Origin of the sequence: Brucella ciceri (assembly GCF_041930145.1) — a bacterium.
Taxonomy (GTDB): domain Bacteria; phylum Pseudomonadota; class Alphaproteobacteria; order Rhizobiales; family Rhizobiaceae; genus Brucella; species Brucella intermedia.
On the sequence record NZ_JBHEEV010000009.1, the window covers coordinates 114,511 to 156,923 of the forward strand.

Genomic DNA, 42,413 nt, shown 5'->3' on the forward strand with positions numbered 1-42,413 from the left:
CCACCGCCGAGGCGAATGGAAATGGTCCGGGTCTCACCCTCCGCATTGCTGTTGGACGAAGCAATCTGCCGGCGCGTGGCAATGGGCAGGTCAAGGCTTCCGCCGATCATGTCTTCCACGCGATCAAAGCCGAAAAGCTTTGCGCCGGGACCATTGACCCAGAGCACTGCCGACAGGTCGTGCGTCAGCACGAGCTGCGCATCGCCCTTTGCAAAGCCCTCGCGGATAGAATCCAGCGCGGCAATATCGATGAAGGGGTATGATCCTGACATACCAGTCCTTACCTGTTCTTTCGACCGCCCGCAGTGCTTGTTAACGCCCTGTTAATAAGCCTCTTATGGGCGCGGGTCCACATTGCCATTGGATAAGGGCCGCATTTTCTATTTCATTAGTTAATACGGGAAAGGTAATTTTACAGGCCCAGGCCAATAACCCGGTTGTGCACAGCCGGTCATCTGGAATGGTTACCAGCCCGTGACCTTTATCAGCCGGATTTGATATAGAATCCCGCAATTGGGAATTTCTCAAAAAATAGAGCTATAATCACTTGCAATATGGATCGATTCTCCGTATGTGACCCCCTGTCGGCGACGCCAGAGCGTCACGCAGCCGACACAAAGGTACGCGGTCGTAGCTCAGTTGGTTAGAGCGCAGGATTGTGGCTCCTGAGGTCGTTGGTTCAACTCCAACCGACCGTACCATTACTTTCAGCCATTCAATAAAAATTGTGTAGCAATATCAACCGCTTAGGCGGATTTTTTATTGTTGGTTCGATCTTAAACGTACCGTTTTGTGATACAGACTGTGCTACAAAATGCGATACAAAGTGTGCCATTGCGTGTTATTATTCCTTCATGGCTGGCTATCGCATTAAATCAGACCCTCATCGTTATTTGAAAGATCGCGACGGCGTTTATCAGTACGTTCGCCGTGTTCCCAAGTCTGTGGCAGACAAGGATAGTCGCGCTCCTATCGTCCGCATAAGTCTAAAAACCACCGATCTCGCTCGGGCGATGACGAAGCGCAACGAGTACGAATCTGCTGACGATGCACTTTGGTCAATGCTAAATGCTGGAGCGGATGGCGATAAGGCTCGCGCACTATATGATGCCGCAATCAAGCGAGCCGACGCTATCGGCATTTCATATGTGCCAGCCGATCGGCTGCTCTCGTTTACAGATGAGGCGCTAGCGGCCCGACTAAACCTCGTAACTGGCAATCCGGAGGAAGATGCGGCCGCAGTGGGTGCGGCAAGCATCCCGTCAGTGTCTGTGACGCAAGCCCTGAAAATCTATTTTGATGAGATCACTCCCGACGAATTGACGGGTAAGAGCGAAATTCAGAAAAAGCGTTGGCGTGCGCATAAGCAGCGGGCGATCGATCATTTTGTGAAGATTGTCTCGGATAAAGCAATCGCTGATATAACCCGCGAGGACGCGCAGAAATTCTACAAGGTTTGGCTACAAATGATAACGAAGCCAGCCAAAGGCAAGCAGCCGATATCCGCCAGCATGGGTAATCGCATGATGGGTGGTATGCGCGTGCTATTTGCCGAATACTTCAAGCACATGGGCGATAGGGATCGGCCAAACCCTTTCCGCGATCTTAGTTTTGCGGAGAAAGTTGAAAAGTCGCGGCCGCCTGTCCCAACGGATATCATCAAAGGGAAGTTCCTGACCTATGGCCCTCTCGTCAGCTTAAACGAAGAGGCTCGCGGAATCGTCCTCGCGATGATTGAAACAGGATGCAGGCCAAGCGAGCTTTGTAATATTACGGCCGAGCACATATTTCTTGCCGACAAGGTTCCGCATATCCTGATTGCGCCTCGAAAAGACGCTGCAGATCCGCGTGAGATTAAAACCGCTTCGTCTGTTCGCAAGCTGCCGTTGGTCGGCATAGCGCATGAGGTTTTTAAGAAACATCGGAATGGCTTCCCTCGTTACAAAAACAAGGAAGACACGCTATCCGCGACGCTGAATAAGTATTTCAAGGACAATGAGCTTTTTCCGAAGGGTGCCGGCTATACCGTCTATTCGCTTCGCCACTCATTCGAGGATCGCATGAAAGAGGCGGGCCTGGACGATGAACTGCGCCGAATGTTGATGGGGCATACAGTTGACCGCCCACGATATGGTACGGGCGGTTCTTTGGAATGGCGAAAAGAGCAAATGGAAAAGTTCAAGCTGCCGTTCGACGTAGCCGTGATTTAATACGATCGCGAATATTATCGTTTGCAGTCAGACTGCGCTGCATGCCTTCCACGCGCTCATAAAGTGGCAGGAGATTCTGCTCTGTTTCCGGAAAGCAGGCAATCACACCGGCTATGGCGTCCAACCATCGTTCGGTGTCAGCAAAGGTGTATGACGCCATTACTTGCTGCTTTCTGCCGGGCCGGCACGGCTTGCCTTATCTGCGGCTTCCTGCGCCTCTCGAACCGATTTTGAAACATCCTCGTCAGATGCGATGCCGCCCTCGTAGCTGCCTTGCGCACGCTCTCCGATGTGAATGTGCGGAATCTGCTGGTAGGCGAGGAATATGGCTACGAGTGCCGCGATGACGATAAATACTCGCTTGTAGTCTCGCGCTGACATCCTCACTCCCTTTCCCGCAGTGCGGTGCGGTGGCTTTCCGTGCTATCACCTTCGCATTCTCTATACGCTTTCTGCGCCGCCTTCACGGCGTGTTCACCCACCACCATCACACCGCCCTCCGCTGCCGGCGGCGGTTGTCATTGGCTGGATTGCGACGCTGGCCTGGAGCGCCATAGCGGAACCGAACGCCAGTAATGCGCGCCAGTTCGAAAGCGGTGTTGCGCAGCGTCTCAGCCTCGGAGTGATAGCCAAGCGCGCGTACGGCCTTTGAGATCGATAGGACTTGCGCAGCAGTCGTGCCTTGTAGCTGGAACTCAGCGGCAGTCAGGATGGGTGCCATAGCGGCGTGCGTGATGGATCTGGACATGGGGTCTCCTCGTGTTTGATGGGTGGGTGCAAAAAGCGGTGGCGCCAGTTGCGCAAATGCCGTCATTCTTGGAGGTTCGGGGGCTTAAGCGCCCCGTCGCTATCTTTCGTGCCTCATGCGGATAACCCCAATCCAACGCCGCATACGGCCACAACAAATCCAATGACGACGGTCATCTCGACCGCTTCGCGGGCGGCATAACGCAGCCACGGCTGTGGGCGGGCGTGCTTCTTGGCGCGATAGTCAGGGCGGCGCATAGGCTCGACATTACCGGCCTTTGGTGCGTCGGTTTCCGTTTCGAACTCGTCGTCGGCAAGTATTTCCAGGAGCGCGCGGTTCATGCTGCTGCCCTCCGGTTTGTTGCGGCCCGCTCCGCCGCCGGTACGTTGTCGTTCGCGGCTACTGGCTCGAGGCGATAAAACCCGTGATTGCCCGCGCCCGGATGGTTCATCGGGATGGTCCAGCCAAACGAGGGCAGGAGCTTGCGGAGGCGACTGATTTGCACTCGCACAACGTTTTGGGCGCCATCAGGACCGCCGTTCGGATCGAAAGCATAGACGTTGTCGACGAGGTCGTTGATGTAAATGCGGCGCGGATAAATCGCTGCCAGCGCGTCGACGATGTTTTTCTGTCCGCGTGGGAGAGGCGCACCTTCGAGCTCGGTGGTGGGGTTCCGCTCCATTTAAGCGGCCTCCGCCAGCACTACCGGCGTGCAGCAAGCTACGGCGCCGCTCGTCTGGAAAACTTCGAACGTCTCGCCGGGACACAGAGCAGCAAGGCGCGTCGCCTCGGCTAAGGCTTGCTCAAACGAGCCGTGCTCGTATGGCATGGTGGTGAAGACTCCAACCCGGCCAGTCTTTTTGCCGCGGCGGAATACAAAGAATCCGCCGCCGATGATTTCATTCGGGCGAGGCTTGGGGCTTCTTCTTCTCGGTGCTGTTACGGTCATGTGGGTTTCTCCTCGTGTTTTTTGGTGGGTGGTCAGCAGATCAAGCTGGTGAGGCTGTCTTCGTGCTGTTCACGAGGAGATGTATCGCATCAAAACATGATGTAGTCAATGATAAAATGATAAAACGATAATTGAAATGATATTATCGCTGTGAGAATACGACCTTATGGACGCTTATCACCTGGTCGCGATCGAAAAAGACTTCTCGAGGCGGGTTATATTGATAAAGGACCAGTCGGCTCGGTTGCCACCCTACGAATTCCTTTATGTATCCATAAGGTTCATGCCCGTCCTCGTCCGCATGCAACTGAACAACGACGTCATCACCACGGCGAGGTTTGACGTGCGGATGCAGCCAAATGGTTTCACCGGATTTATACCGTGGGAACATGGATTCGCCGTCGACATACACAGAATACGCTTCTTTTACTCCAGCAAGCATTGGCGGACGTACCTCCCAGCCTAGAATCTCGCCGTTAAACTCATACCTACCGTCATCGCCACCTACTGCGCGCCCACGAACTGGAACGTCACGCTCGCCCCCAATATGTTCACTTGAAATCGCTATTTGAGGGGTAGGGCGACTCACGAGTGGCTTCACAGCGGCCGTAAGTCGTTCTGTTTTGCCGGACTGCACGACAGAATTAGCCATTAGACGCGCGAATAACAGTCGTTCGATACCGAGAGAATCGGCAACGGATTCCCAATTCCGGATGCTAGACGCATCGCCGTTTTCCCATTGGGAGACCGTATTTTGGTTCACGCCGACGCGCTCGCCGAGCTCCGCCTGACTCCATTTAAGAGCCTTGCGACGTTGACGTATGAGTGCCCCTAATCCTAGGTCTGACGCGTGATTATCTATCATTCCACACAAATATCATTTTAATCACTGAAAATAAAATCGTTATAGTGTTGACATTAAAACGATAAAACGATATACCAATCTCATCAACCGGCCCAAAGAAGACCGGAGCACAGAAAAGGAGAATGAGTTGCACAAAGAGAAGCCGGAGCTTCCGCGACCGGACAGATAGTACCAACCCAAGGCTGACCGACCAGAAAACACGAGGAGAATGACGATGGACACCAGACCAGCAGACAATGACAACCGCCCGCCGTAGGACAATAGGGACGCTGCTAGCCTGAGATGGCTAGTGGCGCGCGACGCATGCTTATTAGCAGGCGTCGGTGGGGATTGAGCTGGTTTGTAATGCCAGCCTAGAAATCGAAGGCCAGTTGTCCCGGCCACGACCGCCAATGAGCACACACATGCTCAAGACGGCCAAATCGCAGACGCACATAAGCACGAACTGCGACCAACTTAGGTTTCAGCATAAGCCAATACCTCCACGCTCTGACGGTTAAAGCCGCCTCTCAGCGAACGCAGTAACGCGCCGCTTGCCCTACATGAGAACAGCCGAAGCTGCAGAGTGGCTATTTGCTCCCCACCGACGTCTACACATAAGCATGCTGAAAATTGAAACACAACCATGAGGAGAATGACATGCAGATTGTACAGGCCAGAGGCCGAGAAATCCCTGTAACGACCCGCAGCAAGAGATACACGCCAGAACGGGCTCGTGCGGAAGCGCTGTTTCATAAACCTGCAGCGGTTGCCAAACCGCGTATTCTTGAAGATGCGCCTAAGGTAGCTGCAACACGTCTCGTTGCGGTTGAAGAAACCGAACACGACAAGGTGTTCCGCCTGGTACGTGAAGGAAAGTTTGAAGACGCTGCCCGCCTTGCTGCTCGCCTGATCAACGTGGGGCAGGTAACTGGTTTCTTCATCTATGGCAAATCGCCAGAATTCACCAAGGCATCGGAATGGCATCAGCGCCTTGTTCGCGATGGCGATGCTCGCGCCAATGTGCATATCATTTCGCCAGAACGAGCGCAGATCCTACTCATGCACAACATCGGCAACCGCCGCGTTAATGCCGCCAACCTTGCCGCTATTATGCGAGATATCGCAACCCATCGCTTTGATCTAAACGGCGAGTCAATCGTTGTATGTCAGGACGGCACGGTGAACGATGGTCAGCATCGCACTCTCGGCGTCTTGCTGACTGGCCAGCCAATTGAATCGGTCGTCTCGTACGGCGTCACCAAGGAATCGATGCGCACCGTTAATATCGGTCGCAAGCGCACCGGCGTTGATCGGTTGAATATCGCAAGCATTCCTAACGCTGTGCATATGTCCGCTATCTCAAACCTTGCGTTCGAGATGTACAATGGTCGCGCGGCTACACCTGCAGAAGCGCAGGATTATTATTTCGAGAACCAAGAGCACATCGTTCTTGCCAATTCCCTTATCGGAAATCCACAGAAGGGACTTGGGTCTGCTGCACCAGGTGTCGCCGCGCTCCACCTTCTTTCCTTGGGCGCTAATGAAGATGATATCCGTCATTTCTTCACCGCCTTCCGCACTGGTGAGATGCTAAAGCGTCGTAACCCAATTTATACGCTTCGCGAGGCTTTGCGCGAAAAGACAGTCAAGTGGACACGCCAGCAGTGGACACGTGGGATCGTGCATCACTTCCTGATCTGGCGCGCAGGCCGATCCCTGGCCGTTGCCACATCCCCCGCATCTTTGCCTGAGGTGATCTGACTATGGAACGTCGGCGGTTATTCATTGACGACATATTTATCGGCAATCGCCATCGTAATGCTGATGGAGCTAAAGTTGCAGAGATTGCGAAGAGCATTGCCGAAGTCGGACTAATGAACCCGCCGGCGGTCTGTATCCGTGACGAAATCGTCATGGATGACGGAGAGTTATGCGATGGGGTGGCGGTTTTGATTTATGGCCGCCACCGCTTAGCGGCACTCAAAATGAACGGCGAAGAATATGTAGAATGCGTGGTTCATGATGTTGACGATCTTCATGCCGAGCTCATGGAGATCGACGAGAACCTGGCCCGTTCGGAACTGTCTCCGGCAGAGGAAGCGGCGCATATCGCGCGGCGTAAGGTAATCTGGGATGAGATGAATAAAGCCAATTCGAGTGTACGGAATGCGGACGAACGAATTGGATATAAAAACCCGCCGAAAAAAGAAAAACGGTTCGCGACGTCAACCTCTGAAATTACTGGCAATAGTCGAACTCAGATTTATCAAAAAATCGCACGCGCCGAAAAACTAGGCCATGACATTCAACGCATCGTCGGCACTAGCTTAGACAAGGGCGTCGAAATGGATGCGCTCATTGGCCTGCCTGACGAAGAACGCGAAAAGCTTATCAGCCGAGCAGAGCGTGGCGAAAAGGTTAGCGCGCGTCCAGCGCCAGAGCCCAAGCCAATAACCGCCGACAAGGCGCTTGAAATTATTGCCGGTGGCACAGCCAAAGTAGTAGCGTCCAATAAGGACAGAAAGCGTCAAGCGTTCTGGGATGCGTGGGCCGCGCTGGACGAAGTCGATCGGCAGGAATTCGCCGCGATTATCTGGTCGCAGTATAAGACGGCCAACTAAAAAGCAGGCTGTTATGGGTCGGCACCACCCGTTACCCCAGCCTGCCCGTACGTCGCGGTTAACACGAGGAGGGCCGAAGCCGCTTCTACGCCGCGATTTCCTTCGCAGGTACCACCCCGCGCGACCAGACAGATGCCGTTAGACACGGCACTTGTCAACAGTCACCAACCACACACGAGGAGACATGCAGCATTCATCAAGGCACGAACTGCAGGCAACTGCCGCCGCGCACCGTAAAAATGGCGCGTCGTTCGGGAAGATTGCGGAATTGATGGGCATTACCAGAGGCCACGCCTGGTCGCTGCTTTCGGAAAGATCGCCCACGCTACCGGCGCCAGAGCCAACAGAGAAGACCGTTGTGCGGCGCACAACTTTTAACGGCGGTTATTCGGGAGGGTGCATGGACATTTATGTCTCGCTGCCCCGCATAACCATTCTGGACGGTCCATTTACAGGCACAGTCCACTGAGTAGAGCCGAAAGGCAGGCCGACCGCAGAGAGACGGGGCCGACGACTAACCTCCCGATGAGGAGGCCATACCTTGAAAACGAAATACACACGAACCGGCGAGCGGGACATGACAAACCGCAAGCCTTATCGGACACCCGCACAAAAAGCAGAAGCACGCGCTTCGGCACGTCTTATTGACGGCCGTTACATTTCCAGCGCGCCTGTCACTTACCACCGCGCACCAAAAAGAGGTGCCGCATGACCTGCGAATGCGGTGAATGCTGGGACTTACCCGGCGAAATCGTCGTCCACAAGCTGTGGAAATGGAAGGGCATCATCATCGAGGAGCGCGACAGCTTTCGCTGGCTGACCGTGCGCTTCATGATTCCCGGCACCGGCCTTGTGCAACTTGAAGTCTCGCGCTTCGAAGTCGAGCCCGATTTAGAAGAGGATGACGGCGGAGTCGAGGCCGACAAGCCTGAAGATGACAACGTCATCCCGGTCGATTTCACCAAGAAAGTGAAGCTTACGAAAAACACCACGACGAGGGGAGTAGCGTGATGGCTAAGTTTAAAGTGGGGGATCGGGTGCGCTTCAAAAAGAGCTACCCAACGTCAGTTGCTGGCTGCGAGGCCGTCGTTGTCGCGGTAACCAATTGGGGAATACAGGTGGACACACCATCTTATGGCAGAAGCACGGAATCTCCTGACAGCCTCGAGCCTGCCATCACCATAGAGGTGGGCAAGTTCTATAGTACTCGCAATGGAAGTAAGGCTGGTCCCATGCGTGTTAGTAACTGTTTCGGATACGACTTTATCGCCACCGTAGTTGGAGAAACAGGCAATCGCATTTTCCAATCCGATGGATCACATGGCAGTGAGATAATTGGCAATAAGCAGCATTTGGACCTCATCGCCGAATGGGTCGACGAGCCGAACAGTAATGGCAATGCGCCTGCGTCCACACCCGCAATCGTCGCCTTGATCGAAGGCGGCCAGCCCAAGCCGTCAGATCATCCGAAGGTTCATAAGAGCGAACAGGCCGCCACCGACGAGGCTGAACGGCTTGCCGTCAAATATCCGGGCCAGAAGTTCGGTGTGTTCGTTCTCGCTGACTCGCGCATTGCAGATGTCGTTATTCGGAGGGCCGCATGACCTCCACCACGTACAGCCACACGCGCAACTATGCGCCCAAAGACTACGCGGATGGTGACTCATTCTATGAGCCGGAAACCACCCTCGGCCTTGGTGACCGCTTTCTATGGGGCTTGGCAGTCATCGCCGTGCTCGCCTTGATGGTCGGCTTCTACGCATGGGTGCTGGCATGATCTCGTTTGCCACAAAAGCCACGGCTGACATGCCGTTCATCGATCCCTGGCGAAAGCCCGGTGTCGGACGCATCGGGCAGTCCTTGGCGCTTGCAGCGTTCGCGCTGGCAATTGCCACGACAATTGCAGCCTTCCTATTCTGGAACCTGCTGCTGCCGTTCTACGGGCTGCTTTATCTGTGGGGAGCACACTAATGCCCCTCAGACCACCACGCGACAACTGCGCAGCCGCCCTCACAAGCCCGCCAGCATGGCTTGTCGGCTGGCTCATACTTGCGGCTGTCATCGCCGCAATCGCCGTTACCCACCACACCTACTGAACACGAGGAGACCACATGTCTGTTTTCGACAGATTGAAGTCCAGTAAGCGCAAGACGCCACCGTCGATTGCCATTTACGGCACGCCAGGTGTCGGGAAAACCAGTCTTGCTGCTGAGTTTCCAAAACCGATGTATCTTTATGTTGAAGGCGAGGAGCCGCCAGACGGCATCGACCTACCAAGTGCTGAAATCACTTCGTTCAGCGACCTTCTGGACACATTCGATGAAATTCTGACCGAAGAACACGAATTTCAGACCGTCATTCTGGATTCGGTCGACAAGATCGAGCCGATGGTTTGGGCTGCGACCTGCGCGCGAAACGGATGGGATTCCATCGATAGCAACGACAAGGGCTCCCCTACAGCTTTTGGCAAGGGTTACCTTGCCGCCGACGTCGAGTGGAAAGAATACCATGAGGCTATCGCTGCGCTGAACCGGGCAGGACTGTTTGTAATTCAGATACTGCACAGCGAAGCTAAGTCGTTCAACGATCCACTCGTGGATTCGTATGATCGATATCGCCCGAAATTGCAGAAGAGGGCTCTCGATCTCGTCATCGAAAACTGTAAGGCGCTCCTATTCCTCAACCGCCGCACGTCCGTAAAGCAAGTGAAGGAAGGCTTCGGCGGCGAAAAGAAGAATAAGCCAGAGGGAATGTCTGGCGCAGAGCGCGTCATCCATACAGATGAGCGGGCCGGGTTCTTGGCGAAGAACCGGTTGAAAGGTGCACCGGCCACCATTCCTTATCGGCAGGGGCATGGCTTCGAGGAGCTTTCAAAATACCTCGACGTTGCCAACGACAATGACCAGAGGGAGGCCGCCTAATGGAAAAAGCTCTAGCTGGCCTTGTCGCAATCGCGGCCATCCTCTTCTTCGCACCGCTCATCGGCGTTCTCGGTGGCGCGTTCGTCGGCTGGGTCGTGGGCCTGTTTTTCGCAGAAACGATCCATGCGTTCCTTGCCGCCGTTGGCATCAACGCGGCGGGCCTTGCGATGTGGCAGATCGGCGCTTCGCTTGGTTTCATCGGTGGGTTCTTCCGCCCGGCTATTCATCGGGCGAAGGCTTAAGTCTCGCCGCCACCACACCACCAACAACACGAGGAAATGACAAATGGCAAAACTAGCCAGCAGATTTGATGCGACTGCTCACGATACGGAGCAGCGGGACTACGAAGAGCTGCCGAACGGCGACTATGAACTGGAAATCGAGGCGTCGGAGGTCAAGGGAGGCGCAAACGGTACCGGCCTCAAGACAACGATGGCGGTTCTTCGCCCCGAGGAATACAAGGGCCGCAAGGTCTTCAATTTCTACAATCTGGAACACAAGAACGCGCAGGCGCAAGAGATCGGCCAGCGTCAGTTCGCGAGCCTTTGCCGAGCGATCGGCGTCTCGGAAGTCGAGGATTCCGAAGAACTGCACTTCAAGGTGTTTACGGCAAAGATTGGTCTCGGAAAGCCTTCCAAGGACGGCCAATACCCGGCTCGCGCGGAAATAAAAAAATACTACTTTCCCGACGAAGGTAACGTCCCCCAGCCTTCAATCGACGCCAACCAGCCTGTAGCGCAGGCGCGTCCGGCCAATGACAACCGCCCGGCGGCGGCAAACAGCAACAAGCCTGCACCGGCAGCGGCTGCGGCAGGCAAGAAGCGGCCTTGGGGCTAAGCTAAACAACAGGCGCGGTTGCCAGCCGCGCCTTCTACCACCGAACACGAGGAGACTTTGATGAGAGTCAGCATTGACCGCTCAGAGCTCGCGCACGCCTTGGCAACTGTCAACCGTGCCATCGAAAGCCGCAACACGATTCCTATTCTTGCCAACGTGCTCTTGGCAGTCGAGGACGGCAAGCTGCGCCTGACAGGCACCGATCTGGATGTCGAGATAACGACCAGCCTGCCGGTGCTCGACTGCCAGCCTGGCAGCGTAACCGTTCCTGGCAAGATGCTCGCGGATATCGCAAAGCGCGCGGCTGGCGACATTACTCTTGAGCTGGATACAGCTAGCGTTGGAGGCCGCCTTACCGTCGCGTCCGGTCGCAGCCGTTACAAGCTCGACGTTTTGCCTGCAGAAGACTTTCCGTCCTTCAGTGCAGGTAAGTTTGACACGACGATCGAGCTTGATTTGGCTGCGCTTGTTGCGCCTTGCGTGCACTGTATTTCGACAGACGAGACCCGTTATTATCTGGCTGGCGTTTATCTGCATGCCGTTGACGGCCGCTTGGTTGCTGTCGCAACTGACGGGCACCGACTTATGCGAAATATGGGCCCTGAAGGCACTTTGGATTACGGCGTGATCCTGCCGCGAAAGCTGGTCGGTCTACTGCCGAAAGGCGCTGTTACGGTTGAACTGTCGCAGAACAAGGTGCGCGTCTCGTCTGGCTCAACGGTTATCACTTCCAAGCTGATCGACGGCACGTTTCCTGACTATGTGCGCGTCATTCCTACCGACAATAGCAACGTGCTTACCGTTGACCGTCAAGCGCTCATGAAGGCGGTCGAGCGTGTCGCCGCTGTTGCGGACGACAAATCGCGAGCGGTGAAATTCGCCGTCGGCGATGTGCTGCGACTGATGCTGGCTGACAAGGCCAGCGACGAAGTTGAGACGACGTTCGAAGGCGAGCCTTTGGAAACCGGATTTAACGCCCGGTACGTCAACGACATGCTTGGCGCGCTGGATGAACCGAGCGTGCGTTTTGCGCTCGGCGATGCTGGCGCTCCTGCCGTCATCAAAGGCGATGGCGAGTGGACCGGCGTGCTGATGCCGATGAGGGTGTAGGCGATGGCCCCGCTTCCCAAAGCTGAATCCAGCACCGTTCGCGCCATCTACGCCGCTTACGAGGCCCAGGCTAAGTCCTGGGACTCGTGGGGCATCAGCGTGGGCGAGGCGGGCACGGAATGTGACAGAGCCTTGTGGTTCGGCTTCCGCTGGGTCTCAGCGCACGAGGTTCATTCGGGCCGTCAGCTTCGTCTGTTCGCCACCGGCAATATCGAGGAAGATCGCCTCGTTGCCGACCTCGAACGTATTGGCGTCGATGTCTACGGGCAGCAGGACAAAATCAGGCTGGTCTCGGGGTTCGTGCGCGGCAAGTGCGACGGCAAGGCAATGGGTGTGCCAGAAGCACCGAAGACCGAACACCTGCTCGAATTCAAGTCGAGTAACGAGAAGGGCATTAAGGAACTGCAAAAACACGGCTGCCAAAAGGCCAAGCCCTTGCACTACGCCCAGTGCCAGCTCGGGATGCAGGCTTTCGGCCTGACGCGCTGCCTGTATCTGGCGTCGTGCAAGAACACCGACACGCTTTATGCCGAGCGCATCGAATACGACGTCGAATTCTGCCTTCGGCTGCTGGCACGCTGCGAACGCATCGTGTTTTCGGACGAACCGCCCAGCCGTATCAGCGAAGATCCCGAGTTCTTCGGCTGCATGTTCTGCAAACATCGTGGCGTTTGCCACGAAGGCGTGCAGCCGCGCGTAAACTGCCGCACCTGCCTTCATGTTCAACCAGAGCATGGTGGCGATTGCCATATGTCATGCGCGCGTTGGAACAAGCCTTTGTCGATCGACGAACAGCGCGACGGCTGCCCGGCACACCTCTATCTGCCAGGGCTGATAAATGGCGAGCAGATCGATGCGGACGAGGTTGCGGAGACCGTTACTTATCGACTGGCGACGGGTGAGATTTGGGTGGATGGGGTGAGGGGAGGCTGACTCCATGGCGTTCGAGGCGTTCTCTGGCGGCAACTAATACAGCATCATCAAACCTATCTGGGTGCTCCATAATGATGAACTCCCCAGTAAACTCGGCAAGCCCGTCATTGATCAGCGCGACGAAACCTTCAGTTTCTTTCGGGCTAAGCGCCCAATCGGAGAGTGTTTTAATGGCCCCAGTTTCACGTATTTTTCGGCGGGTATAGCCCGCAGCTTGGCGACGGCCGTTCTTGGCGCTCAGGATTTCCTCGAGTGCTGCCACAGCCTCCCAAATTCGACGCTCAATCGGGTCGTCATAATCGCGTCCAGATAACTGAAAAAGCCGTCGTTTGCAGGCCGTGACGATTTCTGGCGCCTTCCCTTCAGCATTCTTCATCAGATTTCGGATCTTTTCCGGATCATCCATCTTCATCGGATCTAGTACCACGTTCCACCCCCGGAGAATTGTATTGCTAACCTTACGCGATTATCAACGCGCCTCGGTTGACGGCCTTTACGACTACTGGCGCGAACAAACCGGCTCTCCTCTTATCGTGCTTCCGACGGGCGGCGGCAAGAGCCTAGTGCTGGGCACGATCTGCAAGGAATTGATCGAAGGCTGGCCCGACATGCGGGTGCTTGTCGTGACGCATGTTCGCGAGCTCATTCTCTCGAACTATCAGGAGCTTTTGAACATCTGGCCGTTCGCGCCAGCTGGCATTTTTTCGGCTGGCGTAGGCCGGCGGGATGCGAAGGCGCAGATCGTTTTCGGCGGCGTGCAGACCATCGCAAACAAAGCCGACCAGATCGGGCATATCGACGTCGTTCTGGTCGATGAAGCCCACCTGATGCCCAGAAATTCGGAGACACAGTACGGCAAGCTGATTGATGGCCTGCGCGCCATCAATCCGGACCTAAAGTTGGTTGGCCTCACGGCCACGCCTTATCGTCTGGGTGAGGGGCTTTTGACGGAAGGTGACGGAGCACTTTTCGACGACATCTGCTTTGAAAAGCCGATCGGCGACATGATCGAGGAAGGTTATCTCTGCCGTCCTATCTCGAAGGGAATGGCAACCGCCTTCGACCTGTCGGGCGTCGGCAAACAGGGCGGCGACTACAAGCAGAACGCGCTACAGGCGGCCATCGACAAGGACGATATCACCGCTTCCGTGGTCGACGAGATCGTCACATATGGCACGGCGTCGGGTGCGGAGCGCAAGGCATGGCTGTGCTTTTGCAGTGGCGTCGAACATGCCCGGCATATGCGGGATGAAATTCGCAGCCGGGGATTTAGCTGTGAGACGGTGACCGGCGACACCCCAACCGGTGAGCGCGACCGGATTCTGGCTGACTTCAAGGCTGGCAAGATCCGCGCTCTGACAAACAACTCGGTGCTTACGACCGGCACGAACCTGCCGATCATCGATCTGGTCGCGTTTTGTCGCCCGACCTTATCAGCGGGCCTTTATGTCCAGATGGCGGGGCGCGGTCTGCGGCTTTATCCCGGCAAGGAGAACTGCCTCTTTTTGGATTTCGCGGGTGTTGTTCGCAAGCACGGCCCGATCGATGCTGTCACGCCGCCCGGTATGAAAAAAGGCGACGGGGAAGCGCCGGTTAAGCAATGTCCGCAAGAGCCTGACGATCGTGGTTTAGTAGGCTGCGGCTCGCTGATCCATGCCTCGCTGCATACCTGTCCTGACTGCGGATATGAATTCCCGGTCGACGAAACGCCGAAGATATCTGCGCAGGCCGAAGACGTGCCGATGTTGTCGAAGGACAACGCCAGCACCCGCCAGGTGGAGCGCCGCACCTTCGCATATCACGAAGGAAAGGGCGGTAAGCAGGACAGCGTGAAGGTGTCTTACTGGGTTGGCATGTCGCTAATCAATGAATGGCTCGGACCCGCCCATACAGGCTTCTTCAAGTCGAAGTCAGACAGGTGGTGGCGAAAGCACGGCGGTCAGGCGCCTTTCCCGAAAACTGTGCTGGAATTCATGGAGCGCCAGAACGAGCTGCTGCCGACCGCGGAAATCGTTGTGAAGCCGAACGGCAAATACTGGGAAGTGGTCGATGCCATTGCGGGAGCTGCAAATGACAACGTGCCAGAGGCGAGCAACGACAATGTGCCGGCATCAAACTATGGCCGAGTATCTGCCGGGCTGGCTGACGTATTGGATGACGATATTCCGTTCTAGGAGTTCCGCATCGCATGTTGGGGCGGGGGGCTCTGGTTCATGCGATGCGGATGCATTCCAGAGAAGGTTTGCGGCACCAGAATATGGGCATATTAGCGAATGGTGAAATAACAGAATGTAACGGTTGCCAACAATAGGCACCGCAACTGCATGAAATAGAAAAGCCCGCTTCGCGATTGGGAGGAGGAGCGAAGCGGGCCGATCTGAAAAGCGCGGTTGGGAGGAGGAGTACCGCGCTTAGGGTCCGGTTTCTGGGAGGAGGAGTAAAACCGGACGAGGCGTAAATAGGCGGCCCACTCATGCGTTGCAAGGGCAGAAACTGCATAGCTGATATGCAGGGAAAATAAAAACCGCCCGGCAGCGGACGGTGCGCGCCTGGGCGGTCTAACTCCCTCCCAAGAGTGGCGCGAATATACATAAACAACCGTCGCATGCAACAGTTAAATCCAAGTATTAATTACACTAAAACAGTAGGATTAAGTTTATCAAAATAAACCAATCCATTAACGGGATGCGCCGCGAGGCATGTTAACTTACCAAAACCAAGCACCGAAACACGAGGAGCAATGATGACGGACAATTACGACCCGTATAACCCGGCACCCATTGGGCACAATAGACCGCCGCTTACTGCGTACGAGACCATCAAACAGGAAATCGAAGACCTGTTCGATGAGGCTAAGAATTTCGCGGACGGAGAAGCGATCGGCAATCAGCAACTGGCCGACGCGATCACCGAACTGCACGACAAGCTGCATGACGCTGGAAAGCGCGCCGACGAGGCCCGCAAGGATGAAGCGAAGCCGCATGATGATGCGAAGGCGGAGATACAGGAGCGCTACAACAAGCTGATCGGTAATACGAAGTCAGTCAAAGGCAAGGTCGTCCTCGGAAAGGAGACGTTGCAGGCCTTGTTGACGCCGTGGCGCAACAAGCTTGTCGCCGAGAAAGAAGCTGCAGCGCGGGCAGCCCGTGAAGAGGCTGACCGCATCGCCCGAGAGGCGCAGGAAGCCATGCAAGCCAGCGCAGGCAACCTTGAAGAGCGCGAGAAGGCCGAAGAACTGCTTGCCGAGGCCAAGAAAGCCGACCGATGGGCTAAGCGCGAAGATCGGTCAGCAACGACCAGCACAGGGCTGCGCACGATCTGGCGCTGCACGATGGAAGATGAAGGCAAGGCTTTGGATTGGGCCTATGGCCGTGCGCCAGAGCGCTTCAAGGAACTCGTGCAGTCGATGGCCGAAGAAACCGTGCGCGCCGGTATGCGTCAGGTGCCGGGTTTTAAGGTCTGGGACGAGCGGGTGGCGCGGTAATGGCGAAGCTAGACCCCGCGGATTATGTGCCGCGCATCAAACGCTTGCGGGAGCAAGGGATGGGGCTGGACGAGGCAAGGAAGCAGGTGGACCGCGAGTACCTTCTGAATGCCATCGACGAAGCACGCAACTTCTACGAACTGCGCGGGGTTATGCGTGCCTCTATGGAGAAGGTGTTGTGACCGTGTGCCCAAAGTGCGGATATGCCAGTGGCGATGACTGGTCGCAATGTGTCGGTGGGTGCCCGATGGTCGTATCACCGTATTACGATAAGTATTTAAGCGATGATTACAAAGCTAACGTCGCCACCTACGACGACTGGTTCGCCTGTTATTCACTGGCAGATGCGTGTCGTAATGATATAATCTGCCTCCACTGATAAAGGAGGGCATAATGGCGCTAATTTTCAAGCATACGAAGGGCCATTTGGGGCAATACGAAGATTGGTGGTACCTGGAACGCAAAGACGACGGCACCGCTGTCGTGCGTCATGTTTGGGATCACGTGGCTGTCAACGGATTCGCTAAATCTGAAGGAGAGAAGACCTACACGGTAGATGAATTTCTCTCCGGTAATCATCACGGAACCGCAAAGCAGAAAGTCAAAGACGCACTGGGAATAGTCGAATAATCTAATAACAACCACCCCGCCAGCCACCAACTGGCGGGTTACCACCACGAAACACGAGGAGATGAGGATGAATGAACCGCTACCGAGCGGGCCTTTCGGCTGCGTCCTTGCGGACCCGCCATGGGCATTTAGAACCTACAGGAAAAAGAATGTCGCGCCGGCTAGAGGTCGCCAGCCTTACAGCGTGATGTCGCTAGATGATATCCAGGCGCTACCTGTTGAACAGGTATGCGCCCGCGACTGTTTGCTGTTCATGTGGACCGTTTCACACCTGCAGCGTGAAGCTTTCGATGTTGCTACATCGTGGGGATTCCGTCCCGTCAGCGTGGCTTTTGTCTGGGACAAGGGCCGGATGGGTATGGGCTATTGGACGCGACAGGAAGTTGAAATTTGCCATCTATTCAAGCGAGGTAAGCCGCGCCGTCTTAGCAAAGGCGTTCGTTCGCTGATCAAAGCACCGCGGCGTGAGCATAGCCGTAAGCCTGACGAACAGTATGACCGCATCGAGCGGCTTGTCGACGGCCCGTATCTCGAACTGGTTGCACGTCAAGCTTGGCCGGGATGGTCATCGTGGGGCAATGAGGCTGGCAAGTATGTGGCCGCAAACGACAATCAGGACTTACTAGGGAGGGTGGCTTAATGGCTAAGCTCACAAGGGCGCAGGCTCAGGCCCATACTCAAGCAGTCGCCATCCTACAGAAAGAGCGGCTGTCGGAAGACGATAAGGAGTTTGTCTACAGAAACTGGAACGAAGGCGCGAACCACGTGAATGGCGCAGCAGGTGCTTTCTTCACGCCATTCGACATGGCGTTTGATTTTGCGATAGATGCCGGTGGCGGTCGTATCATCGACCTCTGCGCCGGGATTGGAATGCTGTCTTACGCCATCTGGCAACGCAGCCGATTCAATGACAGCAGGCCGCAGATCACCTGCATTGAGCGTAATGCCGATTACCTAGAGGTCGGGAAAAAGCTACTGCCAGAGGCAGAATGGATTCATGCTGACGTGTTTGACGTTCTGGATATGGGACTGGGGCACTTCGACAGTGCGATTAGCAACCCTCCATTCGGAAATATCAAGCGGAGCAAGAATTCCCCGAGGTACAGCGGAAAGGACTTCGAATTCCACGTCATTGATATTGCGTCCCATCTGGCAGACTACGGCACGTTCATCGTTCCCCAAATGTCGGCAGGCTTCAACTATTCCGGACGGCAGAGCTATGAGCGACAAACCAGTGGCAAGGCCGTTAAGTTTCAGGAGCAGACTAGCCTGCATTTCGATACAGGCTGCGGTGTCGATACCGCCTATTTCATCGATCAATGGAAAGGCGTCTCTCCAATGTGCGAGATCGTTTGCGTTGACTTTACAGAAGCGCGCCCTGTTGCCGCGAAAGCGCAACCGGCGAATGACAACCAGCCTCCCTTACAGGCCAGCCTATTCGGAGACGCCGCATGAGCCATCCCGAACAGTGCCACGTCTGTGCCCGCCACGCCGTCGGCCTCGGCGTGCAGGCAGATCGCGATCCTATCCGCTGGCTGTGCAAGGAATGCGCCGACATTGCCGAGTATATTCGGCACCGCAGGCGGTTGGACCCTTACGAGCTGCGCGCCCTTGATACCGGCGTCGAGGCGGTTGGGGAGTATTTGCAAGAGTTGGGAAAGACCGACCTTAAGGACATGGATGAACTCGAAGCGCGCATGCTCGTGAAGGCCGCGTGGGAAGGGTGCGGGCGGGGGATGCGGGAAGCTTTGAAGGAGGCGCCATTTTGAAACCCCGCTTTAGCTATTCGCCGGCGGTTCGATAGATGGCATCTTCTTGAGTAACGTATCGTTGTATGTGGCGCCACCCTGACCATGATGAACTTTGCGATGGCAGGTTGGGCAAAGTGCAATCACATAGCTGGGGTCATCAGGGCCGCCGTCGCTCACTCGACGGATATGATGAGGTTCCAGGTACGGTTGGCCGTTGATGCGCAGAAAGGGCGCTTGGCAGCCGCAACCCTCACAATGACCGTTGGCCCGAGCAAGCACATAATCTCTAACGTGTCGGCTTCGCTCATAGATGGTGCGAGTTGACGCTTTACCCTCGCGGCTTCCCGCTGCCTGTCGAGCAAGATCTCGCATAGCAGCCAGATCCACAGCGGGGATGGGTTGTTCATCATCGATGGCTTCAACAATGTTCTCGAGGTTTCTAAGTTCGAAGATAATGGCTTTGCGCATATCATTGTTGCGATCGGGCGACTGTCCCCATCGCCAACTCTCGCAGATAAAGCTGCCCAGGAAGATCAGATCTTTGCCTTTTCCGAGGCTTTCGAAAAGGAGTAGATCCTTGCCCAACATAGCATGGTCACGAATTGCTTTATTGCCGCGGACCATTTCCATGTCACCGACTTGACCTTCACCATAATAGTCAAAACGTCCATCGGGCAGATGTTGGTCTTCATAACCGTAATGACTGCCAGCCTTGCCGGTGATGATAATTACAACGTTATGGCTGGAAGGAGTAACGATGCCACCCTGTTGCTGGCCAGCAAACTGACCATGAATGTCGTTTCGCCTGTTATAGTGTCTGCCGACGACAAAACCCCAAGTCATGCTTACCCCGCGTATGAAGCCAGGGTTAAGCACTACAAAAACAACCAGCGGTTTTCCAGTTTAATTCGCAGGAGCCTAAGCGGTCATCCCTACATCAGTCGGCCGTCTCGCAACTGTTGTTCGCGCTCATGTTCGACGCGATCGAGTATCGCAAAAGCTTGATGGGCAACGTCTTCCGTCAACGCAATTTGTAGTCGCCCTTTGAATGTTATCGGCCGCCGCGTGGACTTCGCCACAATGGACCACGTGCCATCACCGCTCTGAAGCATATCGTAGTCTTTACACATCTCTTTCCCTCCCGAGGTAATCATGCAGCAATCTGTATTACCGGATACCGACCCCATGCTCGACGTCGCTCTGTCCTACACGGCGCGTAACTGGCCTGTATTTCCATGCCGTGCCGCCGATGAGGAGTTCGTCGACGAGGACGGCCTTATCGAAATCCTCGCCACCAAAACTCCGCTGACCTCAAACGGGTTCCGCGGCGCGACGCTGAATGAGCGAATTGTACGCGAACTCTGGCGCCGCAATCCCGGTGCTATGATCGGCGTGCCTACCGGTGCGCCTATCGGCGCGTGGGTGTTGGATATTGATCCGAAGCACGGCGGGCCGGATACGCTCGCCTCCTTGGAGGCTGAGCACGGTGCATTGCCGGCCACGCTCACCGCTGAAACTACGAGCGGAGGCCGTCATTACTTCTTCAGGCACAAGGCTGGCGTCCGCAATCGTGGCGCATTGGGTGCCGGCATCGATGTTCGTGGCGACGGTGGCTATGTCATCGCGGCTGGCAGCGTCCCTGCTATTGGCCAGCCTTACCGCTGGCTGGTCGATATGGAGCCGGTCGGTGCGCCGGACTGGCTGCTGGAGCTTGTCCTGCCGCGATCATACGACAGCACGACGATGTATCAGGCGCCGTCGGTCTCTGGCACAATCAACGACCGGTACGTCGAGCGCGCGGTGCAATCTGAGCTCGACGACCTCGCCATGGAACCGATGGGCAACCGCAACAACCGCCTGAACGACGCTGCGTTCCGGCTGGGTACGTTCGTCGGTGCTGGTGCGCTGGCGGAATCCGAAGCGCGGGCATTGCTGCAAGATGTGGCACGCGGCTGGGGCAGGGACTTCCCACGTTGCTGCAAAACGATCGACAATGGGCTGAAGGCTGGCAAGATGCATCCGCGTCAGGCACCAGAAGCCGTCAACGACAATACCAAGCTCGTGGACATTACACGCATGCTCGACAATGCGCGGGCGAAGGTGGAGGGTGGAGAGGTCAACCCAGAAGAACTGGTGACGACCGTCCAGATTGATCCAGAGAAGTTACCGCCCATCGAAGAAGAGCTCACCGACCAACCCATCCTCGCAGCTACGCCATTCCAGTGGAAAGACCCGTCGACACTGCCACGCCGCGAATTCGCTTTCGGCCGGCATTTCATCCGCAAGTATGTCTCAGTCACTGTTGCACCGGGCGGCCTTGGCAAAACCGCAAACAGTATTGTGGAAGCGCTGGCAATGGCTTCGGGCAAAGCCTTGAACGGCGTCAAGCCACCGCGTCGACTTAAGGTCTGGCTGTTCAACGTCGAAGATCCGCGCGACGAGCTTGAGCGACGCATCATGGCAGCGTGCATCCACTTCAACCTGAAGCCCGAAGACATTGACGGCCATCTTTTCCTCGACAGCGGTCGCGAGCAGGAACTTGTCGTCGCTATTGATGACAAGAAAGGCGTCAAAATCCAGGAGCCAATCGTCGAAGCAGTTGCCGAAACCATCCTTGCCAATGGCATCGACGTGATGATCGTCGATCCATTCGTGTCGACGCACCAGGTCAACGAAAATGACAATGGCGCAATCGACAAGGTCGCGAAGCTATGGGCGCAGATTGCGGACTACACGAACTGCTCTATCGACATCGTCCACCACCTGCGCAAGGTAAGCGACCGCGAGGCCACTGTCGAAGACGCACGTGGCGCGGTGGCGTTGATCGGCGCAGCGCGTTCCGTGCGTGTGCTCAACCGCATGTCGGAAGCGCAAGCTAACGAGGCTGGCATTCCCGGTATGGAGCGGTTTGGTTATTTTTCGATCACATATGGCAAGTCGAACCTTACGCCGCTGTCACACCGGTTGGACTGGCGCCATATCGAAAGCGTGGCGCTGGGCAATGGGCGGGGACTCACCCAGCCGCAGGACCATGCACCGGTCGTGACCGAATGGCATTGGCCGTCGAGCGAGGAAGTGGCTGAAGGGCTGACGGACGAACAGAAAGACGCAATCCGTGGCGCTGTGAACGGCGGCATGTACAAGCAGGCGCCGCAGGCCAAAGACTGGGTTGGACATGCGGTGGCATATGCGCTGGGGCTGGATATCGACGACGAGGTGCAGAAGAAGCGTGCGGGCCTTATTACCAAGGCACTCTTCAAGGAAGGTTTCCTGGCGAAGGTCGAGGAGCGCGATCCAGTGCAGCGGAAAACGACGTCGTTTGTGCGGGCGGTTTGATTCAACTGATGCCAGTATAACTTTGCCGCTCGCATTTGCGTGCCCTATCTCATAAGATTAGGCGGTGCCGCCTACGAATCTTCCTCGAACAAATTGGAATACACTATGGACAGTGCGGTGCCCTTCCTGCATGCGCGTGGTCAGTCGGCTGATGAAATTCGGCTGTTGGATTGGAGCCGGAACCCCATAGGGGTGCCAGCGAGTTGGCCGGCGCACTTGGTCACTGCAGTACAGATGATGTTGGCTTCGCATTTTCCCAAAGCAATCATTTGGGGGCCGGAGTTTACGACGATTTATAACGATGCTTTCCGACCAATTCTCGGGGAAAAAGAGAACTGCATGGGAGCATCGTTCCGCGATATCTGGTCGGAGGCTTGGGATGAGTTGCTGCCCATGGTTCAGAAAGCCTACGCTGGCGAGGCGACATTTATCGAAGACTTTCCGCTCGTGATCGATCGACACGGATATGATGAACAATGCTATTTCACATTCTGCTACAGCCCAATCTTTGATGAACAGGGTCGGGTCGGCGGGATGATCGACACGGTCATTGAGACCACGCAAAAAGTGGAAGCCGAAAAGCACGCCCGGATTCTGAATACCGAACTCGCTCACCGCATCAAGAATACCTTCAGCGTGGTGTCCGCTATTGCGAGCCAGACATTCAATAACAATGCCGATGAAGAGGTCATTAATACATTCATAAAGCGGCTTTCTGCGTTGGGGAACGCGCATGATGTACTGAGGCTCGGCAAAAGCTCGGAAGGTTCGTTGCGTCAGATCGTATCTGGAGTAACAACTGCGCTTGCAGTTGACGATCGCGTTCACATGGCAGGGCCAGATGTATCGGTAGGCCCGAAGGGCGCATCGACCATCTCGCTATTGGTTCACGAATTGACAACAAACGCGATTAAGTACGGTGCGCTTTCTAATCCTACGGGGCAGGTGCAACTGAACGTTGCTATATCCAAAAGGCAGGTTGAGCCGGTTTTCTCAATGAATTGGATCGAAATCGGAGGACCGCCGGTAGCCCCGCCGACAAAGTCGGGTTTTGGCTCCAAACTCATAAGAATGGGGCTTCTTGGTTCGGGGGAAGTTAGGTCCGAATATAGACCCGAAGGCTTTAGCGCAGAGTTTTCCGCACCGCTGCTGCAGCTCCAGGGAGAGGGGCGCTTGTTTGACTCAACGTGATATCGGCCGGAAATTAAATCGTGAAAGCGGGGCTTCGGCTCCGCTTTCTTTATTAAGAATCGAACATTGAATAGCGGAATGCGGATTGCTTTTTTTGTTCTTATTAGTGCCGACTTCGAGAGAAGTGAACTTTGTTGATGGAAATGTGAATTTCTGAACTACTGTTTGACAAACAGATTCAGCCTTGTGAAGGTGGGTACAGTTGATATTGGTTTGGGGGGGGGTAAGTTATGGCTAATCGCCTTGTGCTGGATGCTATGATAAGACGAGCAGATTTCTGGCAAAAGGGCGCATCAGAAACTCTCGATATTACGACGAGTGCGAAGGCCGCGGCGTCGATCACATTCGAAAACCTGCGATCAGATTCCAATTTTGTTTTATCGTTGCGCAAGCCTGATTTTCAACGAGAGACTAACCAATGGAGCGTTGCTCAAGCAGTTACATTCATTCAAAGTTTCATTGATGGAGACTTGGTGCCGTCTGTTATCCTATGGCAGTCGGACGAAGGATTTATTTTTGCGATTGATGGAGCCCATAGAGTCAGCTGTTTGCGAGCTTGGATAGAGGACGATTATGGGGATGGCCCCGTATCGATAGCCTTTTTCGGTGGCGAGATTCCTAGTGATCAAAAGAAAGCTGCAAAGGCGATGAGGCTGGAGGTTGAGAAGAAGGTCGGTAGTTATAGGTCATTAAAAGACAAACTTGCTGCAAGAGCAAATAATCCAGATATTGAGTATGATCTAAAAACTAATAAACGGCTCAAAAATTTAAGTGCTAGGCAGTTAGAACTTCAGTGGGTAACTGGTGACGCTGAAGTAGCGGAAGCATCTTTCTTTAAAATCAACACGCAAGGTACGCCACTTGATAAGACTGAGGAGTCTTTGCTTCGAAATCGCAATCGAGCTCCCGCAATCGCGGCCAGGTCAATTGTCAGAGCAGCGACAGGCCATAAATATTGGTCGAAGTTTCAAGACGCTGAGAAGAAGAAAATTGAGAAACTAGCGACAGATGCAAATTTTCTCCTTTTTCAACCTGAGATAGGAACGCCTATTAAAACACTCCAGCTTCCGTTAGGGGGGTCGGCATCGACGCTCGATGCGCTTTCTTTGCTTATCAAATTGCTGTCTATAACAGAGGGCAATCAAATCAAACGGAAGCCGACGCTCGAGGAATCGGAGAATGATGCTGATGGCACAGCTACTATAGCGACCTTGGAGCGTGCGTTAGCGACTCTGAACCGAATGTCCGGAAATGGCGCGGCAAGCTTGGGGCTTCATCCCGCGGTATATTTTTATTCTGATCGCGGTAAATATCTTCCCGATCTATTTCTTGGTATGGCATATTTACTCAAAGGCAAGTTAATCAACAATGACAGTTTGTTTTTCAAAAAATTCACAGATGGACGAGCAAAAATTGAGAAATTTCTAGTGAGTAATAAGCCACTTGTTACTCAGATTCTGCAGCAGATGAATAGCCGTGTGCGCACTGAACGGGTCGCAGATATACTAGATTATCTAGTCAGCAACGCCAGTGAAGAAATAACGATTGAAGGCGTTGCGAACGCAGCGAGGCTGAAGGGGAGCATAATAGATCTACGCGAAAAGGTAGAAGGGAAGGCATTCTCCGACCCTGGTAAATCGGCGATTCTAATTAGGTCGGCTTTGACCTCTACTCTGCGTTGCCCAATTTGCGACGGGATGATGGAGCCGTCTATGTCGGTATCATATGATCACATACTACGAAAAGAGGATGGAGGCACCGGAGATGACGAAAACGGTCAACTCTGTCATCCCTATTGCAACACAGGATACAAAAACTGAGCCTATACAGCCCCTTCCACAACCCGATGTCATAATCAAAATACAACTTCTGATACTGCGCACTTCTTTGTGCGCACTTCTCGAAAAGACCTAAAAGAAGTTCGCAAATGCACGCTGCTTTTGGTGCGTAAGTGTTCTTATATAGAAACTTACGCACAAAGCGCGCGGCGCGCAGTTCTCGAGTTTTGAGAAGTGCGCACTTTTCCTGATTTTTGCCAATTCCAGAATACAACCTGATTTGAGGTCGGGCGCAAAATTTTCGCCACGCTGCGTCGGCCATTAACACCACATTTATCGAGGCGCTGCACACTCGCATCGTCTCTACCACTTTCTGCTTGACACATTCGTTCGAGACTCATTCCATCTTTATATCGGACTACCATCCGATTCGCGCCGCTACCAACGGCATACCGCAATAAACACGAGGAGCTCACATGGCACGCAACCGCACGCGCGCGCCTTCATCTACGACCTCGACCGCCACCAAAACGCAAACCGTCCGCATCAACGGCGCCCGTGTCAAGATTACCACCCGCAATGGCCGCGTTACTACCAAGCCCGCCTTGCCGCTCGAATGGGAATTACAGGCGGCACAAGTAGCCAGCCTGCGCCGCCTGCCACAGTACCAACGCCAGTTCCTGCTGGCGGGTGACATGAACGCCAGCAAGCGTGGGCCAAGAGCCCAGGCCCAGGCAATCGCAACAGGAATGACCAGCGGCGAACCTGACCTTCGCATCTATGGCGAATACGGGCGTCTGCTGATGATCGAGAACAAGGTCGGGCAGGGAAGACTGTCGCCGGCCCAGAAAGACCGCCACGCTGCCCTACAGCGGCTGGGCTACACGGTTCTGGTCATTCGGGCCACCACAACGACAGAAGCCGCTGAGCAGGCCGTTACGGCGGTTCTGGGGTGGCTTGCACAAGAGAAGGGGAAAGCAGCATGAAGAATACGAGACACGGATCACTTGCAGAACAGTTGAAGGCACTTATGGCGTATCGCGATCGACCTGAAGGCCAGCGAGAACCATTACAGACGAACTGGTCTGTTGCGCCTGGAGCGAATGACAATGACCCGGAGGAAGTCGCCGACATGCGTTACGAGCGGGACTGGCGGCAAACGCCGTCCGTGCAAGCCATCATGCAAAACGTTGCGACCGGCGATATCGGGAAGAACGGGAATGGACAGATCGTCCGCATAGGCAATCTGCGGTTCAGCGATGGCAACCAGACAGAAGTCGGCTATGTACTTGGCATCGACGGTGAAGTTCTTCAGGCCGACATACGCATGCCAGCGGGTGCAATGCTCGGCATGAAAGATAAGCCAGACCGAGCGTCGGGCGGCGGAACTGATCCGAAGGATACCAAGGCCAGTAATCACTATTTTCAAGATATGCTTGGAACACAGCCGCATCGATATATTCCATCCGGCAAGCGCCGAAATGGTACGGATTACAGCACTGAAGAATCTGCACGCGTCCTCGCGGAGGCCTACGCAAATACCGACATGGAGAAGGTTACGTTCACACGATATCCAAAAGGGTTACCGTGTGGCTCGCCCAAGGTGGCCGATAGTTTCCTCGGTATGCGAAAGACGACGTGTGCTGGTGGAGGAGACGAATCGTGGGAAGACACACTCTCTGCGATGATAGATCGCGACCTTTGGTTTGAAGCGCTTCAAGAGTTGAAGGACAGTGATCGTGACGTTCTGGATGCGGCCATTGAGGCGGGCAGTCTGGCAGATATCGGAGTGAGTGGCCATCAGCGCACAAAAGAGCGGCAAGGCAAAAGGCGACTGATAGCGGCAAATGATAATCTTGTGGCCGCATTGAAAAAATCTGCGGCCTAACTGCCGCTTTTTGCAATCTCGTGCGGAGTATAGTGAAGGGGTTCAACCGCTATGCGGTTGCCCCGCACTGTTCCGTGCGCGAGGCGACGGACGCTCGGTCATGTTGCAGTTGGGTGCAACCGCTGAACCGGGCGTAACTATCGGCAAGGCAGTGTAGCTGAGAAGGTTGCGGTTCGTTCGTGGCCGTTCCTTGCCATTTTCATCCAGCGCCGTTTCTCCTCCGGCTGCTGGTTCGGCGGGTTGAGCCTATTGCGGTAGGCTCCCCGCCGGCACGATTGGCTTGATTGATTGTTGGGCTCTCCTAATTGATAGTTTGAGGAGCCAGACATGACGTATTCCGCAACGAAGAGTCCGTTTCGTACCGGTGTCCGAGGGCTATGCCCGAGGTGCCAACAAGGACACCTGTTCAAAGGCTATCTAACACTAGCCAAGCAGTGTGAGGTTTGCGGTCTGGACTATTCGTTCGCCGATCCCGCTGACGGCCCCGCATTCTTTTCGATGTCGATCGCCGCGGTGCCTGCGCTGCTATTCGGTATCTGGTTGCAATCAGTTTTTGATCCACCGATCTGGGTTCATGCAATCACGACCCTGCCGATAATCGTGATTGCATGTGTTCTGTTGTTGAGACCAATTAAAGGTTGGTTGGTCTGCTCCCAGTATTTTCATAAAGCTGAGGAAGGAAGGATTGATACCGACTGGCGGCCAGGTCCGCGATAGTCTGTTTCAACTGGCTGGCTCAACGGAATCTACCGGTGACGACTGCCGCGGCCCTTCATGAGCATGCATGCAACCAAGGCCACCAGACCGACGGATGCCCACGCCGATGCGGTTCCGGGATTTTCGCGTGCGTATTGCACAGCACGTTGACCATGTTCACGTGCCCCTTCGGCGAGCACATTCACCACGTCCTTCGTGGATGCGAGGGCGTTGTCGGTTGCGCCGGATAGATTCCCGAGATGATCTGACAATCGGGACGATAGGCTGCTGATTTCCTTGCGCAGTGCGTCGATTTGTTCGGAAAGCATGCCTTCGGTGGTCTGTGCCATTTCATTCTCCTTTTCGATTACGAGGAGAGAACGGGCGTCATCGATTAATTGTTCCATTCAATTTCAGCGGGCGAGAGCGCTGGTGTGCTCGCCGGTCTCATAAGCCGGATCTGATCGGTTCGATCCCGATGCCCGCAACCAATTAGAGAGCAGCTGACTCTTAATCAGCTGTGCGAAGGTAAGCATGGCCAGACGTGATCAGCGCAGCGCGGAAGCGGCTGCTTACCGCAAGCTCTACAAGACCGCACGCTGGCAACGCTTACGTGAGCGGCAACTGACTGCACATCCATTGTGTGCGTATTGCTTACAGCAAGAGGACGTAACACCAGCGACGGTGTGTGACCATGTGCGACCACATAGGGGTGACGAGGCGCTGTTCTTCGATCCAGACAATCTCCAAAGCCTTTGCGCCCCCTGCCATGACCGCATCAAGCGTCGTGAAGAGCTCGGACAGGACGTCGTTCGGTTCGGACCAGACGGATGGCCGGTCAGTTGAAGTGATACATCAAGAAAAGTCGAAAAAATATTGAAAAATATCACTTTTTTCGAAAATTCTGCTCGACGACCCTCGAGCGATGTGATATCATGGAGGGTCACCCTCTGAACCCCATCGAGGGGGGCATCAAAAAGTCCCAAGGCGCGGCAGCCCCGGACCGGCGGGGTCCGACAGCGCACGCATCTGCAATTCAAAACATGACCCCATAAGGATTTCATTCCATGGCAAAGCCGAGAAATCCCCTCGGCAAAGCGAAGGTCGAGGGTCGCGACAAAATCAATGCCGGCCGGTACAAAAACCGCGCTGAACCGGCCGCCAATGGACCGCTTGGCGCCCCTCCCGTCTGGTTGAAGGATAGCGCTGAGATTAAAGCGAAGTCAGCCTGGAAGCTTTTTGCGAAAGAACTGCCGTGGCTGAACGAATCGCATCGTACACTGGTCGGTATGGCCTCGACTATTCAGGGCCGCATCATGGCTGGGCAGGAAGTTGGTGTGCAGGCAATGAACCTGCTTCGCCAGATGCTGGGCCAGATGGGTGCGACGCCTGCTGACGCGTCCAAGGTTGCGACGCCTGACGAGGGCGAGGAAAAGGATGATCTGCTTGACTGATATGCCTGCGCTTGAGCGTGTGAGCGCTTATGCGCAAGCTGTCATTGATGGCAGAGAAGTTGCCGGCCCTCACGTTCGTAATGCCTGCCGCCGCCATTTCGACGATCTCGAACACGGGCACGAGCGCGGACTGTATTGGGATGACGACGCAGCCGATCGCGTGTTTAGGTTCTTTGAGGGTCGGCTCAAACTTTCCGAAGGCCAGTTTGAAGGCAAGCCATTTAAATTGCATGCCTCACAGGCTTTCAAGCTTGGGTCGCTGTTCGGGTGGAAACGTGCCGACGGTTCGCGCCGCTTTCGCCGCGCCTACATCGAGGAAGGCAAGGGCAACGGTAAGTCACCGTTTGCTGGCGGCGTCGGTCTGTACGGTCTGATCGCGGACAAGGAGGCTGGCGCGCAGATCTATGCTGCGGCTGCCAAGAAGGAGCAGGCAGGGATTCTGTTTCAGGACGCCGTGAAGATGGTTCGCGCTGCCCCGGCACTGGTCGAACGACTGAAATTCAGCGGCGGTATCGGGCGCGAGTTCAATATAGCGCATCATAAGTCGCAGTCGTTCTTTCGCCCCATATCGAAGGATTCGGGTAAGTCCGGCTCTGGTCCGCGACCGCACTTCGCGCTTTGCGACGAGGTGCACGAACATCCCGACCGCTCGACGATGGAAATGCTGGAGCGCGGCTTCAAGTTTCGCCGTCAGCCTCTGCTGTTGATGATTACGAACTCGGGCAGCGACCGAAACAGCATTTGCTGGGAAGAGCACGAGCACGCCGTCAAGGTGGCAGCGGGCACGCAAACACCGGACGAGGATTTTACCTATGTCGGCGAGGTGATCGACGACACGACGTTTTCCTATGTCTGCGCGCTGGACAAGGGCGACGATCCGCTCAAGGACGAAACCTGCTGGAAGAAGGCTAACCCGCTTCTGGGCGTTATCCTGACGCAGAAATATCTGGCCGGCGTTGTCGCTCAAGCAAAGCAGATGCCAGGCAAGCTGAACGGCATTCTTCGGCTACATTTCTGCTGCTGGACCGATGCCGACAAGGCATGGATGCCGCGCGAGACCGTCGAAAGCGTAATGGACGATTTCGATCCTGAAGTCGAACACGCAGACAAGCCGGTTTTCATGGGCGTCGATCTGTCGGGCAGCAAGGACATGACGGTACTGGCGTGTGTTGTCCCGACTGGCTTCACGGAAATGAAGCGTGAGGACGGGTCTACCGTCAATCTGCCGACGTTTGATGCGTGGGTTGAGGCTTGGACGCCAGCCGATACGCTGGAAGCGCGAGAACAGGCTGACAAGGCGCCATATGCGCTCTGGGTAAAGCAGGGCTGGTTGAATGCCCCGCCCGGCAAGCGAATTCGATATGACTTCGTAGCCTCTCGGGTGCAGCAAATCGATCAGGCTTTCGATATCAAGGCCATCGCTTATGACCGCTACGCTTACGACAAGTTCCGCGAGGAAGTCGAAGCGCTCGGGTTGGACATTGAACATGTCGCACACCCACAGGGCGGCAAGGTTCGGGCTCGGCCTGAGCCTACAAAGGTTGAAGCGGCAAAAGCTGCTGGCCTGCCACCGCCGCAAGGCTTGTGGATGCCGGGTTCGGTTTTGGCGCTTGAGGACATGATTATCGACGGTCGCATTCGCATGCGGCGCAATCCGGTGCTCATGACCGCCCTGATGGGCGCCACCTTCGATCATGACCCGCAAGACAACCGATGGTTCGTCAAGACGAAGGCATCAGTGCGCATCGACGCTGCTGTCGCTCTGGCAATGGCGGTTGGCGTGGCGATGGATACACCGATCGAGCCAGCCGACATCGACGACTTCGTCAACAACATGATCACTGTAACCTGGTAGGAGTGCCCATGGGCCTTTTGACTTGGGTCGGGAAGCCTTTCGGGCTTCTTTCCGGCCCATGGCGCGCATTCTTTGGAATGTCGACGACGAGCGGCGAGACGGTCACTTATGAGCACGCCATGCAGCTTGATGCTGTCTGGGCGTGTGTGAACCTGATTTCCAATGCCGTGAAAACGCTGCCCTGCAATGTCTACAAGGGCGATGGCGTTGACGTCGATTATGAGAATCCGCTGTACGAACTGCTGCACGACTTGCCGAACTTGGACGATAGTGCGTCAGATTTCTGGGGTATGGCTGCCCTTTGCCTTTGCCTTGATGGCAATTTCTTCGCGGAGAAGAAGAAAAATGGCGGTCGCCTGGTAGCGTTAAACCCGTTCAATCCGCTTTGCGTTGATGTGAAGCGGGATGACCGGAACAACCGCTACTACGAAGTCACCGAACAGTACAAGAATGGCAAGAAGGGTGGCGTCCGCAAAATCCGTGAAGAGGACATGCTTCATGTCCGCGGATTGGTCATGCCGGGCTGTGACCGCGGCCTTTCGCCAATTGCCGCTCAACGCAATGTGATCGGTAACGCCATGGCCGGCGAGAAGACGTCGGGCCGTATGTTCAAGAACGGCATGATGGCTTCGGTCGTCTTGTCATCGGACCAGGTTCTGAAGCCCGATCAGCGCAAGCAGATTGCGGAATCGTTGCAGGCATTTGCCGGTGCCGACAAGGCAGGAGGGATTGCGGTGCTGGAGGCGGGTCTCACCCCGTCGCAGATCACCATCAACCCCAAAGACGCGCAGATGCTTGAGACGCGCCAGTACAGCGTCGAGCAGATCTGCCGCATTTTCGGCGTTCCACCGGTCATGATCGGGCATGCCGCGAATGGCACGACGACGTGGGGCAGCGGGATAGAGCAATTGATCCTGCAGTTCACCAAGACCTGCCTGGCGCCACTGCTAAAAAGCATTGAATCCGCGATCTACCGCGACTTGCTTGATGCAAAGACCCGCAAAACGACTGTCGTGAAGTTCAATATGGAAGGTCTGCTGCGTGGTGATAGTCAGGCGAGGGCGGAGTTCCTGCAGAAGATGGTCCAGAACGGCATTTACACGCCGAACGAGGCCAGAGCTTACGAGAATAAGCCAAAGATGGATGGCGGCGACGAATTGATCGTCAACGGCACCATGCAGCCTCTGTCCATGGTCGGACACAACGGCGGGTCTCCGCTGGATGATGCACAGCCAAGCGCTGGATAAGGGAAAATCATGAAATTCGAACACATTTTGACGGCCTTCGAGGCCGAACCGTGGGCGATTCAGCGCGAAAAACTGGCCGTTTTGGCAGATGTTCTTGCGGCACGTGTGGCGGGCGACAAGCTCGTCACATCTGAATTTGCAGCGGCTGTTTCTGATGCTCGCGCAAAGGAAATCGCCGAAATTGACGGCAAGGTCGCAGTGATCCCGGTTTATGGCGTATTGGCCGACCGAATGGACCTGTTCTCCGCTATGAGTGGCGGCACGTCTTATGCCGGTATCAAGCGTCAACTGCACAGGGCACTGTCCAACGAGGATGTGAAGGCGGTTGTTCTTGATATTGATAGTCCTGGCGGCTCGGTACCGGGCACGGACGAACTCGCAACGGAAATTCGTAAACTGCGCGGCGGCGAAAAGCCGATCACAGCGCAAGTGAACTCGCTGGCTGCGAGCGCTGCCTACTGGATTGCGTCGTCTGCCGACGAAATCGTTGTTACGCCGTCCGGGCGTGCGGGGTCGATTGGTGTCTATACGGCACACGACGATATCTCTGCCGCGTTGGAAAAGGCTGGCGTCAAGCGCACCTACATTTCGGCAGGCAAGCACAAGGTCGAAGGCAATGAAACCGAACCGCTCGGAAAGGACACGCTGGCCTACATTCAGGACAGTGTAAACCGCTCCTATGGCCGGTTTTTGCAGAGCGTTGCCGATGGGCGTGGCGTCACGAAATCCAAAGTAGAAGACGGATTTGGTCAGGGCAGGGTGTTCTACTCTGAAGCGCTGATCGACCGGGGTATGGCTGATCGTATTGCCACACTTGACGAGACCTTGGCCCGATTGGGCGCGAACACCGAGCCGGAATATGTCCGCCGCGTAAAGGCGGCCAACGCCGCAAAGGCAGAAGCCGCACAACTGTTGGCCCACAAAATGGCCTCTGGCGAAGTAATCACCAAACGCGAATTCGAAAACGGGATCAGGGGACTGATCGGCTTGTCGAACTCGGAAGCGGAGCGAGCCGCATCGCTCTACTTCAAGGAACATCAGGGGGAACCTGATGCTGATGCGGAAAACGCCGCTGTTTCGGCGGCCCTAGAACGGCTTTTAGCCGAAACACGCACCTTCACCATTTAGTATCAGGAGGACGAATGTCCGAAGTTTCTCTTGCCGAGAAGATCGGCGAGCTTGGCCAGTCTTTGGCTTCTATCAAGGAAAAGGTCGGCAATCTCGCGACCGATTTCACCACGCAGCTTCAGCAGCACGGTACAGTATCCACCGAGCTGACCGGCAAGGTCGACAAGGCGCTGTCTGAACTCGGAGACACCACGACCCGAATTAGCGAACTGGAAAAGCGCGCCGCTCGTGAACGCGATGACGTTGCGCAGGGCCCGCAGGACGTTGGCGATATCGTCGTGGCGTCCGAAAAGTTCAAGTCGACCGATGTGTCTGGCGCATGGCGCGGTTCGATCCGTGTCGGCATGGAACGCGCTGACATTACCTCGGGCAATACCACTGTCGGTGCCGGTCGTTCGGCTGGAACCTCGCTCGTACCGGGACAGCGCGTGCCAGGCATCATTGCCCCGCCTAATCGCCAGCTGACGATCCGCGACCTGATTGCTCCCGGCCAGACCTCGGCCGCAAGCGTCGAATTTGTCAAGGAAACGGGCTTTACGAACAGCGCTGCGCCGGTCGCAGAAGGCACGCAGAAGCCGAAGTCTGACCTGACCTTCGATATGGAAACCACGCCTGTTCGCACGCTGGCCCATATCTTCAAGGCGAGCCGGCAGATCCTCGATGATGCTCCGGGCCTTGCAAGCTATATCAACGCTCGCGGCACGTACGGGCTCAAGTTCGTTGAAGAAGGACAGCTTCTGAACGGTGACGGTACTGGTCAGAACCTGCACGGCATTCTCCCGCAGGCATCGGCCTTCACTCCGGCGTTCACTCCGGAGAACGAAACGGCAATCGACCGCCTGCGACTGGCAATCCTGCAAGTCATTTTGGCTGAGTACCCGGCGAGCGGCTTCGTTCTGCATCCGACGGACTGGACCAAGATCGAGCTGACCAAGGATCTTGGCGGCAACTACATCGTCGGTAATGCCCAGTCCCCGATCGGTCCTTCGCTGTGGAATCTGCCGGTCGTCCAGACCCAGGCAATTTCTGCTGGCAAGTTCCTGACCGGTGCGTTCAATCTCGGTGCGCAGATCTTCGACCGAATGGGCGTCGAAGTGCTTCTGTCCAGCGAGAACGATAAGGACTTCGAGAACAACATGTTCACGATCCGTATCGAAGAGCGCCTTGCGCTGGCGGTTTACCGTCCAGAGGCATTCGTGACTGGCGACGTCAATCCGCCTGTAACTCCTTAATCGTGATGGGGCGCTTCGGCGCCCCTTTTCACGAGGAAATCATGAAAATCAAAGCGCTGAAAACCTTGGTCGGCAATTATGGCCGATTGGACGAAGGCATGGTCGCCGATCTGCCAAACTGGCAAGCCGGACCGCTTCTGGCGCTTGGTTATGTCGAGAAGTTTACGGAGGTTGGCGATGGCCGACACGAAGACACGCAAACGCCGGGTGGCGAGCTACATCGGGGCGGGAATCGTCGATCCAAATCCGGCTCCCGAGCCAGAACCTGAGCCTGAAACGCCGCCGGAGGGTGGTGGCGATGGCACTGGTTGACCTGGAGCTGTTGAAGAAACACCTTCGTGTGTTTCATGACGACGAAGATGCCGAGCTGGAAGTTTATCTGGCTGCAGCGGAAACGATCGTCGTCGAATATGTCGACAGGGAAATCGTGGCTACCGGCGCGACGCCTACCTTGCCGGATGGCATTATTGTTACGCCGCCCATCACGGCAGCGATCTTGTTGGTTGCGGCTGATCTGTACGAGAACCGCGAACCTGACATGAAGGCCGAAGGCAACGCAGTTCTGCCGCGTCACGTTCGGGCGCTACTTGCACCATATCGGGTTTGGCGCACGTTGGCGGTGGAAGAGTAGCGTTCGGCTTTCCTGTTCATCGCAAGTTCATGCATAATTCTTCAAGATGCGTCTTGAAAGGAGTATGCAGAATGAAGCTTGTTAAGGGACTTATTGCTGGGGTTCTGGGCGTCGGGCTGCTGATCGGGGCAGGTGCTGCGCAAGCTGCACCAACAATCAACGTTGCAAAGCTGGACATTAGCTCCAATGTTGAGCAGGTCCGGGATCATCGTGGACATCATTCGCGGAAACACTGGAAGAAGCGGCATTACTACAAGCGCCATCATTGGCGCTCGCACCACCGCCATTACCGTGGGCCACGGTGGCATTCACACCGCTATTACCGACATGACGGCTGGCGTAATCACCATCGTCACCACTATCGCGGTGGGTATTACATCAGAAGAGGGTACTGATTTTAGGGCGCTACGGCGCCCTTTTCTTACGGAGTAATCAATGCCCTGGCTCCACTTCACAGCCACCTACGACTTTATTCCAAAGCCTGCGGTAACGATCCGCTACCCGGCGGGCTACGTCGGGCTAGTGACCACACCTTGCGCTAATCGCGCTGTTGCCGCTGGCAAAGCCGAGCGACTTCCAACCCCCAACAGAGACGAGGCTGAAGCATGGCGAAGCGCGCAGGTGCCGGCAGCCTGAACTGCCGTTTGACGTTTCAGCGTCGCGAACAGATAAGCGATGAATGGGGCGGCACGCGCGGTGAGTGGGTTGACCAGTTCACCGTGCCGGGAAGGCTGGAACCGCGTTACGGCAGCAATGCCGAAAGCGTCATGGCGGCGCGAATGCAGTCCATGCAGCCGTACAATCTGACCATCCGCGGCAGCACCGCGGCAAGGCAGATAACCGCATCGTGGCGGGCCTACGACGCTCGGGCGGGTAAGACCGGGGACAAGCCCAACCGGGTTTTCGGAATCAAAACCGTCGTCAATCCGGACGAGCGCAATGCCTATTTGGAAATGCTCGTTGTTGAAGGCGAGGAAACGTGATGGCGGTTAAGATAAAAGGTCTGGATCGCCTGCAGATAAAGCTCAAGAAATTCCCGGAAGTTGCTGAAACACTTGTCAAAGCCGCTATGGAGCAAGGCGCGCAGGACATCGTCAACATGATGCAAAACCTTGTTCCCGTCGATGATGGCGAACTGATGGAAAGCATCGGTTGGACGTGGGGCCAAGCGCCCAAGTACAGTCAGCGCATTGGCAGCGTTAAGTCGAATGACGGCAAGCTGACAATCACGATTTACGCCGGCAATTCCAAGGTGCGTTACGCACATCTGGTCGAATTCGGCAGTGCGCCACACATGAACGGCGGCATGTTCCCCGGAACATTCAACCCTGGGTCCAAGGCGCAGCCCTTCTTTTACGTCTCATGGCGAGCTAAGCGGCGAAGTGCACGGGCCCGAGTGTCGCGCGCAATTACCAAGGCAGCCAAACAGATCGCGGCGGACCGCTAATGGACCCGGTTTTAGAACTTCAAGGCGCAATTATTCAGCGATTGCGCAGCTTTCCCGCGCTTGTCTCGCTGATTGGTCAGCGCAGCTACGATAACCCGCCGACGAATGACCAAGGGCAAGTCTCACCCTCGATCTTTCCGTATGTCAGCATCGGCGCGTCGAGCGCTCAACAGGCAAACGCCGACTGCATTTTCGCTGACGATATCATTTTCCAACTGGATGTCTGGTCGATTGAGCCAGCCAAAAAGCAGATGCGCGACATCGCAAACGCGGTGCGTCTTGCAACACGAGGGTGGGAGCCTGCTTTGGCATCTAATGCCCTCGTGACATTCGACTACTGGCGAACTGACTACATACAGGACGGCGCGATCAATCATGCGTCGATCCGTTACACGGCGATCATCGAGCAGCCCTAGGGCCCTCCACGCCGACCACCCCAAAAATCTGTCTATACGCCGCCCCTCTGGGTGGTCTTTTTCGTATGGAGGCCACAATGGCTCAAGCTACGACGATCAAAGGCGGCAAGGTCCGCGTGAAGATCGGCAAAGTTGGCGTAGGAGGTGAAATTACCTATGCCGCACCGTGTGGTTTTACTCAAAGGTCGATTAGCCTTACCAAAAACCTGAATGAAGTACCGATCCCGGATTGTGAAGACCCCGATAAGGTCGACTGGGTTGGGCGCGACGCGGTCTCGCTGTCGATGGGGGTAAACGGCGAAGGCGTATTGGCTGCGGAGTCAGTCGAAGATTGGCTTGATGCTGCGGAATCGATTGATAGCGTCCCCGTCCAGATTGATCTCGAGTTTCCCGCTAAGACCTACACGTATACCGGCAAAATGCACGTCGAAAGTCTCGAAATTGGCGGCAACAACGGCGAGCGAGCGACAAACAACGTTTCTATGCAGTCGGACGGCGAGATGGTCCGCACCTCTGCTCCGACGGCCCCGTAATGAGCAGGGACGCGAAAGTTGAACTCGACTGGGCGGATGGTACTTATACCTTCCGCCTCGGTTGGGGGGAATTGGAAGCATTGCAGGAGGCGTGCGACGCCGGCCCCTGGGTCATTCTGGAGCGGCTTTTCACCAAACAATGTCGGGTCGGCGATATTGCCCATGTTATCCGGCAGGGACTGATTGGTGGAGGCTTGGAGCCGACCGCCGCCACGAAACTCGTGCGAACTTACATCGAAAAGCGCCCGCCTGCCGAGAATATCGTCTTCGCCACCATCATTCTCCAAGCGGGTATTCAAGGCGTGCCGGAGGAGCCTGTGGGGGAGCAAGCAGCGGCAAATCAGACGGAGAACAGCTTGACAGTCTCCCCAACGGAAAAGTCAGATTTGCCGCGGTCTACGGCAACGGCGCGGCGCTCGGCTTCACGCCGCAAGAAGTAAGGCAAATGTCCATGTGGCAGTTCATGGCTGCTGTTGACGGTTACGTCAAAGCTAACTCGACCGACGATACCGGCTTGAGCCAGGCGGAAAAAGACGAGCTTTGGGAGTGGGTGAGCGAGGGGTAGGGTTGCTTTCTAGTAGCAACCCAACTGTGTCGCTTCAGCCTGCGCCTGAGCGCGTTCAGCTTCCAGTATTCCAGCATAGTTGGCCCGGCTAAGCAGTTGTTGGCATCTTAGTTCTTTGTTCGCCGTGTCCGATGCCTGATTGCTGGCGCAACCGGACAAAGCCAACATTGCTACGCAAACTGTAGTTATCGCTTTCATAGATCTTCCTCCTCGCAAAGGAGTATGGCTCGTGTCGGCATGATTGGTAAAGTGACGCCGCAAATCTACTTAAACGGATTCAGCGACTTTGCGCCTTTGGCCTTCGGATCGATGGTCAAAGTATATGTGCCGCCCGGCAACCTGTAAGGCGCGCATCGTTGTAGGGCCCGGTTGAGCGATTCCACGCCAGCCTTTCCGATCCCGTCTTTCGGGAACTCTTTGGCAGTCACATCCGACAAATCCCCATCTTTATCCAGTTCGACAGAGAGAACAATCTTGCTTGCCAATTTCAAAGAAGCAGGCGGGTTCCAGCACTCCAGAGCGGCCCGCGCGAAGGCAGCGTCCTGCTCATTAGCCAGCACTGGCATTGCCACAACGGCGGCAGCAATCACCAAAAAACATACTCTCATGGAGCCTCTCTGCCATGGCAACCAACCTTGAATCCCTTGTCGTTCAATTTTCAGCCGATTTCAAGCGATTGGAAAACGCCATCAATCGGCAGCGCGGACAGTTTACGCGTCAGATGCGCCAGATGGAGAAGTCCGCAGATGTCAGCGTACAGCGCATCAATGCGGCACTTGGCAACATCGGCAAGGGTACGATGCGAGACCTAGCGGCCCCTTTGACCGGCATTACTGCCGCGTTGGGTACGCGAGAGTTGATGCAGTACGCAGATGCCTGGACACAGGCGGGGAACCTTATCCGCGCGTCCGCGACCGCCGCGGGCGTCGGCGCTCGCTCGTTGAATGAATTGAAGGACGGGGCCAACGAAGCTCGAACAAGTCTTGAAGCCTATACTGATCTGTATGCTCGGCTGATCAGATCAGCCTCCGCTGTAGCCAAGTCTGAAGACGAGATTGCTTTGGCGACGTCGCTTGTCTCGAAAGCCTTTAAGGCAGGCGGGGCATCGGCACAGGAACAAGCTGCTGGCATCCTCCAGCTTGGTCAGGCGCTTGGATCGGGCGTGCTGCAAGGTGACGAACTCCGGTCGTTGCGTGAAAACGCGCCGGTCATTGCGAAGGCAATTGCTGACGAGTTTAATACCACTATTGCAGGATTGAAGCAGCTTGGTGCTGATGGGAAGCTGACGTCTGATCGCGTATTCAAGGCTATCCTGAATGCACAGAAGGGGATCGAAGCGCAGTTTAAAGCAACGAACTCAACGATCGCTGACGCCTTCACGCAGATTAATAACGAGTTTACCGCTTATATCGGCAATGCCGACAAGTCAGCGGGCGCAAGTAGGCAACTGGTGCAGGCGCTTCAGTTTGTTGCCGACAACTTCAAAGAAATTGCCGACGTCGTCGCAGCCTTTGCGACAGTGCTGATTACCGCATTCACGGGGCGGGCAATTGCTGGCGTTGTCGTCGGACTTGGTCAGGCAGTGGTAGCACTGGGCTCATTCCTGACCGCACTACGCACCGGAACAAGTGTTGTAGCAGCGTTCAGCGCGTCTCTCGGCCCGATAGGGCTTCTGGCCGGTGCCGCGGCCGGAGCGGTTTATTTGCTCTATAACAACATGTCGTCGGGCGACCGGGCGGCGAAGGCGTTTAGTTCTGCGATAAACTCGAACGAGGAGGCGCTGAACAGTGCGGCTTCGGCGTCGAAGGCATATCAAGCTGAGCTGGTAAAGCAGATCGGCCTGCAACTTGAGACAGCGCGAGCAACCGCTACTACGGCAGATGCCGCATTTGACAAATTGCTTATTAAAATGCAGGCCCTTCGTGAATGGGGGCTGGAATTTTCGCCGCTAGAATCCTGGGCCGCGGTCGCTAAAAAGGAAGCTCAGGCTGCGGATGATGCTGCTTATAGGTTAGAAAAACAGCATAAACGAGCTCAAGAAATCCTCGCCTCAACCCCATCGGGCTACGGCGGCGGTATCGCAACGACACCAGACGATAAGAAAAAGGGTCGAACGAAGAAAACTCCCGCCGAGCGTTTCGACAGCGACATTCAACGTATCGCCGACCGCACAGCCGCCCTTGTCGCAGAGACCGAAGCACAGCGCCAGATCAACCCGCTGATCAACGACTATGGCTATGCCATGGAGAAGGCGCGTACTGAGCAGGAACTGCTCAATGCGGCGCAAAAGGCGGGCGTGGCGCTAACGCCCGAACTGCGGGCGCAGATTGCCCAGACTGCAGACCAGTGGGCATTAGCTAGCGCAGAGGCTAATAAGCTTGCGGAGGCGCAGAACCGGATCAAGGAAACCGCTGAAGATATGGCGGCCTTCCAGAAGGATCTAGTTGGCGGGATTGCTGATGACTTTCTAAACGGCGCAAAGTCAGCTGAGATTTTCGCGAACGCTCTTGGCCGCATTGCACAAAAGCTAATCGATATCGGCCTTGCGAATATCTTCGATACTGACAAAGGCGGCTTCGATTTATTCGGTGTACTGGGTGGCATCTTCCGTAAAAACGGTGGTCCGGTAAAGCGCGCAGGCGGTGGCATTGTTCGCGGTCCTGGCGGGCCACGTGGCGACAAAATCCCGGCGATGCTGAGCGACGAGGAATTCGTCGTTAATGCGGCCGCGACAAAGCGCAACCGTGCTTTGCTGGAAGCCATCAACAGCGGGCGTGTTATCGGATTGAAGGACGGCGGCTCACCTTTACGCGCGCCATCCATGCCGATCCTGCGCACATCTGCTACGGCTCAGCAGGCACAAGCCGGGATTGCCGACGTTCGGGTCTTTGTGGATCGCGACGGAAACTGGCAGGCCGAAGTCGAACGCATCTCGCAGCGCAACGTCAAGCAGGGGCTGGCTTCCTACGATAAGTCGGGAGCCGTCCGGACCGCGCGTGATCTGCGGCAGGTAAACTCAAGAGGGTTGGCAAAGTAATGGCTGAACTACTTCCGACTGGCCTTCGATATCAGCCGACTTTCCCGGTCCTGAACCGCCCGGTTTCCATGTCTCAGTACGGGGATAGGGCGATATCCGCGATTGAGAACGGCGATCCGTTCTGGACGTGGACGGCGAAAATAAAAGCGATGACGAACGCGCACCGCCAGAGGCTCGAGGCCTTCATCGATCGGTGCCGCGGCGGTCAGGTGACGGTGCACTATACCCCCAAGCATGTTTGCATTCCTCAAGCCTACTGGGGCGACGCAAGCAACCCGGCGATTGGCGGTACGGCAACCTTGGGCGCGATCAACGGCAATACACTTACATTAAACGGGGTCGCAGTGGGGCTGAAGCTGACGAACGGCGACTTGGTGGGCTTCACGATTGGCGACTACAACTTTATCGCCCGCATCGTTGCCGACGCCACAGCGGCCAGCACGAGCGTGCAGGTGAAGGTTGAGCCCTTTCTGCCGTCCTACATCACTGTCGGTGCCACTGTCAGGTTCAAAGACCCCGTTATGAATATGCGGCTCATGCCGCGGACATGGGAAATTGGCGAGGGCAAGTTTCCCGATGCGTCTTTTCAGTTAATTGAGGTGCCGAGGTAGCCATGGCTACCGCTGTCGCCGAGCGCGAATAGCACGAATCCAGGTGTTGTTGAACATAATGGCCCCGATGGCCAACGCGACGGCACCCATGGCGATCATGCCGATAGCCACGCCTTGGTCTCCGAACTGCTGATATAACCAGCCCGTTTTTTCTACTGCCTGGGCAGGGTTTCCAAGGCGAAGAACGCCTTGGATCAAGGCGCCAAAACCGACAATCAACATGCAAACGCTTCTAATCATGCCGGCCAGTTATCAGTTGGGCGCGGTTCAATCCACCCTTTCATTGGTTTGACGGTAACTCATGGCCTTTCCAGCACGTCTACAGCA

General features: G+C 55.7%; 54 protein-coding genes and 2 tRNA genes (1 of these 56 running past the window's edge). 44 read left to right on the top strand and 12 right to left on the bottom strand.

Going from position 1 to position 42,413, the window contains the following annotated elements:
- On the bottom strand, positions 1-272 hold the 5' portion of the coding sequence (gene pdhS / locus JNC63_RS17345; RefSeq protein WP_063620257.1) for a cell-division control histidine kinase PdhS. The gene continues 2,872 nt to the left of window position 1, outside the view; the window shows 272 of its 3,144 coding nt (coding positions 1-272); its start codon is at positions 270-272; its stop codon lies off the left edge, out of view.
- 352 nt (positions 273-624) lie between these two features.
- On the opposite strand from pdhS, the gene JNC63_RS17350 reads away from it, so the two are divergent.
- Positions 625-701, top strand: a tRNA-His gene (locus tag JNC63_RS17350).
- A gap of 153 nt (positions 702-854) precedes the next feature.
- Positions 855-2,210, top strand: a complete 1,356-nt coding sequence (locus tag JNC63_RS17355; RefSeq protein ID WP_374846550.1) for a tyrosine-type recombinase/integrase — start codon at positions 855-857, stop codon at positions 2,208-2,210.
- 159 nt (positions 2,211-2,369) lie between these two features.
- Here JNC63_RS17355 and JNC63_RS17360 read toward each other — a convergent pair whose 3' ends face one another.
- From JNC63_RS17360 to JNC63_RS17385, 6 genes are all read right to left on the bottom strand, one after another.
- A complete protein-coding gene (locus JNC63_RS17360) occupies positions 2,370-2,591 on the bottom strand; it encodes a hypothetical protein (RefSeq protein ID WP_063882803.1) in 222 nt (73 codons plus the stop codon).
- 106 nt (positions 2,592-2,697) lie between these two features.
- Positions 2,698-2,958, bottom strand: coding sequence for a hypothetical protein (locus tag JNC63_RS17365; RefSeq protein WP_176055794.1), 261 nt, complete (start codon positions 2,956-2,958; stop codon positions 2,698-2,700).
- A gap of 113 nt (positions 2,959-3,071) precedes the next feature.
- Positions 3,072-3,299 carry a hypothetical protein gene (locus JNC63_RS17370; protein WP_285669393.1) on the bottom strand — a complete coding sequence of 76 codons (228 nt, stop codon included), beginning with the start codon at positions 3,297-3,299 and terminating at the stop codon, positions 3,072-3,074.
- On the bottom strand, positions 3,296-3,640 hold the full coding sequence (locus JNC63_RS17375; RefSeq protein WP_374846551.1) for a helix-turn-helix domain-containing protein: 345 nt from the start codon (positions 3,638-3,640) through the stop codon (positions 3,296-3,298). The genes JNC63_RS17370 and JNC63_RS17375 overlap by 4 nt, the downstream gene beginning before the upstream one ends.
- The gene (locus JNC63_RS17380) at positions 3,641-3,907 is read right to left on the bottom strand and encodes a hypothetical protein (protein ID WP_063620252.1); all 267 of its coding nucleotides are present in this window, start codon (positions 3,905-3,907) and stop codon (positions 3,641-3,643) included. It lies immediately after the preceding gene.
- A 142-nt stretch (positions 3,908-4,049) separates the two neighbouring features.
- Positions 4,050-4,772 carry an XRE family transcriptional regulator gene (locus JNC63_RS17385; RefSeq protein ID WP_374846553.1) on the bottom strand — a complete coding sequence of 241 codons (723 nt, stop codon included), beginning with the start codon at positions 4,770-4,772 and terminating at the stop codon, positions 4,050-4,052.
- A gap of 639 nt (positions 4,773-5,411) precedes the next feature.
- On the opposite strand from JNC63_RS17385, the gene JNC63_RS17390 reads away from it, so the two are divergent.
- The 12 genes from JNC63_RS17390 to JNC63_RS17445 all read left to right on the top strand — a co-directional run bounded on the left by JNC63_RS17390 (position 5,412) and on the right by JNC63_RS17445 (position 13,176).
- On the top strand, positions 5,412-6,515 hold the full coding sequence (locus JNC63_RS17390; protein ID WP_063620250.1) for a hypothetical protein: 1,104 nt from the start codon (positions 5,412-5,414) through the stop codon (positions 6,513-6,515).
- Positions 6,516-6,517: 2 nt separating this feature from the next.
- Positions 6,518-7,375 (top strand): ParB/RepB/Spo0J family partition protein, encoded by an 858-nt coding sequence (locus tag JNC63_RS17395; RefSeq protein WP_063882821.1) that lies wholly within the window; start codon positions 6,518-6,520, stop codon positions 7,373-7,375.
- Between the two features lie 708 nt (positions 7,376-8,083).
- On the top strand, positions 8,084-8,386 hold the full coding sequence (locus JNC63_RS17400; RefSeq protein ID WP_374846554.1) for a hypothetical protein: 303 nt from the start codon (positions 8,084-8,086) through the stop codon (positions 8,384-8,386).
- The gene (locus JNC63_RS17405; RefSeq protein WP_374846555.1) at positions 8,386-8,979 is read left to right on the top strand and encodes a hypothetical protein; all 594 of its coding nucleotides are present in this window, start codon (positions 8,386-8,388) and stop codon (positions 8,977-8,979) included. The genes JNC63_RS17400 and JNC63_RS17405 overlap by 1 nt, the downstream gene beginning before the upstream one ends.
- On the top strand, positions 8,976-9,152 hold the full coding sequence (locus JNC63_RS17410) for a hypothetical protein (RefSeq protein ID WP_192799603.1): 177 nt from the start codon (positions 8,976-8,978) through the stop codon (positions 9,150-9,152). The genes JNC63_RS17405 and JNC63_RS17410 overlap by 4 nt, the downstream gene beginning before the upstream one ends.
- Positions 9,149-9,346 (top strand): hypothetical protein, encoded by a 198-nt coding sequence (locus JNC63_RS17415; protein WP_266063836.1) that lies wholly within the window; start codon positions 9,149-9,151, stop codon positions 9,344-9,346. Before JNC63_RS17410 ends, JNC63_RS17415 begins: the two co-directional genes overlap by 4 nt.
- Positions 9,346-9,471, top strand: a complete 126-nt coding sequence (locus tag JNC63_RS17420) for a hypothetical protein (RefSeq protein WP_273772910.1) — start codon at positions 9,346-9,348, stop codon at positions 9,469-9,471. Before JNC63_RS17415 ends, JNC63_RS17420 begins: the two co-directional genes overlap by 1 nt.
- A gap of 15 nt (positions 9,472-9,486) precedes the next feature.
- On the top strand, positions 9,487-10,296 hold the full coding sequence (locus tag JNC63_RS17425) for an ATP-binding protein (protein ID WP_313709173.1): 810 nt from the start codon (positions 9,487-9,489) through the stop codon (positions 10,294-10,296).
- Positions 10,296-10,538, top strand: a complete 243-nt coding sequence (locus tag JNC63_RS17430) for a hypothetical protein (RefSeq protein WP_021587370.1) — start codon at positions 10,296-10,298, stop codon at positions 10,536-10,538. Before JNC63_RS17425 ends, JNC63_RS17430 begins: the two co-directional genes overlap by 1 nt.
- A 43-nt stretch (positions 10,539-10,581) precedes the next feature.
- Positions 10,582-11,133, top strand: coding sequence for a DUF669 domain-containing protein (locus JNC63_RS17435; RefSeq protein ID WP_374846556.1), 552 nt, complete (start codon positions 10,582-10,584; stop codon positions 11,131-11,133).
- A 60-nt stretch (positions 11,134-11,193) separates the two neighbouring features.
- Positions 11,194-12,243, top strand: coding sequence for a DNA polymerase III subunit beta (dnaN, locus tag JNC63_RS17440; RefSeq protein WP_374846557.1), 1,050 nt, complete (start codon positions 11,194-11,196; stop codon positions 12,241-12,243).
- Between the two features lie 3 nt (positions 12,244-12,246).
- On the top strand, positions 12,247-13,176 hold the full coding sequence (locus tag JNC63_RS17445; RefSeq protein WP_374846558.1) for an oxidoreductase: 930 nt from the start codon (positions 12,247-12,249) through the stop codon (positions 13,174-13,176).
- Here JNC63_RS17445 and JNC63_RS17450 read toward each other — a convergent pair.
- Entirely contained in the window at positions 13,121-13,588 is a 468-nt protein-coding gene (locus tag JNC63_RS17450; RefSeq protein WP_162997407.1) for a hypothetical protein, read from the bottom strand. The two genes, JNC63_RS17445 and JNC63_RS17450, sit on opposite strands and share 56 nt — an antisense overlap.
- Before the next feature lie 37 nt (positions 13,589-13,625).
- Between JNC63_RS17450 and JNC63_RS17455 the strand changes: the two genes are divergently transcribed.
- The 7 genes from JNC63_RS17455 to JNC63_RS17485 all read left to right on the top strand — a co-directional run bounded on the left by JNC63_RS17455 (position 13,626) and on the right by JNC63_RS17485 (position 19,059).
- Entirely contained in the window at positions 13,626-15,350 is a 1,725-nt protein-coding gene (locus tag JNC63_RS17455) for a DEAD/DEAH box helicase (RefSeq protein ID WP_374846559.1), read from the top strand.
- 569 nt (positions 15,351-15,919) lie between these two features.
- The gene (locus JNC63_RS17460; protein WP_374846560.1) at positions 15,920-16,660 is read left to right on the top strand and encodes a hypothetical protein; all 741 of its coding nucleotides are present in this window, start codon (positions 15,920-15,922) and stop codon (positions 16,658-16,660) included.
- Positions 16,660-16,842 carry a hypothetical protein gene (locus tag JNC63_RS17465; protein ID WP_253126206.1) on the top strand — a complete coding sequence of 61 codons (183 nt, stop codon included), beginning with the start codon at positions 16,660-16,662 and terminating at the stop codon, positions 16,840-16,842. Before JNC63_RS17460 ends, JNC63_RS17465 begins: the two co-directional genes overlap by 1 nt.
- Before the next feature lie 211 nt (positions 16,843-17,053).
- On the top strand, positions 17,054-17,290 hold the full coding sequence (locus tag JNC63_RS17470; RefSeq protein WP_374846561.1) for a hypothetical protein: 237 nt from the start codon (positions 17,054-17,056) through the stop codon (positions 17,288-17,290).
- A 67-nt stretch (positions 17,291-17,357) separates the two neighbouring features.
- Positions 17,358-17,930: an MT-A70 family methyltransferase gene (locus tag JNC63_RS17475; RefSeq protein ID WP_374846563.1), complete on the top strand. Its 573-nt coding sequence runs from the start codon at positions 17,358-17,360 to the stop codon at positions 17,928-17,930.
- Entirely contained in the window at positions 17,930-18,745 is an 816-nt protein-coding gene (locus JNC63_RS17480; protein ID WP_374846565.1) for a methyltransferase, read from the top strand. Before JNC63_RS17475 ends, JNC63_RS17480 begins: the two co-directional genes overlap by 1 nt.
- Positions 18,742-19,059 carry a DUF6511 domain-containing protein gene (locus JNC63_RS17485; protein ID WP_112700737.1) on the top strand — a complete coding sequence of 106 codons (318 nt, stop codon included), beginning with the start codon at positions 18,742-18,744 and terminating at the stop codon, positions 19,057-19,059. The genes JNC63_RS17480 and JNC63_RS17485 overlap by 4 nt, the downstream gene beginning before the upstream one ends.
- A 9-nt stretch (positions 19,060-19,068) precedes the next feature.
- Here the strand turns inward: JNC63_RS17485 and JNC63_RS17490 are convergent, their stop codons facing one another.
- Positions 19,069-19,884, bottom strand: a complete 816-nt coding sequence (locus tag JNC63_RS17490) for an HNH endonuclease (protein WP_374846566.1) — start codon at positions 19,882-19,884, stop codon at positions 19,069-19,071.
- A 309-nt stretch (positions 19,885-20,193) separates the two neighbouring features.
- On the opposite strand from JNC63_RS17490, the gene JNC63_RS17495 reads away from it, so the two are divergent.
- The 6 genes from JNC63_RS17495 (at position 20,194) to JNC63_RS17520 (ending at position 27,951) form a co-directional block, all read left to right on the top strand.
- Positions 20,194-22,377 (top strand): bifunctional DNA primase/polymerase, encoded by a 2,184-nt coding sequence (locus JNC63_RS17495; RefSeq protein WP_374846567.1) that lies wholly within the window; start codon positions 20,194-20,196, stop codon positions 22,375-22,377.
- A 105-nt stretch (positions 22,378-22,482) separates the two neighbouring features.
- Positions 22,483-23,568, top strand: coding sequence for a sensor histidine kinase (locus JNC63_RS17500; protein ID WP_374846568.1), 1,086 nt, complete (start codon positions 22,483-22,485; stop codon positions 23,566-23,568).
- A 230-nt stretch (positions 23,569-23,798) separates the two neighbouring features.
- Positions 23,799-25,388: an HNH endonuclease gene (locus JNC63_RS17505; RefSeq protein ID WP_374846569.1), complete on the top strand. Its 1,590-nt coding sequence runs from the start codon at positions 23,799-23,801 to the stop codon at positions 25,386-25,388.
- Between the two features lie 434 nt (positions 25,389-25,822).
- Complete coding sequence (locus JNC63_RS17510) at positions 25,823-26,332, top strand: VRR-NUC domain-containing protein (protein ID WP_374846570.1); 510 nt, start codon at positions 25,823-25,825, stop codon at positions 26,330-26,332.
- A complete protein-coding gene (locus JNC63_RS17515; RefSeq protein ID WP_374846571.1) occupies positions 26,329-27,234 on the top strand; it encodes a hypothetical protein in 906 nt (301 codons plus the stop codon). Before JNC63_RS17510 ends, JNC63_RS17515 begins: the two co-directional genes overlap by 4 nt.
- A gap of 327 nt (positions 27,235-27,561) precedes the next feature.
- Positions 27,562-27,951, top strand: a complete 390-nt coding sequence (locus JNC63_RS17520; protein ID WP_176055819.1) for a DUF983 domain-containing protein — start codon at positions 27,562-27,564, stop codon at positions 27,949-27,951.
- Between the two features lie 29 nt (positions 27,952-27,980).
- Here JNC63_RS17520 and JNC63_RS17525 read toward each other — a convergent pair whose 3' ends face one another.
- The gene (locus tag JNC63_RS17525; RefSeq protein ID WP_374846573.1) at positions 27,981-28,280 is read right to left on the bottom strand and encodes a hypothetical protein; all 300 of its coding nucleotides are present in this window, start codon (positions 28,278-28,280) and stop codon (positions 27,981-27,983) included.
- Between the two features lie 65 nt (positions 28,281-28,345).
- On the opposite strand from JNC63_RS17525, the gene JNC63_RS17530 reads away from it, so the two are divergent.
- From JNC63_RS17530 to JNC63_RS17600, 15 genes are all read left to right on the top strand, one after another.
- A tRNA-Met gene (locus JNC63_RS17530) sits at positions 28,346-28,421 on the top strand.
- 43 nt (positions 28,422-28,464) lie between these two features.
- A complete protein-coding gene (locus tag JNC63_RS17535; protein ID WP_176055820.1) occupies positions 28,465-28,776 on the top strand; it encodes an HNH endonuclease in 312 nt (103 codons plus the stop codon).
- A 221-nt stretch (positions 28,777-28,997) separates the two neighbouring features.
- Complete coding sequence (locus JNC63_RS17540) at positions 28,998-29,384, top strand: hypothetical protein (protein WP_021587343.1); 387 nt, start codon at positions 28,998-29,000, stop codon at positions 29,382-29,384.
- A gap of 1 nt (position 29,385) precedes the next feature.
- Positions 29,386-31,239, top strand: a complete 1,854-nt coding sequence (locus tag JNC63_RS17545; protein WP_374846593.1) for a terminase large subunit — start codon at positions 29,386-29,388, stop codon at positions 31,237-31,239.
- An 8-nt stretch (positions 31,240-31,247) separates the two neighbouring features.
- Positions 31,248-32,486: a phage portal protein gene (locus tag JNC63_RS17550; protein ID WP_374846575.1), complete on the top strand. Its 1,239-nt coding sequence runs from the start codon at positions 31,248-31,250 to the stop codon at positions 32,484-32,486.
- A gap of 9 nt (positions 32,487-32,495) precedes the next feature.
- Positions 32,496-33,614 (top strand): S49 family peptidase, encoded by a 1,119-nt coding sequence (locus JNC63_RS17555; protein WP_374846577.1) that lies wholly within the window; start codon positions 32,496-32,498, stop codon positions 33,612-33,614.
- Between the two features lie 14 nt (positions 33,615-33,628).
- Positions 33,629-34,846, top strand: a complete 1,218-nt coding sequence (locus JNC63_RS17560; RefSeq protein ID WP_374846578.1) for a phage major capsid protein — start codon at positions 33,629-33,631, stop codon at positions 34,844-34,846.
- A 41-nt stretch (positions 34,847-34,887) separates the two neighbouring features.
- Positions 34,888-35,115, top strand: coding sequence for a hypothetical protein (locus JNC63_RS17565; RefSeq protein WP_266063795.1), 228 nt, complete (start codon positions 34,888-34,890; stop codon positions 35,113-35,115).
- Positions 35,116-35,144: 29 nt separating this feature from the next.
- Positions 35,145-35,477, top strand: a complete 333-nt coding sequence (locus tag JNC63_RS17570) for a head-tail connector protein (RefSeq protein ID WP_374846579.1) — start codon at positions 35,145-35,147, stop codon at positions 35,475-35,477.
- Positions 35,478-35,548: 71 nt separating this feature from the next.
- Complete coding sequence (locus JNC63_RS17575) at positions 35,549-35,872, top strand: hypothetical protein (protein WP_374846581.1); 324 nt, start codon at positions 35,549-35,551, stop codon at positions 35,870-35,872.
- 210 nt (positions 35,873-36,082) lie between these two features.
- Entirely contained in the window at positions 36,083-36,460 is a 378-nt protein-coding gene (locus JNC63_RS17580; protein ID WP_374846582.1) for a head-tail adaptor protein, read from the top strand.
- Positions 36,460-36,924: an HK97 gp10 family phage protein gene (locus tag JNC63_RS17585; RefSeq protein WP_374846583.1), complete on the top strand. Its 465-nt coding sequence runs from the start codon at positions 36,460-36,462 to the stop codon at positions 36,922-36,924. Before JNC63_RS17580 ends, JNC63_RS17585 begins: the two co-directional genes overlap by 1 nt.
- Positions 36,924-37,340: a DUF3168 domain-containing protein gene (locus JNC63_RS17590; RefSeq protein ID WP_100652363.1), complete on the top strand. Its 417-nt coding sequence runs from the start codon at positions 36,924-36,926 to the stop codon at positions 37,338-37,340. The genes JNC63_RS17585 and JNC63_RS17590 overlap by 1 nt, the downstream gene beginning before the upstream one ends.
- Positions 37,341-37,417: 77 nt before the next feature.
- Positions 37,418-37,873, top strand: coding sequence for a phage tail tube protein (locus JNC63_RS17595; RefSeq protein WP_100652361.1), 456 nt, complete (start codon positions 37,418-37,420; stop codon positions 37,871-37,873).
- On the top strand, positions 37,873-38,313 hold the full coding sequence (locus JNC63_RS17600) for a gene transfer agent family protein (protein ID WP_285669367.1): 441 nt from the start codon (positions 37,873-37,875) through the stop codon (positions 38,311-38,313). Before JNC63_RS17595 ends, JNC63_RS17600 begins: the two co-directional genes overlap by 1 nt.
- A gap of 388 nt (positions 38,314-38,701) precedes the next feature.
- On the opposite strand, the gene tolA is transcribed toward JNC63_RS17600, so the two are convergent.
- Entirely contained in the window at positions 38,702-39,031 is a 330-nt protein-coding gene (tolA, locus tag JNC63_RS17605) for a cell envelope integrity protein TolA (RefSeq protein ID WP_374846585.1), read from the bottom strand.
- A gap of 29 nt (positions 39,032-39,060) precedes the next feature.
- Between tolA and JNC63_RS17610 the strand changes: the two genes are divergently transcribed.
- Both JNC63_RS17610 and JNC63_RS17615 read left to right on the top strand, forming a co-directional pair.
- Positions 39,061-41,475, top strand: coding sequence for a tape measure protein (locus tag JNC63_RS17610; RefSeq protein WP_374846586.1), 2,415 nt, complete (start codon positions 39,061-39,063; stop codon positions 41,473-41,475).
- Positions 41,475-42,086, top strand: coding sequence for a hypothetical protein (locus tag JNC63_RS17615; RefSeq protein ID WP_374846588.1), 612 nt, complete (start codon positions 41,475-41,477; stop codon positions 42,084-42,086). Before JNC63_RS17610 ends, JNC63_RS17615 begins: the two co-directional genes overlap by 1 nt.
- A 6-nt stretch (positions 42,087-42,092) precedes the next feature.
- On the opposite strand, the gene JNC63_RS17620 is transcribed toward JNC63_RS17615, so the two are convergent.
- Positions 42,093-42,308 carry a hypothetical protein gene (locus JNC63_RS17620; RefSeq protein WP_113341752.1) on the bottom strand — a complete coding sequence of 72 codons (216 nt, stop codon included), beginning with the start codon at positions 42,306-42,308 and terminating at the stop codon, positions 42,093-42,095.
- Positions 42,309-42,413 lie beyond the last annotated feature (105 nt).

Coding starts and splice junctions, on each gene's coding strand:
- JNC63_RS17485 (WP_112700737.1), top strand. CDS start 18,742: ATGAGCCATCCCGAACAGTGCCACGTCTGTGCCCGCCACGCCGTCGGC.
- JNC63_RS17375 (WP_374846551.1), bottom strand. CDS start 3,640: ATGGAGCGGAACCCCACCACCGAGCTCGAAGGTGCGCCTCTCCCACGC.
- JNC63_RS17385 (WP_374846553.1), bottom strand. CDS start 4,772: ATGATAGATAATCACGCGTCAGACCTAGGATTAGGGGCACTCATACGT.
- JNC63_RS17360 (WP_063882803.1), bottom strand. CDS start 2,591: ATGTCAGCGCGAGACTACAAGCGAGTATTTATCGTCATCGCGGCACTC.
- JNC63_RS17430 (WP_021587370.1), top strand. CDS start 10,296: ATGGAAAAAGCTCTAGCTGGCCTTGTCGCAATCGCGGCCATCCTCTTC.
- JNC63_RS17525 (WP_374846573.1), bottom strand. CDS start 28,280: ATGGCACAGACCACCGAAGGCATGCTTTCCGAACAAATCGACGCACTG.
- JNC63_RS17365 (WP_176055794.1), bottom strand. CDS start 2,958: ATGTCCAGATCCATCACGCACGCCGCTATGGCACCCATCCTGACTGCC.
- JNC63_RS17420 (WP_273772910.1), top strand. CDS start 9,346: ATGCCCCTCAGACCACCACGCGACAACTGCGCAGCCGCCCTCACAAGC.
- JNC63_RS17590 (WP_100652363.1), top strand. CDS start 36,924: ATGGACCCGGTTTTAGAACTTCAAGGCGCAATTATTCAGCGATTGCGC.
- JNC63_RS17600 (WP_285669367.1), top strand. CDS start 37,873: ATGAGCAGGGACGCGAAAGTTGAACTCGACTGGGCGGATGGTACTTAT.
- JNC63_RS17615 (WP_374846588.1), top strand. CDS start 41,475: ATGGCTGAACTACTTCCGACTGGCCTTCGATATCAGCCGACTTTCCCG.
- JNC63_RS17355 (WP_374846550.1), top strand. CDS start 855: ATGGCTGGCTATCGCATTAAATCAGACCCTCATCGTTATTTGAAAGAT.
- JNC63_RS17495 (WP_374846567.1), top strand. CDS start 20,194: ATGCAGCAATCTGTATTACCGGATACCGACCCCATGCTCGACGTCGCT.
- JNC63_RS17380 (WP_063620252.1), bottom strand. CDS start 3,907: ATGACCGTAACAGCACCGAGAAGAAGAAGCCCCAAGCCTCGCCCGAAT.
- JNC63_RS17435 (WP_374846556.1), top strand. CDS start 10,582: ATGGCAAAACTAGCCAGCAGATTTGATGCGACTGCTCACGATACGGAG.
- JNC63_RS17415 (WP_266063836.1), top strand. CDS start 9,149: ATGATCTCGTTTGCCACAAAAGCCACGGCTGACATGCCGTTCATCGAT.
- JNC63_RS17595 (WP_100652361.1), top strand. CDS start 37,418: ATGGCTCAAGCTACGACGATCAAAGGCGGCAAGGTCCGCGTGAAGATC.
- JNC63_RS17490 (WP_374846566.1), bottom strand. CDS start 19,884: ATGACTTGGGGTTTTGTCGTCGGCAGACACTATAACAGGCGAAACGAC.
- JNC63_RS17500 (WP_374846568.1), top strand. CDS start 22,483: ATGGACAGTGCGGTGCCCTTCCTGCATGCGCGTGGTCAGTCGGCTGAT.
- dnaN (WP_374846557.1), top strand. CDS start 11,194: ATGAGAGTCAGCATTGACCGCTCAGAGCTCGCGCACGCCTTGGCAACT.
- JNC63_RS17540 (WP_021587343.1), top strand. CDS start 28,998: ATGGCAAAGCCGAGAAATCCCCTCGGCAAAGCGAAGGTCGAGGGTCGC.
- JNC63_RS17620 (WP_113341752.1), bottom strand. CDS start 42,308: ATGTTGATTGTCGGTTTTGGCGCCTTGATCCAAGGCGTTCTTCGCCTT.
- JNC63_RS17400 (WP_374846554.1), top strand. CDS start 8,084: ATGACCTGCGAATGCGGTGAATGCTGGGACTTACCCGGCGAAATCGTC.
- JNC63_RS17465 (WP_253126206.1), top strand. CDS start 16,660: ATGGCGAAGCTAGACCCCGCGGATTATGTGCCGCGCATCAAACGCTTG.
- JNC63_RS17410 (WP_192799603.1), top strand. CDS start 8,976: ATGACCTCCACCACGTACAGCCACACGCGCAACTATGCGCCCAAAGAC.
- JNC63_RS17470 (WP_374846561.1), top strand. CDS start 17,054: ATGGCGCTAATTTTCAAGCATACGAAGGGCCATTTGGGGCAATACGAA.
- JNC63_RS17575 (WP_374846581.1), top strand. CDS start 35,549: ATGAAGCTTGTTAAGGGACTTATTGCTGGGGTTCTGGGCGTCGGGCTG.
- JNC63_RS17390 (WP_063620250.1), top strand. CDS start 5,412: ATGCAGATTGTACAGGCCAGAGGCCGAGAAATCCCTGTAACGACCCGC.
- JNC63_RS17555 (WP_374846577.1), top strand. CDS start 32,496: ATGAAATTCGAACACATTTTGACGGCCTTCGAGGCCGAACCGTGGGCG.
- JNC63_RS17520 (WP_176055819.1), top strand. CDS start 27,562: ATGACGTATTCCGCAACGAAGAGTCCGTTTCGTACCGGTGTCCGAGGG.
- JNC63_RS17510 (WP_374846570.1), top strand. CDS start 25,823: ATGGCACGCAACCGCACGCGCGCGCCTTCATCTACGACCTCGACCGCC.
- JNC63_RS17610 (WP_374846586.1), top strand. CDS start 39,061: ATGGCAACCAACCTTGAATCCCTTGTCGTTCAATTTTCAGCCGATTTC.
- JNC63_RS17585 (WP_374846583.1), top strand. CDS start 36,460: ATGGCGGTTAAGATAAAAGGTCTGGATCGCCTGCAGATAAAGCTCAAG.
- JNC63_RS17445 (WP_374846558.1), top strand. CDS start 12,247: ATGGCCCCGCTTCCCAAAGCTGAATCCAGCACCGTTCGCGCCATCTAC.
- JNC63_RS17480 (WP_374846565.1), top strand. CDS start 17,930: ATGGCTAAGCTCACAAGGGCGCAGGCTCAGGCCCATACTCAAGCAGTC.
- JNC63_RS17580 (WP_374846582.1), top strand. CDS start 36,083: ATGGCGAAGCGCGCAGGTGCCGGCAGCCTGAACTGCCGTTTGACGTTT.
- JNC63_RS17370 (WP_285669393.1), bottom strand. CDS start 3,299: ATGAACCGCGCGCTCCTGGAAATACTTGCCGACGACGAGTTCGAAACG.
- JNC63_RS17505 (WP_374846569.1), top strand. CDS start 23,799: ATGGCTAATCGCCTTGTGCTGGATGCTATGATAAGACGAGCAGATTTC.
- JNC63_RS17475 (WP_374846563.1), top strand. CDS start 17,358: ATGAATGAACCGCTACCGAGCGGGCCTTTCGGCTGCGTCCTTGCGGAC.
- JNC63_RS17460 (WP_374846560.1), top strand. CDS start 15,920: ATGACGGACAATTACGACCCGTATAACCCGGCACCCATTGGGCACAAT.
- JNC63_RS17570 (WP_374846579.1), top strand. CDS start 35,145: ATGGCACTGGTTGACCTGGAGCTGTTGAAGAAACACCTTCGTGTGTTT.
- JNC63_RS17425 (WP_313709173.1), top strand. CDS start 9,487: ATGTCTGTTTTCGACAGATTGAAGTCCAGTAAGCGCAAGACGCCACCG.
- JNC63_RS17535 (WP_176055820.1), top strand. CDS start 28,465: ATGGCCAGACGTGATCAGCGCAGCGCGGAAGCGGCTGCTTACCGCAAG.
- JNC63_RS17405 (WP_374846555.1), top strand. CDS start 8,386: ATGGCTAAGTTTAAAGTGGGGGATCGGGTGCGCTTCAAAAAGAGCTAC.
- JNC63_RS17565 (WP_266063795.1), top strand. CDS start 34,888: ATGAAAATCAAAGCGCTGAAAACCTTGGTCGGCAATTATGGCCGATTG.
- JNC63_RS17545 (WP_374846593.1), top strand. CDS start 29,386: ATGCCTGCGCTTGAGCGTGTGAGCGCTTATGCGCAAGCTGTCATTGAT.
- JNC63_RS17560 (WP_374846578.1), top strand. CDS start 33,629: ATGTCCGAAGTTTCTCTTGCCGAGAAGATCGGCGAGCTTGGCCAGTCT.
- JNC63_RS17515 (WP_374846571.1), top strand. CDS start 26,329: ATGAAGAATACGAGACACGGATCACTTGCAGAACAGTTGAAGGCACTT.
- JNC63_RS17450 (WP_162997407.1), bottom strand. CDS start 13,588: ATGAAGATGGATGATCCGGAAAAGATCCGAAATCTGATGAAGAATGCT.
- JNC63_RS17550 (WP_374846575.1), top strand. CDS start 31,248: ATGGGCCTTTTGACTTGGGTCGGGAAGCCTTTCGGGCTTCTTTCCGGC.
- JNC63_RS17395 (WP_063882821.1), top strand. CDS start 6,518: ATGGAACGTCGGCGGTTATTCATTGACGACATATTTATCGGCAATCGC.